We start from the raw sequence: 57,671 nt of genomic DNA on the forward strand, positions 1-57,671 counted from the left end.
ACCCCCGCCTGGGCCGCGCCCTCCTGGACGGCACCGCCGCCGTGGGCGCGCAGCGGGCCGCCGAGGCCGTGGCCCTCCTGAGCGAGGAGCCACCCCGCGAGTACGGCGACGACCTCACCGCCGCACTGCGGGCCGCCCGGCGCGGGGGCGACGTGTACAGCGCGCGCTGGCGGACAGAGGTACGGCGCCTGCGAGCGGTCGCCTCCGGAGCCACGCCGACTCCCTCGCCCGGCACCGCTACGGCACCCGCCACCTCGGCCTCCGTCGCCATGAGCCCGCCCCGCGAAACCTCCCCCACCACCGACGCCCCCGCCCTGATCACCGCCCTCGCCTTCCCCGAACGCCTCGCCAGACTCGACGGCGGCACCCACCTCATGCTCTCCGGCACCCGCGCGGAACTCCGCGAGGGCTCCCCCCTCCGCCCGTCCCCCTGGCTGGCGATCGCCGTGGCCGACCGTCCCGTCGGCAAGGGCCACGCGCGCGTGCAGCTCGCGGCAGTCGCCGACGAGGACACCGCGCGGTGGGCCGCGGGCGCGCTGCTCGACGAGCGGGAGGAGGTCCGGTGGGCCGGCGGGGACGTCGTCGCGCGGCGGGTGGAGCGGCTGGGGGCCGTCGAGCTGGCGGTACGGCCTCTCGGGAACGCCGGCGCCGGGCTCGTACGCGGTGCCCTCCTTGAGGGCCTGCGGCAGGAAGGGTTCGGCGTGTTGCGGTGGACCGACGCGGGTGCGGGCCTGCGGCAGCGGCTCGCGTTCCTGCGGGCGCGGGTCGGGGAACCCTGGCCGGACGTCTCCGACGACGCCCTGCACGCGCGCGTGGACGAGTGGCTGGAGCCGGAGCTGGGCAGGGCCCGGCAGCGGAAGGATCTCGCGCGGATCGATGCCGGGAACGCGCTGGGGCGGTTGCTGCCGTGGGCGTCCGGGGAGGCGGGGAGGCTGGGCGAGCTGGCGCCGGAGCGGATCGTCGTACCCAGCGGGTCGAGCGTCCGGGTCGATTACGGCGATCCCGACCGGCCCGTGCTGGCCGTGAAGGTGCAGGAGATGTTCGGGCTCCAGGAGTCGCCCCGGGTGGCCGGTGTGCCGGTGGTGGTGCATCTGCTGTCCCCGGCGGGGCGGCCGGTCGCCGTCACGGCGGATCTCGCGTCGTTCTGGCGGGAGGGCTACCGGGGCGTACGCGCGGAGCTGCGCGGCCGGTACCCGAAGCACCCGTGGCCCGAGGACCCGGCGACGGCCGAGCCGACCCGGCACACGAACGCGCGCCTCAGACGCTGACCGCCTCAGACACCGACCGGCTCGGGCAGCGGCTCCGCGCGCGGGGTGATCGGGCGCCTCCCCCGGGCCTCCAGGAGCAGCGCGAGGGCCAGCAGCGACAGTCCCAGTCCGGCGAACCCCCACGGCAGGTACGACGTCATGAGCAGCACGAGCGTGCGGTTGCTCTTCACGAGGTCGACGGTGTGCTCGATGTAGTCCTCGCGCATCTTGACGTCCCCGGCGAACGCGGTGACCTTCTCGCGCCCGCCGAGGAGCGTGCCCCCGCGCAGTTCCTCCCGGTGGACCTCCTCACCGTTGACGGGCGCCCCGGTGAGCGGTTCGACCCAGAACTTGCGGACGGTGGTGTACCAGCGGGTGGTGCCGGTGGAGGCGATAGTCTCGGGGGTGATGCCCGCGACGGGCATCGTCTTGGGCATGGGGACCTGCGTCCAGGGGACGGTCTGCTCGAAGTAGTAGACCGTCAGGCCGCGGAACGTGCGCGTGCCCTTGTAGTGGATCGGCGCCGACGTGCGGGTCTGCGCGTCGAAGTACTCGTAGTCCCGTTTCTCCACGAGGAACGGCCACTTGAACTCGATGCCCCTGCGGGTGACGGGGTCGCCGTCGACCATCTCCCCGTCGGCGTGGACGGGCGCCTGCGTGTGCGCGTCGAAGATGTACCGCTCGGGGACCCTGGAGACCATCTTGCCGTCGGGGCCGACGACGTAGGAGAGGCCGTCCCAGACGACGACGTCCTTGCCGGCGGTCTTCTCGACGCGCTCGGACTCCTCGACGTTGCCCTTGAGGGTCTGGACGATGGTGACTTTCGGGACCGTACGCGCGCGCAGGGTGCCGTAGTCGAGGAGGGTCGCGTTCTTCGCCTCCAGGACGGTCGCCTGGTAGGTGTTCGCGGGGATCTTGGCGAGCCGGGGGAAGGCGTACCAGCGCAGCAGGGGCGCGAGGGACGCGAAGAAGACGGCGAGGGCGAGCAGGATCAGGGCGGATCTGCGGCGCATCGCGCCCTCCTCACGGGTGCGCGGGCACGGTCGTCAGCAGCGGCTTGGGCGACGTCTCACCGGTGGGCGCGCCGACGGCACTGATCGTCAGGACGAGGGCGAGGGCGACGGCCAGACCGGCTGCGGCGGCGATCAGGGCGCGCATACGGACCTCCCGGACCTGACGGCCTGTCAGGTGTCGGCACCGTAGCAACGGGCGGCCGAGATGAGAACAGCCGCGGCGCCTCCTTCCCGAAGACCGGGATGGGGGCGCCGCGGCTGCTGTACGGGCCTGTGCGGGCCTAGGAGGCCGAGGGTGAGGCTTCGGCCGACCCGCTCGGTGAGGGGCTGGCAGAGGGCGAGCCACTCGGTTCGGGCTCCGGGTCCGGCGTGGCGGCCGGCGCCGCCGTGACCGTCAGTTCGACCGTGAGGCTCGCGCCCCCCGCCGTCGTGATCTTCAGCAGGAACGTCCCGGCGTTGTCGTCCGCGTACAGCTTCGGCAGCTTGAGGAGGCCGAGCTCGTCCGTCGTCAGGCCGGTCAGGGTGCGGACGGGCTTGCCGTCGGCGTCCTTGAAGTACGGGCCCTTGTCGTTGGCCGTCGTGTCACCGGCGGCGGCGACCAGGGTGGCGGTCGCGGCGACCTTCCCGGCGGCGGAGCCCTTCAGCGTGGCCTTGACCTGGACCTGGTCGGCGAACTCGCCGCCCGCGACGGTGCTCAGCAGACCGTTCAGGAGGTTCGAGATCAGGTCGGCGGAGCGGGCGTCGACGGTCGCCGTGTAGTCGACCGGGTCGACCGTGCGGCCGATGACCAGCGCGCGGACGACGAACGAGCCGGTCTTCTCGCCCGCCTGGAGCGCGGGCGCCGTGGCGACGCCCTTCGCGTCGGTCGTGACCGTCGCGAGCTTCTCGCCGCCGGTGAACGTGGTGTCCGTGTCGCCGACGATCAGGAAGCGGACGCGGACCTTGGCGACGGCCTTGCCGTCGGCGGTCTCCGCGCGCGCGGCGGGCTTCTGCGCGAAGGCGCTCCCGGCGGTCGCCGTCAGCCTGGCCGCGCCGGCGTTCTCCAGACGGCGGACCGTGTCCGTCGGGGTCTGGGCCGGCGGCGGCGTGGTCGGCGGGGTCTTCGGCGGGTCCGTCTTCGGGGGCGCCGGGGTCTTCGGCGGGGTGCCCGGCCTCGGCGGGGCCGGCTTCGGGCCCGGACCGGCCGCCGGGTTGTCGCTGCGGTTGCCCGGGAGCGTGCCCGTGCCGTTCGGGATCTCGTGCGTGCCCCTGCGGTAGTACTCCAGCCACGAGGTGACGGTGTTGTAGTACGCCGTCGAGTTGTTGTAGCTGAGGATCGCGCTGCGCAGGCCCGACGCCGTGTTCATGTCCCAGCCGTTGCGGCACAGGTAGTGCGCGGCGGCGAGGGTGGCGTCGTAGACGTTGTTGGGGTCCTTCCTGCCGTCGCCGTTGCCGTCGCGGCCGGCCCACGCCCAGGTCGAGGGGATGAACTGCATGGGGCCCACGGCGCGGTCGTACAGGGCGTCGCCGTCGAAGGCGCCGCCGTCCGTGTCGCTGATGTGGGCGAAGCCGACGCCGTTGAGGGGCGGGCCGAGGATCGGGGTGATCGTCGTGCCGTCCGCCGCGACGTTCCCGCCGCTCGCGTGGCCCGACTCGACCTTGCCGATCGCGGCGAGGAGTTCCCAGGGGAGGTTGCAGCCGGGCTTGTCGGCCGCGAGGGCCGTCGCGGCCTTCTTGTAGGCGTCCAGGACGGTCGCGGGGATGCCCGACTCGGAGACGGTGCCGGTACCGGGCGCACCGGTGCCGGGTATCGGGGTGGTGCCCGCACTGGGCACCGGGCTCGGACTGTTGAGGGGCGGCAGGTCCGTGTAGTACGGCGAGTTGCCGGTGGCGCCGCCGGTCGTCGCACCCGGGTCGGCCGCCGCCGCGGGTGCGTCGGCGGGTCTGGCGGATCCGTCCTGGGCCGTGCCCGCGACGACCTCCGGTGCCTGGGACGCGGCCAGGGCGGCGACCGCGACGGCGGCCACGGTGGTGTTGACCGCGCTCTTGCGCAGCCTCCTGCCGAAATGCGCCGACATGAAGTGAACCCCTCCCGTGGACGCCCGAGCGCCCGTCTCTGTCTGCACGTGCTACCTGTGTGACGAACGAGCCGCCCGGGAGGTTGCCCCTCCAGCCGGTTTCCGTCCCGCCGCCACCGCTCGCCCCGCGTACACCGGGCGTACCGACGAGTACGGCGACCCTACGTCAACTCCCTTGGCACCGGCACCCGTCGGGGGCTGTTTTCCTCCGCCCCACAGACCCCGGCGGCCGGGAACCGCACCCCGCGCGGCGGACGTCCTCACGGTGTCTTCGTGATCGTCTTCCCGTCTGAGGAGCAGTTGTGCCGTTCACCCTGAGCCACGCCGCCGCCGTGCTGCCGGGTGTGCGCGGTGACGGGAGCGGCCGGGGTCGGCTGATTCCCGCCGTTCTCGTGGCCGGGTCCTTCGCGCCGGACCTCACGTACTACGCGGCGAGCGCCGCCCCCGGCGCGATGCGGTTCGGCGACGTCACGCACTCCTTCACCGGGGTGTTCACGGTCGACGTGCTGCTCGCGTGGCTGCTGGCCGGGCTGTGGCTCCTCGTCCGTGAGCCGCTGGTCGCGCTGCTGCCCGCCGCCGGGCGGCCCCGGGTCGCCGCGCTCACCCGCTGCGGTGTCCCGCACGCGCGCGTGGAGGGCGCTCTGGTGGTGCGGTGGTACGTCTCCTCCGTCGCCGGGTCCCTCACGCATGTCGTCTGGGACGCGTTCACCCACCTCGACCGGTGGGGGATGCGGCTGTTCCCGGTCCTCGGCGAGGAGATCGCCGGGTCGCCGCTGTACTGGTACCTCCAGTACGGGGGGTCGCTGGCCGCCGCCGTCGCCATCGGGGCGTTCCTGGCGTACGCGCTGCGCCGGGCGCCCTCCGGGGCGGCGCCGGGGGTGCCGGTGCTGTCGGTCAGGGACCGGTGGCTCGCGGGGGTGCTGCTCGGCGCGTGCGCGGGGGTGGGGGCGGTGCTGCGGGTGGTGCGGTGGTGGGCGTACTGGGGGGATCGGGGGGCCAGGCCCTGGGAGATCGTCCCGACGGGGTGCTTCGGGGCAGGGGCGGGACTTCTGGCGGGGGTCGTGGTGTACGCCGTCGTCGTACGGCTGTCGCGGCCGGGCGAGCGGCGAGGAGTGCCCTCCGAGGGAGAGCACTCCTCGGTCTCTCAGTGAGCGGCCGACTCCCAGTTCTGGCCGGAGCCGACCGACACGTCCAGCGGAGCGCGCAGGTGGACCGCGTCGGCCATCTCCCGGCGGACCAGTTCCTCGACCCGCGCCGCCTCTCCGGGCGCGATCTCCAGGACGATTTCGTCGTGGACCTGGAGCAGCAGGCGTGAGGCCAGTTTCGCCTCCTCCATCGCCACGGCCACCTTCAGCATCGCGATCTTGACGATGTCCGCCGCCGTGCCCTGGATGGGCGCGTTGAGGGCCATGCGTTCGGCCGTCTCGCGGCGCTGGCGGTTGTCGCTGTTGAGGTCGGGGAGGTAGCGGCGGCGGCCGAAGAGGGTCTCCGTGTAGCCCGTCGCGCGCGCCTCCTCGACCGCGCGGTGCAGGTAGTCCCGTACGCCGCCGAAGCGCTCGAAGTACGTGTCCATCAGCGCGCGCGCCTCGCCCGCGTCGATGTTCAGCTGCTGGGAGAGGCCGAACGCGGACAGGCCGTACGCCAGGCCGTACGACATGGCCTTGATCTTGCGGCGCATCTCCGCGTCGACGGCGTCCTTGTCGACGGCGAAGACCTGCGCGGCGACCGTGTTGTGGAGGTCCTCGCCGGAGGTGAACGCCTCGATGAGGCCCGCGTCCTCGGAGAGGTGGGCCATGACGCGCAGCTCGATCTGGCTGTAGTCGGCGGTCATCAGGGACTCGAAGCCCTCGCCGACGACGAACCCGCGCCGGATCGCGCGGCCCTCCTCCGTACGCACCGGGATGTTCTGGAGGTTGGGGTCGACGGAGGACAGGCGGCCGGTCGCGGCGACGGTCTGGTTGAACGTCGTGTGGATACGGCCGTCCGCCGCGACCGTCTTGATCAGGCCCTCGACGGTGACGCGGAGCTTGGCCTGCTCGCGGTGGCGGAGCATGACGACCGGCAGCTCGTTGTCCGTCTGGCCGGCGAGCCAGGCGAGCGCGTCCGCGTCGGTCGTGTAGCCCGTCTTCGTCTTCTTCGTCTTCGGCAGGCCCAGTTCACCGAACAGGACCTCCTGGAGCTGCTTCGGGGAGCCGAGGTTGAACTCGTGGCCCGCCGCCGCGTGCGCCTCCTTCACCGCCTGCTGGACGGCTCCGGCGAACATCTGCTCCATGGCCTCCAGGTGCGCGCGGTCGGCCGCGATGCCGTGGCGCTCCATGCGGGCCAGGATCGCGGACGTCGGCAGCTCCATGTCCCGCAGCAGGTCGGTCGCGCCGACCTCCTCCAGGCGCTCGCGGAACGCCTCGCCGAGGTCGAGGATCGCGCGCGCCTGGATCATCAGGGCCTCGCTCTCCGCGCCGTCGTCCGCGCCGAACGCGAGCTGGCCGTCGGCCGCGGCGGCGGGCTCCAGTTCGCGGCCCAGGTACTCCAGGGAGAGCGCGTCCAGGTCGAAGGAGCGGCGGCCCGGCTTGACCAGGTACGCGGCCAGCGCGGTGTCCATGATGACGCCCTCGATGGTCCAGCCGTGCTCGGCGAAGACCCGCATCGCGCCCTTGGCGTTGTGGAAGACCTTGGGACGGCCGGCGTCCGCGAGCCAGGCCGCCCACGCGCGCTCGTCCGTCTCGTCGAGCTGCGCCGGGTCGAACCAGGCGGCCGGGCCGTCGGCCGTGGCGAGCGCGATCTCCGCGACGTTGCCCGCGCCCAGGGCCCAGGTGTCGACGGTCGCCACGCCCAGCGTGCCCGCCTCGTGCCGCGCGAGCCAGGGGGCCAGTTCGCCCGTGCCCAGCACCGTGGCGTCCAGCTCCACGCCCGGCGCGGCGACCGGCGTCGGGCCGGCCTCCTCGCCGCCGGGGTCGACCGCGAGGAGGCGCTCGCGCAGGGACGGGTTGCGGATCTCCAGCGTGTCCAGGACCAGGGCGACGGCCGTGCGGTCGTACGCGGCGCGCTCCAGGTCCGGGACCGTCTTGTCCAGCTCGACCGTCCGCACCATCTCCGTCAGGCGGCGGTTCAGCTTCACCGCGTCCAGGTGGTCGCGGAGGTTCTGGCCCGCCTTGCCCTTGACCTCCTCGACGCGGTCCACGAGTTCCGCGAACGAGCCGAACTGGTTGATCCACTTCGCGGCGGTCTTCTCGCCGACGCCCGGAATGCCCGGCAGGTTGTCCGACGGGTCGCCGCGCAGCGCCGCGAAGTCCGGGTACTGGGCGGGCGTCAACCCGTACTTCTCGAAAACCTTCTCCGGGGTGAACCGGGTCAGCTCCGAGACGCCCTTGGTGGGGTACAGGACCGTCGTGTGCTCCGTGACCAGCTGGAACGAGTCCCGGTCGCCGGTCACGATCAGGACGTCGTACCCGGCCGCCTCCGCCTGGGTCGCCAGCGTCGCGATGATGTCGTCCGCCTCGAAGCCGTCCACCGCGAACCGGGACACGTGCATCGCGTCCAGCAGTTCGCCGATCAGCTCCACCTGGCCCTTGAACTCGTCCGGCGTCTTCGAGCGGTTCGCCTTGTACTCGGTGAACTCCTCGGAGCGCCAGGTCTTGCGGGACACGTCGAACGCCACGGCGAAGTGCGTGGGCGCCTCGTCGCGCAACGTGTTCGCCAGCATCGAGGCGAAGCCGTAGATCGCGTTCGTCGGCTGCCCCACCGCCGTCGTGAAGTTCTCCACCGGCAGCGCGAAGAACGCGCGGTACGCCAGCGAATGCCCGTCCATGAGCATCAGCCGGGGCCTGGCCCCGCCGGTTGCCGTGTCGTTCGTCTTCGATGCTGTCTCTGCCACGCCCCCGATCCTGCCACGCGCCACTGACAACGGACCGCCATCGCCCCCCGGCCCCCGCCCCGTCCCGGCTGTCACTCCCCCGTGCGAGGATCGGACAAGGACTCGCTTGCGGTTGCGAAGGAGAGTGTGGGATGGCCGGGAAGGCGCCGAAGAGTGATCCGGTTCAGGACGCGCCGCAGGTCGGTGGGCCGAAGCACGCCGCGGCGGGGCTGCCCGCGGTGGGGCACTCGCTGCGGATCGCCCAGCAGCAGATGGGGGTCAGGCGCACGGCGCTGACTCTGCTGCGGGTCAACCAGAAGGAAGGGTTCGACTGCCCCGGGTGCGCCTGGCCCGAGCCCGATCACCGGCATGCCGCCGAGTTCTGCGAGAACGGCGCCAAGGCCGTCGCCGAGGAGGCGACGCTGCGCCGGGTCACCCCGGAGTTCTTCGCCGGGCACAGCGTCGACGACCTCGCGACGCGCAGCGGGTACTGGCTGGGCCAGCAGGGCCGGCTCACGCACCCGATGTACCTCCCCGAGGGCGCCGACCACTACGAACCGGTCTCCTGGGACCGCGCGTTCGCCATCATGGGCGAGGAGTTCGACCGCCTCGGCTCGCCGGACGAGGCGGTGTTCTACACCTCGGGCCGCACGAGCAACGAGGCCGCGTTCCTGTACCAGCTGTTCGCGCGGGAGCTGGGCACGAACAACCTCCCGGACTGCTCGAACATGTGCCACGAGTCGAGCGGCTCGGCCCTGTCGGAGACGATCGGCATCGGCAAGGGCAGCGTCCTGCTGGAGGACCTCTACCAGGCGGACCTGATCATCGTCGCCGGCCAGAACCCGGGCACGAACCACCCGCGCATGCTCTCCGCGCTGGAGAAGGCGAAGGCGTCCGGCGCGAAGGTGATCAGCGTCAACCCGCTGCCCGAGGCGGGCCTGGAGAAGTTCAGGAACCCGCAGACGGCGAAGGGCATGACGGCGGGCGCGTCCCTCACCGACCTGTTCCTCCAGATCCGCATCGGCGGCGACCAGGCCCTGTTCCGCCTCCTGAACAAGCTGATCCTGGAGACTCCCCAAGCCCTCGACGACGAGTTCATCGCCGAACACACGCACGGCTTCGAGGAGTTCGCGCAGACGGCGAAGGCGGCGGACTGGGACGAGACCCTCGCGGCGACGGGCCTCACGCGCGCGGAGATCGAGGAGGCCCTGCGCATGGTCCTCGCCTCCGAGCGCACGATCGTCTGCTGGGCGATGGGCCTGACCCAGCACAAGCACTCCGTGCCGACGATCCGCGAGGTCGTCAACTTCCTCCTCCTGCGCGGCAACATCGGCCGTCCGGGTGCGGGCGTGTGCCCGGTCCGGGGCCACTCCAACGTGCAGGGCGACCGCACGATGGGCATCTTCGAGCGCCCCGCGCCCGCGTTCCTGGACGCCCTGGAGAAGGAGTTCGGCTTCACGCCCCCGCGCAGGCACGGCTACGACGTCGTACGGGCGATCCGCGCCCTGCGCGACGGCGAGGCGAAGCTCTTCTTCGCGATGGGCGGCAACTTCGTCTCCGCGTCCCCGGACACGGACGTCACGGAGGCGGCGATGCGCAAGGCACGCCTGACGGTGCACGTGTCGACGAAGCTGAACCGCTCGCACGTCGTGACGGGCGCGCGGGCGCTGATCCTGCCCACCCTGGGCCGCACGGAACGCGATCTCCAGGGCTCCGGCGAGCAGTTCGTGACCGTCGAGGACTCGATGGGCATGGTCCACGCGTCCCGGGGCCGCCTGAAGCCGGCGAGTACGCAGCTCCTGTCGGAACCGGCGATCGTGTGCCGGCTGGCCCGCCGCGTCCTGAAGGACCGGACCACCACCCCCTGGGAGGAGTTCGAGAAGGACTACGCGTCGATCCGCGACCGCATCGCCCGCGTGATCCCCGGCTTCGAGGACTTCAACGCGCGCGTGGCGCACCCCGGCGGCTTCACCCTCCCGCACGCCCCGCGCGACGAGCGCCGCTTCCCGACGGCGACCGGCAAAGCCAACTTCACGTCCGCGCCGGTGGAGTTCCCCGAGCTGCCGGAGGGCCGCCTGCTGCTCCAGACGCTGCGCAGCCACGATCAGTACAACACCACGATCTACGGCCTGGACGACCGCTACCGGGGCATCAGGAACGGCCGCCGGGTGGTCCTGGTCAACCCGCAGGACGCGGAGCGGCTGAAGCTGGCGGACGGGTCGTACGTCGACCTCGTGGGCGAGTGGAAGGACGGCGTTCAGCGGCGTGCGCCGGGCTTCAGGGTCGTCGTCTACCCCACCGCGCGCGGCTGCGCGGCGGCGTACTACCCGGAGACGAACGTCCTGGTGCCGCTGGACGCGACGGCGGACACCAGCAACACCCCTGCCAGCAAGTCCGTGGTGGTGCGTCTGGAACAATCGGCGACCGACTGAGCGTTTGCTCAGCAGGAGCACACCGAGCCGAGACAGCACGCCACCACGAAACGGAGCCGGGTCCATGGCCGAGCAGACGTTCCCGCAAGAGGTCGTCGACGAGTACGCCGCACTCGGCGTCGACCTGCCGTCCCTGTTCTCCGCGGGCCATCTCGGCACCCGGCTGGGCGTCGAGATCGTCCAGGCGTCCGCGGACCAGGTGGTGGGCACGATGCCGGTGGAGGGCAACACCCAGCCGTACGGGCTGCTGCACGGCGGCGCCTCGGCGGTGCTGGCCGAAACCCTCGGCTCGGTCGGCGCGATGCTGCACGGCGGGAGCACGAAACTGGCCGTGGGCGTCGACCTGAACTGCACGCACCACCGGGGCGTGCGCTCCGGCCTGGTGACCGGCGTGGCCACGCCCGTGCACCGGGGGCGCTCGACGGCGACGTACGAGATCGTCATCACCGACGAGGCGGGACGGCGGGTGTGCACGGCGCGGCTGACCTGTCTTCTGCGTGACATCGGCGCGGGCGCCGAGGCGCCGTCCGTCCGGTAGCCGGTCACCGTCCGCCGCATATCGATGCAGGTCCGCACCCCGCTCCGGGGTGCGGACCTGCGGTGTTTTTCGCGGCCCGATACGGGTGACGGAATACGGAAAAGCGATCAGGAACGTCCGATTCCCTTTCACGAACGTAACCCTGCGTAATGAGGGCGCAATAAAGGGACCCTGGCCGGACAAGAGCCTGCGGCAACGAATTCCGTCATCAGCAAAACGCCCCAGACTCCTGAACCACACCTGCCCGGTCCTGCGCGTTCTCACCATGCGGACGGAACGAACCGGCCCGAATTCCACTGTTCCACCCTTCCAGTACCGCTCTGCATTACCTCGTGTCATAACAAGAGCGTCACAGCATTGGCCAGAGTCTCCTCCAGCTATCCACACCCGCTTAGAGTCACGGCCAGTCACGGCGCGGCCGGAATACCTCTCCGGTCAACGCCCGACTCGGCCACTTCCAGGGGGGAGGGCCGTGCCAGGGAAAGGACTGGATCGTGCGTCAACGCTCGTTCATCGCCATCACCGCCGCACTGGCGGCGGGCTCTCTCACTCTGACCGCCTGTGGCTCGCGCGACGACAGCGGTGACAAGTCCGGCTCGGACGGCACCACCACCGTCACCATCGGCGTGGACGCCCCGATCAGCGGCGACCTGTCCGCCATGGGCCTCGGCATGCGCAACTCCGCCGACCTCGCGGCCAAGACCGCGAACAAGCAGGAGTTCGTCAAGGGGGTCACCTTCAAGATCCAGCCCCTCGACGACCAGGGCCTGTCCGCCCCCGGCCAGCAGAACGCCACGAAGTTCGTCGCCGACAAGAACGTCATCGGCGTCGTCGGCCCGCTGAACACCAGCGTCGCCGTCACGATGCAGAAGATCTTCGAGGCCGCGAGCCTCGTCCAGGTCTCCCCGGCCACCACCGGCCCGATCCTGACCCAGGGCCCGGACTGGGCGACCAAGAAGGTCCGCCAGTTCAAGTCGTTCTTCCGCACCGCGACCACGGACGCCATCCAGGGCCCGTTCGCCGCGCAGTACGTCCACAACACGGCGAAGAAGACCAAGGTCTTCGTCATCGACGACAAGAAGGCGTACGGCGCCGGCCTCGCGGGCACCTTCACCGCCGAGTTCAAGAAGCTCGGCGGCCAGGTCGTCGGCACCGAGCACATCAACCCGGACGCCAAGGACTTCTCCGCGGTCGCCGCCAAGGTCAAGAGCTCCGGCGCCGACGTCGTCTACTACGGCGGCGAGTACCCGCAGGCCGGCCCGCTCTCCAAGCAGATCAAGGCGGCCGGCGCGAACGTCCCGCTGGTCGGCGGCGACGGCATCAAGGACGACAAGTTCATCGCGCTCGCCGGCGCCACCGGCAACGGCGACGTCGCGACCTCCGTCGGCGCCCCCGTCGAGTCGCTGCCCTCCGCCAAGAAGTTCATCGACGACTACAAGGCCGGCGGCTACACCGACGGCTACTCCGCCTACGGCGGCTACTCGTACGACAGCGCCTGGGCGATCATCGAGGCCGTCAAGAAGGTCGTCGACGACAACGGCGGCAAGCTCCCCGCCGACCCCCGCGCCAAGATCCTCGCCGCCATGCAGAACGTCTCCTTCGACGGCGTGACCGGCAAGGTCTCCTTCGACGAGTTCGGCGACGCGACCAACAAGCAGCTCACCGTCTACTCCGTCACGGCCGGCGCCTGGAAGACCGTCACCACCGGCACCTACAACGGCGGCTGACACACCTAGCCACACCCCCCTCACGACGAGCCGCGCGGGGCGCTGTTCCAACAGCGCCCCGCGCGCACTCGCATCCGGCCACCGTCACACACGACCGTCTCGGAGGACATGCGGTGAACGAACTGCCGCAGCAGCTGGTCAACGGCTTGCTACTAGGAGCCATGTACGGGCTCGTCGCCATCGGCTACACGATGGTGTACGGCATCGTCCAGCTCATCAACTTCGCCCACGGCGAGATCTTCATGACCGGCGGCTTCGGCGCGCTCACGGTCTGGCTCTGGCTCCCGAGCGGCACGACCATGTGGCTCGCCCTGCCCCTGATGATCGTCGGAGCGATCGTCGTCGCCGTCACCATCGCGGTCGGCGCCGAACGCTTCGCGTACCGCCCCCTGCGCGGCGGCCCCCGCCTCGCCCCCCTCATCACGGCGATCGGCCTCTCCCTCGCCCTCCAGCAGGCGGTCTGGGCCTGGTACCCCGACGCCAAGTCGGCGCGCACCTTCCCCGAGATCCCCGGCGGCCCCTTCGAACTCGGCGACGTCACCATCCAGACCGGCGACATCTTCCTGCTCTGCGCCGCCCCCCTCTCCATGGCCTTCCTCGCCTACTTCGTGATGAAGACCCGCACCGGCCGCGGCATGCAGGCCACCGCCCAGGACCCCGACACCGCGAAGCTGATGGGCGTCAACACCGACCGCATCATCGTCCTCGCCTTCGCCCTCGGCGCCACCTTCGCCGCCGTCGGAGCCGTCGCCTACGGCCTCAAGTACGGCCAGATCGACTTCAAGATGGGCTTCCTCCTCGGCCTCAAGGCGTTCACCGCGGCCGTCCTCGGCGGTATCGGCAACATCTACGGCGCCATGATCGGCGGCGTCGTCCTCGGCATCGCCGAGACCCTCACCACCGCCTACGTCGCCGACATCCCCGGCATGGACAAGTTCGGCAGCCAGTCCTGGGCCGACGTCTGGGCCTTCGTACTCCTCATCCTCGTACTGCTGTTCAGGCCACAGGGCCTGCTCGGCGAGCGCGTCGCGGACAGGGCGTGACACCCATGACGACTCAGACCACCGCACCGAAGACCCCGGACACCGCGCCCGCGTCCGCCGGACTCGTCGCCCTCCCCGAGAAGACCGGCCGCGCCCTCGCCCTCGGCGGCAGCGCGCTCGCCATCGTCTCCACCTTCCTCGCCTGGACCTGGACCGGCGACTTCCCCGGCGACCTCACCGTCTACGGCTACCCCGGCGGCCTCCAGGTCCTCGTCCTCGTCGCCGCCGCCCTGACCACCCTCTTCACCCTCTCCTCGTACGGCGTGAAGGGCCTGGCCTGGCTCACCCCGGCCGGCGGCGACGCGGCCGTCAAGTTCGCCGCCCTCGCCACCTTCGCCACCACCTGGTACACGGTCATCGCGATCAGCACCGACCTCGGCGGCGTCGTCAACCTCGAACCCGGCGCCTACGTCGCCGCAGCCGCCACCCTCATCGCCCTGACCGGCGCCCTCGCCCTGCCCTTCGAGCACCCCGCGCCCGACCCGATCGACCCCGACGACAGCGGCTGGGAACAGTTCAAGCACCGCGCCCGCCACCAGTGGACGACCGTCAAGGCCGCCTTCGGCGCCGACGCCCCCAAGCCGGTCCGCGCGCTCCCCCCGTACGCCGAGATCCTCATCATCATCGCCGTCCTCGCCCTCGGCCTCACCGTCTTCACCTACGGCATCGGCACCGAGTACGACGAACTCTTCATCGGCTTCCTGATCACGGCGGGGTTCGGCTTCGCCGCCCTCAACAAGGCCGGCCTCGTCTCCCACGCCTCCCAGATCACCTCGCGCCACCAGAGCATCACCATCACCGGCGGCTTCATCACCGCCGCCCTCTTCCCCTTCACCCAGACCGACGACCAGTACGCGACCATCGGCGTCCAGATCCTCATCTTCGCCACCGTCGCCCTCGGCCTGAACATCGTCGTCGGCCTCGCCGGACTCCTCGACCTCGGATACGTCGCCTTCCTCGGCGTCGGCGCCTACGCCGCCGCCCTCGTCTCCGGCAGCACCACCTCGCCGATCGACGTCCACTTCCCCTTCTGGGCCGCCGTCCTCGTCGGCGCCGCCGCCTCCCTCGTCTTCGGCGTCCTCATCGGCGCCCCGACCCTCCGGCTGCGCGGCGACTACCTCGCCATCGTCACCCTCGGCTTCGGCGAGATCTTCCGCATCACCGTCAACAACCTCGACGGCACCTCCGGCCCCAAGGTCACCAACGGCTCCAACGGCGTCGTCTCCATCCCCGACCTGAAGATCTTCGGCTTCGACCTCGGCGTCCCGCACGACATCGCGGGCTTCACCATCGGCCGCTTCGCCAACTACTTCCTGCTGATGCTCCTCATCACCGCCGTCGTCATCGTCGTCTTCCGGCGCAGCAGCGACTCCCGCATCGGCCGCGCCTGGATCGCCATCCGCGAGGACGAGACCGCCGCCCTCGCCATGGGCATCAACGGCTTCCGCGTCAAGCTCATCGCCTTCGCCGTCGGCGCCACCCTCGCCGGCCTCGCCGGCACCGTCCAGGCCCACGTCAGCTACGCCGTCACCCCGGACCAGTACGTCTTCGCCAGCTCCTCGCCCCCCAACTCCGCGTTCCTCCTCGCCGCCGTCGTCCTCGGCGGCATGGGCACCATCAGCGGACCCCTCGTCGGCGCGGCGCTCCTCTTCCTCATCCCCAACAAGCTCCAGTTCCTCGGCGAGTACCAGCTCTTCAGCTTCGGCGTCGCACTCATCCTCATCATGCGCTTCCGGCCCGAAGGCCTGATCCCCAACCGCCGCCGCCAACTGGAGTTCCACGAAGAGGCCGAAGCGCCCACCGTCCTCAGCAAGGCAGGGGCCTGACGACCATGACGAACACCGTCCTCGACGCACGCGGCGTCACCATGCGCTTCGGCGGCCTCACCGCCGTACGGAACGTCGACCTCACCGTCAACAGCGGCGAGATCGTCGGGCTCATCGGGCCCAACGGTGCCGGCAAGACGACCTTCTTCAACTGCCTCACCGGCCTGTACGTCCCCACCGAGGGCGAGGTCCGCTACAAGGACACCGTCCTGCCGGCCAAGTCCTTCAAGGTCACCGCCGCCGGCATCGCCCGCACCTTCCAGAACATCCGGCTCTTCGCCAACATGACCGTCCTGGAGAACGTCCTCGTCGGCCGCCACACCCGGACGAAGGAAGGGTTCTGGTCCGCCGTCCTGCGCCTGCCCTCCTTCCACCGGGCCGAGGCCGCCTCCCGCGAACGCGGCATGGAACTCCTCCAGTTCGTCGGCCTCGCGGACAAGGCCGACCACCTCGCGCGCAACCTGCCCTACGGCGAACAGCGCAAGCTGGAGATCGCGCGCGCCCTCGCCAGCGAACCCGGGCTGCTCCTCCTCGACGAGCCCACCGCCGGCATGAACCCCCAGGAGACCCGCGCCACCGAAGAGCTGGTCTTCGCCATCCGTGACCAGGGCATCGCCGTTCTCGTCATCGAGCACGACATGCGGTTCATCTTCAACCTCTGCGACCGCGTCGCCGTCCTCGTCCAGGGCGAGAAGCTCATCGAGGGCGACAGCGCCACCGTCCAGGGGGACGAACGCGTCGTCGCCGCGTACCTCGGCGAACCCTTCGAGAACGCGCCCGGCGCCGAGGAAGTCGCCGAGGTCGAAGCGGCGGAGGCCCACAGCACCACCGAAGGAGGCGCGAAGTGACCGCGCTGCTCGAAGTCGAAGACCTCCGCGTCGCCTACGGCAAGATCGAGGCCGTCAAGGGCATCTCCTTCACCGTCGACGCCGGCGAGGTCGTCACCCTCATCGGCACCAACGGGGCCGGCAAGACGACCACCCTGCGCACGCTCTCCGGGCTCCTCAAGCCGGTCGGCGGGCAGATCCGCTTCGAAGGCAAGTCCCTGAAGAAGATCCCCGCGCACCAGATCGTCTCCCTCGGCCTGGCGCACTCGCCCGAGGGCCGGCACATCTTCCCCCGCATGACCATCGAGGACAACCTCCGCCTCGGTGCCTTCCTGCGCAGTGACAAGCCCGGCATCGAGCAGGACATCCAGCGCGCCTACGACCTCTTCCCGATCCTGGGCGAGCGCCGCAAGCAGGCGGCGGGCACCCTCTCGGGCGGCGAGCAGCAGATGCTGGCGATGGGCCGCGCCCTGATGTCCCAGCCGAAGCTGTTGATGCTGGACGAGCCCTCGATGGGCCTCTCCCCCATCATGATGCAGAAGATCATGGCCACGATCGCCGAGCTGAAGTCCCAGGGAACGACGATCCTCCTGGTCGAACAGAACGCCCAGGCCGCCCTCTCCCTCGCGGACCACGGCCACGTCATGGAGGTCGGCAACATCGTCCTGTCCGGCACGGGCCAGGACCTCCTCCACGACGAGTCCGTACGCAAGGCGTACCTCGGCGAGGACTGATCCCGGATACGACGATGGCGGGCACCCCCGGCGCCGGGGGTGCCCGCCATCGTCGTACGCCTCAGCCCTTCGCGGACTTCTTCTCGTCCGCGTCCAGGATGACCGCCTCCGCGACCTGCTGCATCGACATGCGGCGGTCCATCGACGTCTTCTGGATCCAGCGGAACGCGGCCGGTTCCGTCAGGCCGTACTCGGTCTGGAGGATCGACTTCGCGCGGTCGACCAGCTTGCGGGTCTCCAGGCGCTGGGTGAGGTCGGCGACCTCGTTCTCCAGTTCCTTCAGCTCGGTGAACCGCGAGACGGCCATCTCGATCGCCGGGACGACGTCGCTCTTGCTGAACGGCTTCACGAGGTAGGCCATCGCCCCCGCGTCCCGCGCGCGCTCGACCAGGTCCCGCTGCGAGAACGCGGTCAGCATCAGCACCGGGGCGATCCGCTCCTCGGCGATCTTCTCGGCCGCGGAGATCCCGTCCAGCTTGGGCATCTTCACGTCCAGGATCACCAGGTCCGGCTTGTGCTCGCGGGCCAGCTCGATGGCCTGCTCCCCGTCCCCGGCCTCCCCGACAACGGCGTACCCCTCCTCCTCCAGCATCTCCTTCAGATCGAGACGGATCAACGCCTCGTCCTCGGCGATGACGACTCGGGTCGTCAGCGGAGGCACGTGCGACTTGTCGTCGTCGGGCGCGTCTACGGGCTGGGGCGACTCGGCGGTCACGGGGGCTCCTTGGTCGGGGCAGGGGTACTGCTGGTTAGCAGGGTACCTAGCTGCACCTCAGTGCGGTGACCCGGTACACTCCTCTCCAGAAAGCCTAAGCCGGGTTGGCGCAACTGGCTGACGCGGAGGTCTCAAACACCTCTGTCCGCAAGGACATGTGGGTTCGAATCCCATACCCGGCACCGTAAGCGGAGGATCACGTTCAAGTGATCCTCCGCTTTTTGCTGCGCGGATACGATCTCCGATCCACAGTAGGTACATGCACTTCCATGGAACTGATGTTCGACAGAAAGCTATCGCCCTGCTGCGTGGGGGCGCGAAGAACGCGGAGGTCGCACGCGAACTCAACGTGCCGCAAGGGACTGTTGCCTACTGGAAGCACATGGACCGGGCGAGCCGCAACGAGTGTCCTGGCAAACACGATCCCTTGTGTCCCCGGTGCGACGGAAGCCCGCTCGATGAACCGGCCTACAGCTACCTGCTGGGGCTCTATCTCGGCGACGGCCACATCAGCCACTACTCCGGCCACCGAGTCCCCAACCTCATGATCACCTGTACGGAATCGTGGCCCGGCCTCATGGACGAGTGCGAGCGTGCCATGCAGACCGTCTTCCCCGGCAACTCCGTCTGCCGCGTCCGCAGAACGGGGTGCAGCAACGTGAAGGTCTACTCCAAACATCTGGCGTGCCTCTTCCCCCAACACGGCCCCGGCAAGAAGCACGAGCGCCTGATAGCCCTCGCCCCCTGGCAGCAGGCCATCGTCGACGCCTACCCCTGGGAGTTCATCCGGGGCCTCATCCACTCCGACGGCTGCCGCATCACCAACTGGACCACCCGTACGGTCGCCGGAGAGCGCAAGCGCTACGAGTACCCCCGCTACTTCTTCACCAACGTTTCCGACGACATCCGCCGCCTCTACACCGACACCCTCGACAAACTGGGCATCGAGTGGACCCACTGCACCCGCAACGGCAACCCGTACAACATCTCCGTAGCCCGCAAAGCCTCCGTAGCCCAACTCGACACCCACGTGGGCCCCAAGCACTGATCCCTCGCCGTTGTCGCCCCAGGGGGAGCAGATCGCCGAAAACCGTGTTCCGTCAGGGTGGGGTAAGGGTTCGTTCCCGGGGTGAACCCCGATGTCTGGGGAGCTGGGCGCTGGCAGGGTGGAGGGCATGGTCTCAACTCGTATGTCACGCCGGTCCGTTGCGGGGTTCGCTGTGTCGGGGGTGGGCACGTTGGCTGCAACCTCCGTGATGCCTGCGCATCGCGCCTTCGCCTCTGCCGCGTCGTTCCCGCCGTTGGATCCCGTCGCTCTGCGGGCGGCGATCGAGGATCTGGAGCATCCGGCGTCGACGGCGGCCCAGTTGTGTGTGGGTGGTACGGCCGGCCGCTGGAGCGGTGCCGCCGGGGTGGCCGACATCCGGACGCGGCGTCCGGTGACCGCGTACGACAAGGTCCGGATCGGCAGTGTCACCAAGGTCTTTGTCGCCACCGTGGTGCTGCAGTTGGTGGCCGAGGGCCGGGTCTCTCTGGACGCGGCGGTGCGGCAGGTGCTGCCGGGGCTGCTGCCGGACCGGTTCGGGGCTGTCACGGTGGCGCAGCTGCTGAACCACACCAGCGGGCTGCCCGACCACGTCGGCATCCCGGACCCGAAGTCCGCCGAGGACGTCTTCCGGCACCGCTTCGACCACTGGACGCCGCGCGAGTGGGTGGCGACGGCGACGCACGGCCCGCTGAAGTTCGCCCCGGGCTCCCGGCAGGAGTACCGGGGCGTCAATTACGTACTGGCCGCGCTGATCGTCGAGAAGGTGACCGGCCGCTCGTACGGCGAGGCGGTGGCGGCCCGCATCCTGCGTCCGCTGGGCCTGACTCGTACCGTCGTGCCCGGGAACGACCCGCGCGTCCACGGCCCGCATGTGCACGGCTATCTGCGCATGGCCGACGGCGACCTGCGGGACATCACCACGTACGACCAGTCGTCCAGCCGGGGGGAGGGCGACATGATCTCCACCACGGGCGATCTCGACCGGATGCTCACCGCCCTGTTCTCGGGCGAGCTGCTCCCGCCCGAGTTGCTCCGGCTGATGTTCACCCTGCCGCCGGACGACGTGCTGATGCTGGACGGCTCCCCGGCCCGCTACAGCACCGGACTTCAGCGGGCCACCGTCAACGGCGTCACCCTCTGGGGCAAGACCGGAGAGACGTACGGCTACAAGAACGCCGCGTTCTCCAGCCGTGACCAGCAGCGCCGCTTCGTCCTCGCATACCACCCGACGACCTCCCGGAACGGCGACGAGAGCCAACTGATCGCCCGGGTGGCCGACCTCCTCACCCGCGCGGCCTGAAACCTCTACTGGGGGCTGTCGTCCTCGCCGATGTGGTGGACGCGGACCATGTTCGTCGCCCCCGACACCCCGGGCGGTGAGCCCGCCGTGATGACCACGACGTCGCCCTTCTGGCAGAGGCCGTGCTTCAGGAGGAGTTCGTCGACCTGTTCGACCATCGCGTCGGTGGAGTCGACCCACGGGCCGAGCAGCGTCTCCACGCCCCAGCTCACGCTCAGCTGGGCCCGCGTGGAGGGCACCGGCGTGAACGCCAGGACCGGGATCGGGGAGCGGTAGCGGGAGAGGCGGCGGACCGTGTCGCCGGTCTGCGTGAAGGCGACCAGGTACCTGGCGCCCAGGAAGTCGCCGATCTCCGCAGCCGCTCGGGCCACCGCGCCTCCCTGGGTGCGGGGTTTGTTGTGGTCCGTCAGGGGCGGGAGCCCCTTCGCGAGGATGTCCTCCTCCGCCGCCTCGACGATCTTCGCCATCGTGCGGACCGTCTCGATGGGGTACTTGCCGACGCTGGTCTCGCCGGAGAGCATCACGGCGTCGGTGCCGTCGATGACGGCGTTCGCCACGTCCGACGCCTCCGCGCGCGTCGGACGCGAGTTCTCGATCATCGAGTCGAGCATCTGGGTCGCGACGATGACCGGCTTGGCGTTGCGCCTGGCGAGTTCGACGGCGCGCTTCTGGACGAGCGGGACCTGTTCCAGGGGCATCTCGACGCCCAGGTCCCCGCGCGCGACCATGATCCCGTCGAACGCGGCGACGATGTCCTCGATGGCGTCGACGGCCTGGGGTTTCTCGACCTTGGCGATGACGGGGAGGCGGCGCTGTTCCTCGTCCATGATGCGGTGGACGTCGTCGATGTCCTTGCCGCTGCGGACGAAGGAGAGGGCGATGATGTCGGCGCCGTGGCGCAGCGCCCAGCGGAGGTCGGCCTCGTCCTTGTCGGAGAGCGCGGGGACGGAGACGGCGACGCCGGGGAGGTTGAGGCCCTTGTGGTCGGAGACCATGCCGCCTTCGACGACGGTGGTGTGGACGCGGGGTCCGTCGACGGAGGTCACTTCGAGGCAGACCTTGCCGTCGTCGACGAGGACGCGTTCACCGGGAGTGACGTCGGCGGCGAGTCCGGCGTAGGTCGTACCGCAGGAGCGGCCGTCGCCCTGGGCGCCCTCCTCGACGGTGATCGTGAAGGTGTCGCCGCGTTCCAGGAGGACGGGTCCTTCGGTGAACGTGCCGAGGCGGATCTTGGGTCCCTGGAGGTCGGCGAGGATGCCGACGCCCCGCCCGCTCTCCTCGGCGGCCTTGCGGACGCGGTGGAGCCGGTCCTCGTGCTCCGCGTGGCTGCCGTGGCTGAGGTTGAGGCGGGCGATGTCCATTCCGGCGTCGACCAGGGCCTTGATCTGGTCGTACGAGTCGGTGGCGGGCCCCAGGGTGCAGACGATCTTCGCTCGGCGCATGGTCCGAGCCTAGGCCCTACCGCCGGGTAGGCCATTGGCCGCGGATGACTACTCAACAACCTTTGCGTGAAGGGTTATTGACAAGGCGCGAAGTGTGCGCATGGCCGCTCCGATGAGCGTATTTCATGCGTCTTTCATGCGTCGAGGGCGGGCGGGTGGAGGGTGAAGCGGGCGACGACGGCGGCCTCGACCCAGAGCTGGGGCAGTTCGAGGTCGAGGGGCGCGGGTTCCCCGAGGGACACGCTCCGTGTCCGTTGCGCGAAGGCGGCCTCGGCGCGGGGGCGTGCCGCGCGCCCCCCTTCGTCGGAGAGTTCGAGGAGCGCGGCGAGGGTGGTGCCGAGGGCGTCGGCGTACTCGCGGGCGCGTCGGACGGCTTCGCGGACGGCGGCGCGGCGGACCTCGCCGGGGACGGGTGAGTCGTGCCGCAGTTCCCAGGAGGGGCCTTCCACGGAGATGAGGTCGAGCCCGGCGAGGCGGGTGACGAGTTCGCCGAGGGCGGTGAAGTCGGTGACGCGGACGCCGATGTGGACGCGTCCCTGGTAGCCCATGACCTGGCCCCGGTCGTCGAGGACGAAGGCGGGGGCGACGGAGAGGCCGCCGGTGGAGACGCGTTCGACGGCGTCGCCGTAGGAGGCGACGAGGTCGAGGGCGAGGGTGTTGGCGCGGGTGAGGTCGTCGAGGACCTGCCGCCGGTCGGGTCCTTCGGCGCCGACGGTCACGCCGACTCGTGCGACCTCGGGGTCCGTCTCGATGCCCGCCTCGCCCCGGACCGTCAGCAGCGGTGCCTCAGCGGTGCCGTTCGTCATACGGCACACTCTCGCATGTCCGGCCGACCCCGTCAGGTCACCTGATCGCAACCTTCCGGACCTGTTGCCGAGGGTCGTGGACGGGTCAGAATCTACGCGCGTCGTTGACGATTCCCCGAGGAGTGCGAGATATGCCTTTGAACCGCCGGAAGTTTCTGAAGAAGTCCGCCGTGACCGGGGCGGGGGTGGCGATCGCGGGTGCGGCGGCGGCTCCGGCGCAGGCCGCGCCGGAGAGGACCCCGGCGAAGAAGCGGTACTCGCTGACCGTCATGGGCACCACCGACCTGCACGGTCACGTCTTCAACTGGGACTACTTCAAGGACGCGGAGTACAAGGACGCGGCCGGCAACGCCCAGGGCCTGGCCCGGATCTCGACGCTGGTGAACCAGCTGCGCGCGGAGAAGGGCCGCCACAACACGCTCCTGATCGACGCGGGCGACACGATCCAGGGCACCCCGCTGACGTACTACTACGCGAAGGTGGACCCGATCACCGCCAAGGGCGGCCCGGTGCACCCGATGGCGCAGGCGATGAACGCGATCGGGTACGACGCGGCGGCGCTCGGCAACCACGAGTTCAACTACGGCATCGAGACGCTGCGCACGTTCGAGTCGCAGCTGCGTTTCCCGCTGCTGGGCGCGAACGCGGTGGACGCGAAGACGCTGCGGCCCGCGTTCCCGCCGTACGTGATCAAGACGGTGTGCCCGAAGGGGGCGCCGCCGGTGAAGGTGGCGATCCTCGGTCTCACGAACCCGGGCATCGCGATCTGGGACAAGGCGTACGTCCAGGGCAAGCTGGCGTTCCCGGGGCTTGAGGAGCAGGCCGCGAAGTACGTCCCGAAGCTGCGGTCGCTGGGCGCGGACGTCGTGATCGTGTCGGCGCACTCGGGTTCCTCGGGGACGTCGTCGTACGGGGACCAGCTCCCGTACGTGGAGAACGCGGCGGCGAACGTGGCGCGGCTGGTGCCGGGCATCGACGCGATCCTGGTGGGCCACGCGCACGTGGAGATCCCGGAGCTGAAGGTCGTCAACGAGAAGACCGGCAGGACGGTGATCCTGTCGGAGCCGCTGGCGTACGCCGAGCGGCTGTCGGTGTTCGACATCGAGCTGGTCCGGGAGAAGGGCCGCTGGAGCGTCGAGTCGGTCTCGTCGAAGGTGCTGAACTCGAACGCGGTCGCGGACGACCCGAAGATCACGCGGCTGCTGAGCGACGAGCACGCGAAGGTCGTGAAGTACGTCAACCAGGTCGTCGGCACGGCCACGGCGACGCTGACGACGGTCGAGGCGCGGTACAAGGACGCCCCGATCATCGACCTGATCACGAAGGTCCAGGAGGACGTCGTGAAGGCCGCGCTGGCGGGTACGGCGCACGCGTCGCTGCCGGTGATCGCGCAGGCGTCGCCGTTCTCGCGCACCTCGGAGATCCCGGCCGGGAACGTGACGATCCGGGACCTGTCGAGCCTGTACGTGTACGACAACACGCTGGTCGCGAAGTTGCTGACGGGCGCGCAGATCCGGGCGTACCTGGAGTACTCGGCGCAGTACTTCGCGCAGACGGCGCCGGACGCGGTCGTGGACGTGGAGAAGCTGACGAACGCGGGCGGGCGTCCGGACTACAACTACGACTACGTGTCCGGGCTTTCGTACGACATCGACATCGCACAGCCGGCGGGGTCGCGGATCAAGAACCTCAGCTACCAGGGTGCGGCGCTGGACGACGCGCGGCAGTTCGTGTTCGCGGTGAACAACTACCGGGCGAACGGCGGCGGGGCGTTCCCGCACGTGGCGGCGGCGCAGGAGCTGTGGGCGGAGTCGACGGAGATCCGGACGCGGATCGCGGAGTGGGTGACGGCGAAGGGTGTGCTGGACCCGAAGGACTTCGCGTCGGTGGACTGGAAGCTGACGCGGAACGGAACGCCGGTGTTCTAGACCGGAGTTGAGGGGGATTTGAAAAAAAGGGGGGCCGCCGGTGCTGCGGCCCCCCTTACGTCCAGGCTCCTGCGTCAGCGTGGTTCGACGAGTGGGGTGAGGGTGCGTGGCCGGCGGGCGGCCGGTACCCGGGGGTTGGCCTCAAGTCCGAAGGTGGTGAAGGCCGTTCGGCCGGGCAGCTGGTACGTCTCTTTCCGGGTCAGGGAGTTGAGGATGGTGGCGCTGCGCCAGGCGGTGAGGCCGAGGTCGGGGGCGCCGACGCCGTGGGTGTGGCGTTCGGCGTTCTGGACGTAGACGTTGCCGGTGACGACGGGGTCGAGGACGAGGCGGAACTCCTCGTCGATGCGCGGGCGTTCGGCGTTGTCGCGGCGGAGGTAGGGGTCGAGTCCGGCGAGGAGGCGGTCGAGGGGGCGCTCCTGGTAGCCGGTGGCGAGGACGACGGCGTCGGTGGTGAGGCGGGAGCGGGTGCCCTGCTGGACGTGGTCGAGGTGGAGTTCGACCTTGGTGGTCGCGATGCGGCCCGCCGTACGGACCTTGACGCCGGGGGTGAGGACGGTGTCGGGCCAGCCGCCGTGCAGGGTGCGGTCGTACAGCTCGTCGTGGATGTCGGCGAGGGTGCGGGCGTCGATCGCCTTGTGCAAGTGGCCCTGTCTCGCGAGGAGTTCGTCGCGGACGGGTTCGGGGAGGGCGTGGAAGTAGCGGGTGTGGTCGGGGGTGAAGTGTTCGAGGCCGAGCTTGGAGTACTCCATGGGGGCGAAGGCTTCGCTGCGGCCGATCCAGTGGAGGCGTTCGCGGCCCTTGGGGCGGTTGCGCAGCAGGTCGAGGAAGATCTCGGCGCCGGACTGTCCGGTGCCGACGACGGTGACGTGGCCTGCGGCGAGGAACGCGGCGCGGTGGTCGAGGTAGTCGGCGGCGTGGACGACGGGGACGCCGGTCGCGTCGACGAGGGGGCGCAGGACGTCGGGGATGTGGGGTTCGGTGCCGACGCCGAGGGCGACGTTCTTCGTGTACGTGCGGCCGAGGGCCTCGGCCTCTCCTTCGGCGTCGAGCTGGGTGAAGTCGACCTCGAACAGGGCGCGTTCGGGGTTCCAGCGGACGGCGTCGACCTGGTGGCGGAAGTGGAGTCCGGGGAGGTTCCCGGCGACCCAGCGGCAGTAGGCGTCGTACTCGGCGCGCTGCATGTGGGAGCGCTCGGCGAAGTAGAAGGGGAAGAGGCGGTCGCGGGTCTTGAGGTAGTTGAGGAACGTCCAGGGGCTGGCGGGGTCGGCGAGGGTCACCAGGTCGGCCAGGAAGGGTACTTGGACGCGGGCGCCGTCGATGAGGAGGCCGGGGTGCCAGTCGAAGCCGGGGCGCTGCTCGTAGAAGACGGCGTCGAGTCCGGTGAGGGGCTGGGCGAGGGCGGCGAGGGAGAGGTTGACGGGGCCGATGCCGATCCCGACGAGGTCGCGCGGGGTGTCGGGGGGTGTGGGGGCGTCGGTCATGTGGGGGTGGTTCCTTCCACGAGGTCCAAGAGGCGGTCGAGGTCGGCCGGCCTGGTGTGGGGGTTGAGGAGGGTGGCCTTCAGCCAGAGCCGTCCGTCGCCGGTGCGGGCCCTGCCGAGGACGGCGGTGCCCTGTTCCAGGAGGGTGCGGCGGACGGCGGCCACGTCCGCTCCGGCGGGGCGGAACAGGACGGTGCTGATGACCGGGCGGGCGTGCAGCTCGAAGCGGGGGTGTTCTTCGACGCGGTCCGCGAACCGGCGTGCCAGGTCGCAGACTTGGTCGACGAGTTCGGCGAGTCCGGTCCGGCCGAGGGTCTTCAGGGTGACGGCGATCTTCAGGGCGTCCGGTCTGCGGGTGGTGCGCAGGGAGCGGCCGAGGAGGTCGGGGAGGCCGGCTTCGGTGTCGTCGTCCGCGTTGAGGTAGTCGGCCCGGTGGTGCAGGACGTCGAGGTCCTTGCTGTCGCGTACGGCGAGGAGGCCCGCCGCGACCGGCTGCCAGCCGATCTTGTGCAGGTCGAGGGTGACGGTGTGGGCGGCCCGTATCCCGGCGAGCTTGCCCCGGTGCCGGGCGCTGAACAGCAGGCCGCCGCCGTACGCCGCGTCCACGTGCAGCCGGGCGCCGCGTGCCGCGCAGCGGACGGCGATCTCGGGGAGCGGGTCGATCAGCCCGGCGTCGGTGGTGCCCGCGGTGGCGGCGACGAGAACGGGGCCGGTGAGACGGTCGAGAGCCTCGCCGAGGGCCGCGGGATCGAGGACGCCGGCGGGGGTGGGGACGACGAGGGGTTCGGGGAGCCCGAGAAGCCAGGCGGCACGGGGGAGGGAGTGGTGGGCGTTGGCGCCGCAGAGAAGCTGGAGGGAGGCGCCGTGGGCTTCACGGGCGAGGAGGAGGGCGAGGTGGTTGGACTCGGTACCGCCGGTGGTGACGAGGGCGTCGGGGGTGGCGGCACCGAGAGCTGCCTCGCGCCCCGACGCACCGGCCACGAGCGCCGAGGTTCCGGCGACGCCGGACGCGAGGGCCGCTTCGGCCTCGGCAACACCGGGCACGGCCTCGACCCCGGCACCACCAAACACCCCGGCCACCCCAGCCCCGGAAACACCAGGCACAGCCTCGGTTCCGGCAGCACCGAACACCCGAGCCACCCCGGCCCCGGCAACACCAGACCCAGCCTCAACCCCGGCAGCGCCGCGCGCGAGGACCACACCGGCACCGAGGCCCGCCCCGGCCCCGGCACCTTCGGCGCCCATCCCCCCATACACCTCCCCCGCCAGCACCCCCACCACCAGCGCCTCCAGCTCCGAAGCCGCCGGTGCCTGGTCCCACGAGTCCAGGGAAGGGTTCAGTGTCGACGCCGCCAGGTCCGCCGCCACGGGGAGCGCCAGTGGTGGGCAGTGGAGGTGGGCCGCGCAGAGGGGGTCGGCGGGGTCGGCGGAGCCCTCCGCCAGTGTGCGGACGATCGTGGTCAGGGCCTCCGGGTCGCCCTGTTCCGGCAGCAGGTCGCCCACCGCGTCCCGGACCCGCGTCGCCACCGCCTCCGGCCCGCCCGCCGGGAGGGGGCCGCCCCTCCCCCGTGCCCCCTCGGCGAGCGCGTCGAGGACGGTCGCCAGCAGGGGGGTCAGCGTGTCGTGGGGACCCGAGGCGAGGGGTGGCAGGCTCATGCGGGGGTCCTTCCGGGGGCGGGGGGCTCCAGCATGTCCCGCTGGAGGCCCCCGGAACCGGAAACCCGGGCGATCAGACCCGAAAGTGGTACTCGCGCCCGGAGAAAATCTGCTTCTACGATCCGGGCCCCGTCCCTCAGATGCCGCGCGCCTTCAACACCCTCCCCAGATCGTCGAGTTGGTCCGCGAGCTTGCGCCGCAGCGCGGGCGTCGGCCCGGCGTCCGCGAGGCACGCCTCGCCGAGGCGCAGGTTCTCGGTGTCGACGGCGTGCACGGGGAACGCCCACTTGCCGATGACGGCGGCGATGGCGGGCCCCCGGCGTTCGGCGACGGGTACGGCGTCGGCGTAGAAGCGGGCGACGTACGGCCGGAGCAGCTCGGCCTGTTCGGGCTGCCAGAAGCCCTGCGCGGTGGCGGTGAACAGGTAGTTGGAGAGGTCGTCGGAGGAGAACATGGCGTCCCAGGCGCGCGCCTTGGCGTCGGCGTCGGGCAGCGCGGCCCGGCAGCGCGCGGCGCCCTCCTGCCCGGTCGCGGACGGGTCGCGCGCCAACTCCCCGGCGACAGCGGCCTCGTCGGTGGCCCCGAGCACCGCGAGCCGCCCGAGGATCCGCCACCGCAGGTCGGGATCCAGCTCGGGCCCACCCGGCACGGTCCCGTCGGCGAGCCACGCGGCGATGGTGTCGGGATGCTGCGCGACGTCGATGAAGTGCCGCACGGCGATGAGCCGCAGCCCCGGACTGTCCCCGTCCTCGGTGCGCCGGACTATGTCCTTGCACAGCAGGCACAGCGAGGTCAGCGCACCCGGCCGCTCCTGCGGCGTGAGGTAGCGCCCCGCCAGCTCCGTGGTCGCGAAGGCGAGTACGGCCTCGGTGAGGGCGAGGTCGGTCTCGCGGGGCAGGTGGGTGCGGGCGGTCTCCAGGTAGGCGGCGGCGGGGAGTTCACCGTCCCGGACGGCGTCGCGCAGCGCGTTCCAGACGACGGCCCGCGTCAACGGGTCGGGGAGGGCGGCGAGTTGCCTGCGGACGGTGTCGGCGGAGTCGGCGTCGAAGCGGACCTTGGCGTAGCTGAGGTCGCCGTCGTTGAGGAGCAGCAGCGCGGGTTTCTTGCCGAGGTCGTGGGGTGCGCTCTGCGGGACGTCGAGGTGAACTGCCGGCCGGGGTACGAGAGTTCCCGCGTCCTCGTCGTACAGGCCGACGGCGATGCGGTGGGGGCGGGTGCCGGCGCGCTCGACGGTGAGGGTGCGCTCGGCGCCGGTGCCGGCGACGACGGGGGTGAGGGTGTCGACGCCGGTGGTGCGCAGCCACGCGTCGGCCCAGGCGTGGACGTCGCGGTCGGTGGCGGAGGCGAGGTTGTCGATGAAGTCGGCGAGGGTGGCGTTGCCGAACTTGTGCCGGGTGAAGTGGGTGTTGATGCCGGCGAGGAAGTCGTCCTCGCCGAGCCAGGTCACCAGCTGGCGGAGCGCGGAGGCGCCCTTGGCGTAGGAGATGCCGTCGAAGTTGAGGAGGGCGGAGGCGGTGTCGGGGACGGCGTCGGGGGCGACCGGGTGGGTGGTGGGGCGCTGGTCGGCGTCGTAGCCCCATGCCTTGCGGGAGACGCCGAACTCGGTCCAGGGGCCGGTGAACCGGGTCGCCTCGGCGGTGGTGCGGTAGCCCATGTACTCGGCGAAGGACTCGTTCAGCCAGATGTCGTCCCACCAGCGCAGGGTGACGAGGTTGCCGAACCACATGTGGGCCATCTCGTGGGCGACGACCATGGCGCGGGTCTGGCGCTCGGTCTCCGTGACGGCCGAGCGGTACACGAACTCGTCGCGGAAGGTGACCAGTCCGGGATTCTCCATCGCGCCGGCGTTGAACTCGGGGACGAACGCCTGGTCGTAGGAGTCGAAGGGGTAGGGCTCGGTGAACTGCTCGTGGTAGCGGTCGTAGCACTGGCGGGTGATCTCGAAGAGTTCGTCCGCGTCCGTGTCCAGGTGTGCGGCGAGGGAGCGGCGGCAGTGCAGGCCGAAGGGGAGGCCCTGGTGTTCGGTGCGTACGGAGTGCCAGGGGCCCGCGGCGACCGCCATGAGGTACGTCGAGATGGGCGGGGTCGTCGCGGCGCGCCAGCGGCCCTCGCCGAGGTGTTCGGTGACGCCGTTCGCGAGGACGGTCCAGCCTTCGGGGGCCTTGACCGTGACGTCGAACACCGCCTTCAGGTCGGGCTGGTCGAACGCGGCGTAGATCCGCTGGACGTCGTCGAGGAACAGTTGCGTGTAGACGTACGTCTCGCCGTCCGCCGGGTCGGTGAAGCGGTGCATGCCCTCGCCGGTGCGGGAGTAGCGCATGCTCGCCTCGACGCGCAGTTCGTGCTCGCCCTCCTTGAGCTTCTTCAGCGGGTACCGGTTCCCTTTGAGCTTCCCGGTGTCCAGGGCCTTGCCGTCGAGGGTGACGGCCCTCAGCTCGGCCGGCTTCAGCTCGACGAAGGTGTCCGCCCCCGCGCGCGCGGCAAAACGAATGACTGTGAGGGACTCGAACGTCTCATCTCCGGTCGTCAGGTCAAGGTCGACTGCATAACTGCGAACATCAAGGAGTTCGGCACGGCTCAGCGCTTCGTCGCGCGTCAGTACGGACATGCGCCCATGCTGCCCGATCCGGGGTACGGGGCACAGAGGCGGATCGGTACGCGGCGTTCGGGGGGCTTTGCGCCGGGGGTGACCCGGGGCCGCGCCCCCACGCGCCGCCGCGCTCTCAGGCGCCCGCGTCCTCCGCGATCCGTTCGTGGTGGCGGATCACCTCGGCGACGATGAAGTTGAGGAACTTCTCGGCGAAGGCGGGGTCGAGTCTGGCGCTCTCGGCGAGGCCCCGCAGCCTTTTGATCTGGCGGGCCTCGCGGGCCGGGTCGGCCGCCGGGAGGTGGTGGCGGGCCTTGAGGTAGCCGACCTGTTGCGTGGCCTTGAAGCGTTCCGCGAGCATGTGGATGACGGCGGCGTCGATGTTGTCGATGCTGTCGCGCAGGCGCGTCAGCTCGTCCTGGACCTCGGGGTCGACGGTGTTGCTGGTGGTCATGGACATTCACCCTAATCCGTCCCGCGCGGGAGGGCCCGGGGTGTCCAGCACTCGTACAGTAAGAAGAGAGTGCACGGCGTCGGAGGGGGTGCGGCGTGGCGGACGGCGGGCCGGTCGAGCACGGTTTCCCGCACCTGGAGACGGTGCGGTCGGCGGTGACGGCGCTGTACCGGCGCCTGTCGTACGACACGGTGTGCGCGTTCGGGGCGAGCGTGCCGCCGGTGGACGTGGCGTTCGCGGACGCCGACGACCTGCATCTGGGCGCGCAGCGCGTCGCGCGGGAGCTGATCCGGCACTACCGCCTCCCGGACGCCCGTCTGATCGTCGGCTTCCGCGAGATGGAGCACGCGGCGAACATCGAGCTGACGGCGGGCCCGGAGTACTTCGTCGAGCTGAACGACCGCTTCCGCACGCACCGCGAGGACATCGGCGCGGCCCTGGCGCACGAGATCATGCACGTGTACCTGCACCGCCTGGACCTGAGCTTCCCCGGCACGCGGGACAACGAGATCCTGACGGACACGGCGGCCACCTACCTCGGCGCGGGCTGGCTCCTGCTGGACGCGTACCGCGAGCACGGCGAGGCGTCCCAGAAGCTCGGCTACCTCACGCCGGAGGAGTTCGGGTACGTCCTCGCCAAGCGCTCCCTGTTCTTCGGCGAGGACCCGCGTACGTGGTTCACGAGCCCGCAGGCGTACACGGCGTACGAGGTGGGTCTGGCCCGTGCCCTCCTCGACGGGCGCCAGCCTCCGCTGACGGCGGCGGGCTGGGCGGGGCGGCGCCGGTACGCCCGCGACCGGCGGCAGGCCCGCACGGCGCCGGACACGCCGTACGCGTTCTCGCCGGGCGCACCGCCGCGGGTGAGCTTCCCGTGCCCGACGTGCCATCAGCGGATCAGGGTGCCGGTGAAGGGGAAGGTGCGGGCGCGGTGCGGGCTGTGCCGTACGGTCCTGGAGTGCGATACGTGAGTCCCGGTGTACGCCGGTGAGTTACAGGCGCTCGACGATCGTCACGTTGGCCTGTCCCCCGCCCTCGCACATGGTCTGCAACCCGAACCGCCCCTGAACGCGCTCCAGTTCGTGCAGCAGCGTCGTCATGAGCCGTGCCCCGGTGGCGCCCAGCGGATGCCCGAGGGCGATCGCGCCGCCGTTGACGTTCACCTTCTCCGGGTCGGCGCCGGTCTCCTCGATCCATGCCAGCACCACGGGCGCGAACGCCTCGTTGATCTCGACGAGGTCGATCTCGTCGAGCCGCAGCCCGGTCTTCTTCAGCGCGTGCGCGGTCGCCGGGATCGGCGCGGTGAGCATCCTGATCGGGTCCTCGCCGCGTACGGAGAGGTGGTGGACGCGGGCGCGTGGCGTCAACCCGTGTTCCTGGACGGCCCGTTCGGACGCGATGAGCAACGCGGCGGCCCCGTCGGAGACTTGGGACGAGCACGCGGCGGTGACGGTCCCGCCGTCGATGACGGGCTTGAGCGCGGCCATCTTCGCCGGTGAGGTGTCCCGCCGGGGGCCCTCGTCGGCGTCGACTCCCGTGCAGGGCACGGTCTCCCGCGCGAACCGCCCCTCGTCGATGGCGCGTACGGCCCGCCGGTGCGAGGTGAGCGCGAACTCCTCCTGCGCCTCCCGGCTGATCCCCCACTTCGCGGCGATCATCTCCGCCCCCGCGAACTGGTTCACCGGCCGGTTCCCGTACCGCTGCCGCCACCCCTCGCTCCCCGCGAACGGCCCCTCGGTGAAGCCGAGTCCGACGGCCGCCTGCCGGGTGGCGTAGGCGATGGGGATCTGCGTCATGTTCTGGACGCCGCCGGCGACGACGAGATCCTGCGTCCCGGACATGACGGCCTGCGCGGCGAAGTGCAGGGCCTGCTGGGAGGACCCGCACTGCCGGTCGACGGTGACGCCGGGCACCTCCTCGGGGAGCCCGGCGGCGAGCCAGGCGGTCCGGGCGATGTCCCCGGCCTGCGGTCCGACGGCGTCCAGGCAGCCGAAGACGACGTCCTCGACGGCGGCGGGGTCGATGCCGGCCCGGCGTACCAGCTCCTTCAGGACGTGCGCCCCGAGATCCGCCGGGTGGACACCGCCGAGCCCTCCCTTCCGCTTCCCGATCGGTGTGCGGACCGCTTCGACGATGTATGCCTCGGCCATGGCGACTCCCTGGGAACTTCCCTGCGTGGGGCGGGCGCTGGCACCATACCCACCAAGCGCTTGCTAGGGAAGAGCCGTGCTCAGTGGCCTCGCGTCAGCTCCTTGTACTCCTTCACCGTCGGTTTCGCGATCTGCGTGCCCGGGCCGAACATCGCCCTCGCGAGCCGCTCCCGCACCCGCTGCACCACGGTCACCTGCCGCCGGACCCCGTTCGCGTCGACGCGCGCGCCGATCTCGTACGGCGCCGGCTGGTCGTGCTGGGTGAGGGTGTGCAACTGGGCCTGGGTGAGGGGCTGGTGGACCTCGACGTACTCGCCGTGCGGGAGGAGTCTGATCATGCCGGTCTCCAGGCCGTGCAGCACCTTGTCCCGGTCGTGGCGCTGGAGGCCGAGGCAGACGCGTTTCGTGACGACGAAGGCGAGGACGGGGATCACGAAGACTCCGACGCGGACGAACCAGGTGATCGAGTTGATCGACAGGTGGAGGTGCGTGGCGACGATGTCGTTGCCGCCGCCGATCAGCAGGACGCCGTACAGACTCAGCCAGGCGACACCGAGTCCCGTACGGACGGGGACGTTCCGGGGCCGGTCGAGGAGGTGGTGCTCCCGTTTGTCGCCGGTGATCCACGCCTCGACGAACGGGTAGACGCCCAGCGCCACGAGGATCAGCGGGAACAGCGTGAACGGGATGAACACGCCCAACTGGAGGGTGTGGCCCCAGCCGTTGATCTCCCACGCCGGCATGACGCGGATCAGTCCCTCCGAGAACCCGAGGTACCAGTCCGGCTGCGCGCCGGTCGTCACGAGGTCCGGGCGGTAGGGGCCGAACGCCCACACCGGGTTGATCGTCGCGATGCCGCCCATCAGGGCGAGCACCCCGAACACCAGGAAGAAGAAGCCGCCCGCCTTCGCCATGTACACCGGCATGAAGGGCATCCCGACCACGGACTTCTGGTCCTTGCCCGGGCCCGGGTACTGCGTGTGCTTGTGGTAGAAGACCAGGATCAGGTGCGCGACGACCAGTCCCAGCATGATGCCGGGCAGCAGCAGGACGTGGATCGGATAGAGGCGCGAGATGAAGTCGACGCCGGGCCACTCGCCGCCGAACAGGAAGAACGAGATGTACGTCCCGACGACCGGGATGGCCAGGATCGCCCCGTCCGCGAACCGCAGTCCGGTGCCGGACAGCAGGTCGTCCGGGAGCGAGTATCCCGTCAGCCCGGTCATGATCCCCAGGAACAACAGGGTCCACCCGAAGACCCAGTTCAGCTCGCGCGGCTTCCTGAACGCGCCCGTGAAGAACACCCGCATCATGTGGACGAGCATCCCGGCGACGAACACCAGCGCCGCCCAGTGGTGGATCTGCCGGATCAGCAGCCCGCCGCGTACGTCGAAGCTGATGTCCAGCGTCGACTCGTACGCCTGGGTCATGCTCACCCCGTTGAGGGGGGTGTACGTGCCGTTGTAGATCACCTCGGAGCTGCTGGGGTCGAAGAACAGCGTCAGATAGACCCCGGTCAGGATCAGCACGATGAAGCTGTAGAGGCAGATCTCCCCCAGCATGAACGACCAGTGGTCCGGGAACACCTTGCGCAGATTGGCCTTGGCCAGCCCGTATATCCCGAGCCGCCCGTCCGCCCAGTCGGCGAAAGCCTCGCCCTTGCCCTTGCTGTCCGTGCGCACCCCGTCAGCCATGGACCACAGGGTGGCACGAGCCGGGAGCTACGCCAACAGGGCGATCGGAGAAGGAAGTTGATGTTACGTCAGCGGCGCGAGAAGCCTCGTGAGGGAAGTCCGGGAGCCCTCCAGGCGGGCGATCCGCCCCTCGATACCGTCCAGTTGCTCCCTGAGCAGCGGTGTGAGGCAGGGTTCGACCTCGGTGTCGCTGCCGCAGACGCAGTCCAGCACCTCGCGGATGACGCGGGTCGGCAGCCCGGCGTCGAGCAGGACGCGGATACGGCGGACGACGACCGGCGCGTCGTCGGCGTACACGCGGTGCCCGCCGGGGGTCCGTTCGGCGTCGAGGAGCCCCTGTTCCTCGTAGTACCGCAGCAGCCGCACGGCGACCCCGGTCTCCTCGCTCAGTTCCCCGATCCGCACTGTGACCCCGCTCACGTCGACTTGAAACTCACACCGGTGTGACGTCCTAGCGTCTCAGCCATGACCGACACAGACGTATTCCTCCTCGGCGGCGACCTCCCCGTACGCAGGATCGGCTACGGCGCGATGCGCCTGTCCGGCGCGCCCCACGAGCGCTCCGGCACGACCGCCCCGATCTGGACCGCCCCCACCGACCGCGCCGAGTCGATCGCCCTGCTGCGCACAGCGGTCGAGCAGGGCGTGAACTTCTTCGACACCGCCGACGCGTACGCCCTCGGCGAGAGCGAGGAGCTGCTGGCCGAGGCGCTGCGGCCGTACGGCGACGAGGTGATCGTCGCGACGAAGGCGGGCGTCCTGCGGCCGAGCCCCACCGAGTGGGTGACCCACGGCCACCCCGCCTACCTCCGGCAGCAGGCGGAACTGAGTCTGCGCCGGCTGCGCACCGACCGGATCGACCTGTTCCAGCTGCACCGCATCGACCCGGAGTACCCCCTGGCCGACCAGGTCGGCGCGTTGAAGCAGCTCCAGGACGAGGGCAAGGTCCGGCACATCGGCCTCTCGGAGGTGACCGTGTCCGAGGTGGAGGAGGCGTCGAGGACGGCCACGATCGCCTCGGTCCAGAACCTCTACAACCTCGCCGACCGCACCCACGAGCCGGTGCTCGACCACACCGCCGCGCACGGCATCGCCTTCCTCCCCTACTTCCCGGTGACCGTCGGCGACGCGGCACCCCGACTCGCCGCGCTGGCCATCGAGTTGGGTGCGACGGTCTCCCAACTCGCCCTCGCCTGGCTCCTGCACCGCGCCCCGAACGTCGTCCCGATCCCCGGCACGTCCTCGCCCGTCCACCTCACGGAGAACACCGAGGCCCTCCGACTGCGGCTCACCGGGGAGCAGTTCACGCGGATCGGATGACGCCGCACGCCCGCGCCTCCAGCAGCCACTTCGGGAACTCGCCGAGGAGCCGGTCGTACAGCTCGGCGTCGGACATCCGGCGTGGGTCCAAACCCGCGTGGAAGAAACCGGCGTTGTCGACGACACGTCTGCCGGGTGCGGGGAGTTCGTCGAGTCGGCGCAGGAAGTCGAACTGTTTGCTGCGGGCATCGCCGAAGCCGATGAACTGCCAGAACAGAGGGAGCCGGGCGGCCTTGCACAGGTAGCGTTCGGCGGCGGGTCTGCTGGTCGGGCCACCGTCGGTCTGGAAGACGACCAGCGCCGGGTCGGTGGCGCCGCTGTCGAGATAGTGGTCGATGACGGCGTCCATGGCGAGGTGATAGTTGGTCCGGCCCATGTGCCCGAGGTCCGACACGATCCGTTCGATCCGCCCCTCATGTCCGACCAGCGTGATCTCGGCGACAGCGTCGATGCCGGTGGAGAAGACGACGACCGGAACCTCACCGTCGTCGTCCAGATGTGCCGCGAGCCCCAACACCCGGTCCGCCAGCGCCTGTACGGTGCCGTCCTTGTAGTACGGCTTCATCGACCCCGAGTAGTCGACGACCAGGTAGACGGCCGCCCGCTGCCCCTCAAGACCGTGCTCGGCGAGCGACTCCCCGGCCCTCTTGTAGAGGCTGACCAGCGCGGGCGCGGTCTCCTGGACCTTCGTGAGGCTGATGGCTGCCATGCCGGCCACCTTATCCGGACATACGGCGACGCCTGCCCGGTCGTCCGGTCGGGGACAGTGGGGCAGGCGTCGTCTACTGTTCCGTACGCCTTTGTACGGGACGTTCTGTGAGTGACCGTCAGGTCAGACCATCAGTGAGCGGTCGGTCGGGCGGATCGGGGCCGGCAGGTCGCTGGCCCCCGTGAGGAACCGGTCGCAGCCGCGAGCCGCCGAGCGGCCCTCGGCGATGGCCCACACGATAAGGGACTGACCCCGCCCCGCGTCACCGGCGACGAACACGCCCGGCACGTTCGTCTGGAAATCGGCGTCACGGGCGACGTTCCCGCGCTCGTCCAGTTCGAGGCCGAACTGCTCGACCAGCCCGTTCTCCCGGTCCGTCCCGGTGAACCCCATGGCCAGCGTGACGAGTTGGGCCGGAATCCGCCGCTCGGTGCCCGGCTTCTGCGTGAGCCTGCCCTCGACGAACTCGACCTCGACGAGGTGCAGCCACTGCACGTTGCCCTCCTCGTCGCCCTCGAAGTGGGTCGTGGAGACGGAGTAGACCCGCTCGCCGCCCTCCTCGTGCGCGGAGGTGACCTTGTACAGCATGGGGAAGGTGGGCCACGGCTGACCGGCCGGCCGGTCCTCGCCGGGCCTCGGCATGATCTCCAGCTGCGTGACGGACGCGGCGCCTTGACGGTGCGCGGTGCCGACACAGTCGGCGCCCGTGTCACCGCCGCCGATGACGACGACGTGCTTGCCCTCGGCGGTGATGGGGGACGTCACGTAGTCGCCCTCCTGCACCTTGTTCGCGAGGGGCAGGTACTCCATCGCCTGGTGGACGCCCTTCAACTCCCGCCCGGGGACGGGAAGATCGCGCGCGGTGGTCGCCCCGGCGGCGATGACGACGGCGTCGTAGCGCTTCTTCAGGTCGGTCGCCTTGAGGTCGCGCCCGATCTCGATCCCCGTACGGAAGCGGGTCCCCTCCGCGCGCATCTGCTCGATGCGCCGATTGATGTGCCGCTTCTCCATCTTGAACTCGGGGATGCCGTACCGCAGCAGACCGCCGATGCGGTCGGCGCGCTCGTACACGGCGACGGTGTGGCCGGCCCGGGTGAGCTGCTGCGCGGCGGCGAGCCCGGCTGGCCCGGAGCCGATGACGGCGACGGTCTTGCCGGAGAGCCGCTCGGGCGCCTGCGCGGCGACCGTACCGGCGTCCCACGCCTTGTCGATGATGGAGACTTCGACGTTCTTGATGGTGACGGCGGGCTGGTTGATGCCGAGGACGCACGCCGACTCGCAGGGAGCCGGGCAGAGCCGCCCCGTGAACTCGGGGAAGTTGTTGGTGGCGTGCAGGCGCTCGGACGCGGCGGACCAGTCCTCGCGGTACGCGTAGTCGTTCCACTCGGGGATGAGGTTCCCGAGCGGACAGCCGTTGTGGCAGAACGGGATGCCGCAGTCCATGCAGCGGGACGCCTGCTGCGAGATGATCGGCAGCAGCGAGCCGGGGACGTAGACCTCGTTCCAGTCCTTGAGACGCACGTCGACGGGACGGGACTTGGCGACCTCACGGCCGTGGTTCAGGAAGCCCTTCGGGTCAGCCATGGGTCGCCGCCTCCATCATCTTCTCGGTGATCTCGGACTCGGAGAGTCCCGCCTGCTCGGCGGCGTCCTTGGCGGCGAGCACTGCCTTGTACGTGCTGGGGATGATCTTCGTGAAGCGCTCGGCCGAGGCGTCCCAGTCCGCGAGCAGCTTCTCGGCGACCGTGGACCCGGTCTCCTCCGCGTGCCGGCGCACGACGTCGTGCAGCCACCGCTTGTCGTCGGCGGACGGCTCCTCGATCGCGCCGAGGTTCCCGGAGTTGACGTTGTCCCGGTTCAGGTCGATGACGTACGCGACGCCACCGGACATGCCGGCCGCGAAGTTGCGCCCGGTCTCGCCGAGGACGACCGCGTGACCGCCGGTCATGTACTCGCAGCCGTGGTCGCCGACGCCCTCGGAGACGACCAGCGCCCCGGAGTTACGGACGCAGAACCGCTCACCGGTACGGCCGCGCAGGAACAGCTCCCCGCCGGTCGCGCCGTACGCGATGGTGTTGCCCGCGATGGTCGAGTACTCGGCGAGGTGGTCGGCGCCCCGGTCGGGACGGACGATCACCCGGCCGCCGGAGAGGCCCTTGCCGACGTAGTCGTTCGCGTCGCCTTCGAGGCGCAGCGTGACACCGCGCGGCAGGAACGCGCCGAAGGACTGGCCGGCGGACCCGGTGAAGGTGATGTCGATGGTGTCGTCGGGGAGCCCCGCGCCGCCGAACTTCTTCGTCACCTCGTGGCCGAGCATCGTCCCGACGGTGCGGTTGATGTTGCGGACCTTGATCTGCGCGCGGACCGGCTGCGCGGACGTCGCGTCGGAGGCGGCGAGCGCGTCGGCGGCGAGCTTGATCAGCTCGTTGTCGAGGGCCTTCTCCAGGCCGTGGTCCTGGGCGACCGTCTGGTGCAGCACGGCGCCCTCGGGCAGCTCGGGGACGTAGAACAGCGGGGCCAGGTCGAGGCCCTGCGCCTTCCAGTGGTCCACGGCGCGCTCGACGTCGAGGAACTCGGCGTGCCCGACGGCCTCCTCGATCGACCGGAAGCCCAGCTCGGCGAGGAGCTCGCGGACCTCCTGCGCGATGAACGTGAAGAAGTTGACGACGTACTCGGCCTTGCCGGCGAACCGGTCGCGCAGAACGGGGTTCTGCGTGGCGATGCCGACGGGGCAGGTGTCGAGGTGGCAGACGCGCATCATGACGCAGCCGGAGACGACGAGCGGCGCGGTCGCGAAACCGAACTCCTCGGCGCCGAGCAGCGCGGCGATGACGACGTCACGGCCGGTCTTGAGCTGCCCGTCGGTCTGGACGACGATCCGGTCGCGCAGGCCGTTGAGCAGCAGCGTCTGCTGCGTCTCGGCGAGGCCCAGCTCCCAGGGACCACCCGCGTGCTTGAGCGAGGTGAGCGGCGAGGCACCCGTACCGCCGTCGTGACCGGAGATCAGGACGACGTCGGCGTGCGCCTTGGACACACCCGCCGCGACCGTGCCCACGCCGACCTCGGAGACCAGCTTGACGTGAATCCGCGCCTGCGGGTTCGCGTTCTTGAGGTCGTGGATCAGCTGGGCCAGGTCCTCGATGGAGTAGATGTCGTGGTGCGGCGGCGGCGAGATGAGGCCGACGCCCGGCGTCGAGTGCCGGGTCCTCGCGACCCACGGGTACACCTTGTGGCCGGGCAGCTGGCCGCCCTCGCCGGGCTTGGCGCCCTGGGCCATCTTGATCTGGATGTCGTCCGCGTTGACCAGGTACTCGGAGGTCACGCCGAAGCGGCCGGAGGCGACCTGCTTGATCGCGGAGCGGCGCGCCGGGTCGTACAGGCGGTCCGCGTCCTCGCCGCCCTCACCGGTGTTCGACTTGCCGCCGAGCTGGTTCATGGCGATGGCGAGGGTCTCGTGGGCCTCGCGGGAGATCGAGCCGTAGGACATGGCGCCGGTGGAGAAGCGCTTGACGATGTCCTCGACGGACTCGACCTCGTCGACCGAGATCGACGGCCGGTCGGACTTGAAGCCGAACAGGCCGCGCAGCGTCATGAGGCGCTCGGACTGCTCGTTCACGCGGTCCGTGTACTTCTTGAAGATGTCGTAGCGGCCGGAGCGCGTCGAGTGCTGGAGGCGGAAGACCGTCTCCGGGTCGAAGAGGTGCGGCTCGCCCTCGCGGCGCCACTGGTACTCGCCGCCTATCTCCAGCGCGCGGTGCGCCGGGGCGATGCCGGAGGCGGGGTACGCCTTGGCGTGCCTCGCTGCGACCTCCTGGGCGACGACGTCGATGCCGACGCCGCCGATCTTGCTGGCGGTGCCGATGAAGTACTTCGCGACGAACGCGTCCTGGAGGCCGACGGCCTCGAAGACCTGGGCGCCCCGGTAGGAGGCGACCGTGGAGATGCCCATCTTGGACATGACCTTGAGGACGCCCTTGCCGAGCGCGTAGATCAGGTTGCGGATGGCCTGCTCGGGCTCGATGTCCGAGAGGAAGGTGCCCGCGCGGGCGAGGTCCTCGACGGACTCCATCGCCAGGTACGGGTTGACGGCGGCGGCGCCGAAGCCGATCAGCAGGGCGACGTGGTGGACCTCGCGGACGTCCCCGGCCTCGACCAGCAGGCCCACCTGGGTGCGCTGCTTGGTGCGGATGAGGTGGTGGTGGACGGCGGCCGTCAGCAGCAGCGAGGGGATCGGCGCGTGCTCGGCGTCGGAGTGGCGGTCCGACAGGACGATCAGACGGGCGCCGTTCTCGATGGCGGCGTCGGCCTCGGCGCAGATCTCGTCGATGCGCGCGGCGAGGCACTCACCGCCGCCGCTCACCCGGTACAGCCCGGACAGGGTCGCGGCCTTGAAGCCGGGCATGTCGCCGTCGGCGTTGATGTGGATGAGCTTGGCCAGCTCGTCGTTGTCGATCACCGGGAAGGGCAGGGTGACGGTACGACAGGAGGCCGCGCTCGGCTCCAGGAGGTTGCCCTGGGGGCCCAGCGAGGAGCGCAGGGAGGTGACGAGCTCCTCGCGGATGGCGTCCAGCGGAGGGTTGGTGACCTGCGCGAAGAGCTGCGTGAAGTAGTCGAACAGCAGCCGGGGGCGGCTGGAGAGCGCCGCGATCGGCGAGTCCGTGCCCATGGAGCCGATCGGCTCGGCGCCGGCCTTCGCCATCGGGGCGATGATGACGCGCAGCTCCTCCTCGGTGTACCCGAAGGTCTGCTGGCGGCGGGTGACGGAGGCGTGGGTGTGGACGATGTGCTCGCGCTCGGGCAGGTCGCCCAGCTCGATCTCGCCGGTCTCCAGCCACTCCGCGTACGGCGCCTCGGCGGCGAGGGACGCCTTGATCTCGTCGTCCTCGATGATGCGGTGCTCGGCGGTGTCGACGAGGAACATCTTGCCGGGCTGGAGGCGGCCCTTGCGGACGACCTTCGCGGGGTCGATGTCCAGGACGCCGACCTCGGAGCCGAGGACGACGAGGCCGTCGTCGGTCACCCAGTAGCGGCCGGGGCGCAGGCCGTTGCGGTCGAGGACCGCGCCGACCTGGGTGCCGTCGGTGAAGGTGACACAGGCGGGGCCGTCCCAGGGCTCCATCAGCGTGGAGTGGAACTGGTAGAACGCGCGCCGGGCCGGGTCCATGGAGTCGTGGTTCTCCCACGCCTCCGGGATCATCATCAGCACGGAGTGCGGCAGGGAGCGCCCGCCGAGGTGGAGCAGCTCCAGGACCTCGTCGAAGGAGGCGGAGTCGGAGGCGTCGGGGGTGCAGATCGGGAAGACCCGCTCGATGCCCTTGTCCCCGCTGTGCCCATGGTCGGCAGAGCCGAACAAGTCGCTGGCCAGCTGCGACTCGCGCGCCACCATCCAGTTGCGGTTGCCCTTGACGGTGTTGATCTCGCCGTTGTGCGCGACGAACCGGTAGGGGTGGGCGAGCGGCCACGACGGGAACGTGTTCGTGGAGAACCGGGAGTGGACGAGCGCGACGGCCGAGGCGAACCGGCGGTCGGAGAGGTCCGGGAAGAACGGCTCCAGCTGGCCGGTGGTCAGCATGCCCTTGTGGACGATGGTCCGCGCGGACAGCGACGGGAAGTAGACGCCGGCCTCGCGCTCGGCGCGCTTGCGCAGCGCGAACGCCTTGCGGTCGAGGGCGATGCCCTCGGTCTCGCCGTCCGAGACGAAGATCTCGTGGAAGGCGGGCATCGTGGAGCGGGCGGTGGCGCCGAGCAGGCCGGGGGCGACGGGGACCGCACGCCACCCGAGGACGGTGAGGCCCTCTTCGCCGGCGATCGTCTCGATCCGCGAGACGGCGTCTTCCATGCCGTCCTCGGGGAGGAAGGCGATGCCCACGGCGTACGAACCGGCTGCGGGGAGCTCGAATCCGGCGACCTCGCGGAAGAACGCGTCCGGGACCTGGGTCAGGATGCCCGCGCCGTCGCCCGAGTCGGGCTCGGAGCCGGTGGCGCCGCGGTGTTCGAGGTTGCGCAGAACGGTCAGCGCCTGCTCGACCAGCGTGTGGCTCGCCTCACCGGTGAGGGTGGCCACGAAGCCGACGCCACAGGCGTCGTGCTCGTTACGGGGGTCGTACATACCCTGCGCGGCAGGGCGAGCATCCATGAAGGACCAGTTCTGGCCATTCCCGGAGTGCTGGGACGGCTGGCGCGGCGTACGCATCGGCTCTCCCGTCGTCGTCTCAAGTGGCATATCTGCGTTGCCGAGGGACGACGTTGGCCCTCTGCGTAAGTGCAAAATTTCGTGCAGGTTACATGATGGGGCGGTTCTCGGGAAGTGGATAAACCGTTCCAGCATGCGGACGCCGTAGGGTCGCGGCGGGTGCCGCGCGAGGCGGCTGAAAATGTGCGGGAGCGAGTGGGACAGATCGGTGTCCGTCGTTCCTGGGGGAGTACGGAAGGGGCGTCTTCACCCGTCCCGCGCGTGTGCCACAGGCGTCGTTGCCCGCAGCGCTTACGGCTCATGCCCGGTGGTCACGCATCCGAAACCAGCGGGTAACGGCTATTTATACGGTCCCTCGCATACCTAGCAGCCCTCTTATCCTACGGCCGTACCGAACAAAGTGCCCAGGACGTACGTCACACCCGCCGCCGCACCTCCCAGCACCAACTGCCGCAGCCCGCTGTACCACCAGGTCCGCGCGGTCACGCGGGCGACGACGGCCCCGCACAGGAAGAGCCCGAGCAGCGCCACGAGCACGGCCGGCCACAGCGCGCTCGCCCCCAGCAGGTACGGCAGCAGCGGCAGCAGCGCGCCCAGCGCGAACGCCCCGAACGACGAGACGGCGGCGACCAGCGGGGAGGGCAGGTCCGAGGGGTCGATCCCCAGCTCCTCGCGCGCGTGGATCTCCAGCGCCATCTCGGGGTCCTTCGACAGCTGCCGGGCGACCTCGCGCGCGAGCGGCGCGTCCACGCCCCGCGCCTCGTACAGCGCCGCCAGCTCGGCCTCCTCGTCCGCCGGGTGCCTGCGCAACTGCGCCCGCTCGACGTCCAGTTCCGCCTCCACCAGCTCCCGCTGCGAGGCGACGGAGGTGTACTCGCCGGCCGCCATCGAGAAGGCGCCCGCCGCGAGGCCCGCGAGTCCGGTGAGGACGACGGCCTGGTGCCCCAGGTCGCCGCCCGCGACACCGGTCATCAGCGCGAGGTTGGACACCAGTCCGTCCATCGCCCCGAACACCGCCGGCCTGAGCCAGCCGCCGTTGACGTCACGGTGGGTGTGGTTGTCGCGGTGCGCCTCGTGCAGCGGCGCCTCGATGTCGATGAGAGCCATGTTCTTTCATCCCCGGCAAGCTAAGCCAAAGCTAACTTTGGACACGTTCTAATTCTCTACAGCGCTGAGGCTACGTCGGCCATTCCCTCCTCGCCAGCAAGGAAAGGCTGGGCTTAGCTGCGGTTTTACCGCCGGACGCTCATTCGATTTACTTGGCGCTCAAAAGTCGTCCGGGTGACAAAAGGGGCTTTCAGGCTGAGGTCAACCGCCAATGGTGGGACAGATCCGTTCACTGACCACCCCTCTCCCCCGGAGGTTCACGGATGGCATCGATCGCAGCGCTGCGTGAACGGGCGAGAGGCGCCCTGCTCGGCCTCGCCGTGGGAGACGCCCTCGGCGCCCCGGCGGAGAACATGAAGCCCTCCGAGATCCGCGCCCGCTGGGGCCGCATCACCGGGTACGTCACCGACACCCCCGCCGGCACCGACGACACCGAGTACGCGATCCTCTCCGGCCTCCTGCTGGCCCGCCACGGCTCCGCCCTCACCCCCGCCCACGTCGAATCCGCCTGGCACGCCTGGATCGCCGACCGCGACGAGGGCCCCTTCCGGGGCGCCGGCTTCAGCGAACGCGGCACGCTGGAGAACCTCCGGCGCGGCCTGACCGCCCCCGTCACCGCCCAGCACCGCCACGCCTGGAGCGACGGCCTCGCGATGCGCGCGGCGGTCTTCGGCGTCTTCGCGGCAGGCCGCCCGGCGGAGGCGGCCCGCCTGGCGGCGATCGACGGCTCGGTGAGCCACGAGGGCGAGGGCATCTACGGCGGCCAGGCGGTGGCGGCAGGCGTGGCAACGGCCATGACCGGCGCACCCCCCATCACGGTCATCGCCTCCGCCCTGGCCGTGATCCCCGACGACTCCTGGACAGCCCGCTCCCTGCGCCGCGCGGTGGCCCACGCCCACGAGGGCGAACGAGCCATCCGCACAGCCGTGATCATCCCCGGCTACCCCTGGACGGACCTGGCCCCGGAGGCGGTGGCCCTGGCCTTCGGTGCGTACGCCTACGCGAACGCGGACTTCCGGGACTCGGTCCTGACGGCGGTGAACATGGGCAGAGACGCGGACACGACAGCGGCAGTAGCAGGCGCCCTGTCAGGAGCAACCCAGGGCGCCTCGGCAATCCCCCTCCCCTGGGCCCGAGCAATCGGCCCGGCAAGAGGCTCCTGCCTCCCCGAAATGGCCGGCCACCACGTCCTGGACGTGGCGGAACTCCTGATCCAGACGGAGAGCACGAAGTGGACCCCGACGAGGTCGGACTTCGCGCTGGCGGCGGAGAGCGGGGAGGAGAGGTGAGGGGGGAACTGGAGGCAGGGGAAAACGGACGACGGAAACGGGACGAGCACATGACGCCAGGGAAGAACGGCACATCCCAACCAACGCACACCCCAACCCACCCAGGGGCGCGGGGAACTGCGCGACCAGCCACGACGGACCCGCAGCCGCCACCCGACAGAACCCACCCCCACCACCGCGCCCCCACCCCCGACCAGCCAGTCGCCGACGGCGAGCACCCGCCACAAGAAAAACCCGCACCCGACAACCCAACCCGCACGGGTGGCGCGGGCGGGAAACACCAGGCCGATGGCGAAGCCAAGGCCCGGCGTCCGATCACCGGCATGCTCCTGGGCCTGGCCACAGGCGACGCCACCGGCTGGCCCTCCGCCCGCCACAGAGCCTCCCGCATGCCCGACTGGACCCGCCGCCTGACCCGCGAACTGGACACCTTCGCGGAACAGAACGCCACCACCACCCTCCCCGTCCCCATCGCCCTGAACCAACCCCCGGCCCCCCTCCACCTGGGCCCCTCGGACGACGCGGAATGGGCAGCGCTGACCGCCCAGACCCTCCTCCGCACCACAGACCCCACCACCCTGAACGACCTGAGCAGAGACCACCGCACAAGAACGGCGATCGACCTGGCCTGGACCTCCCTGGCGGCGGAGGTGGCTGCCGCAGCGGCAAAGGCCCCGGAGGTCGAATCAGCGGTACTCCCCCTCCGCGCCCGTATCTCGGTAAGAGCCGGCCTGACCAACCTCGCAGCCGGCCTACGCCCCCCGGCAACGGGCCACGACAACCCCCACTACTTCGACGACGCGGCCTGCGTAAGGGCATGCGTCCTGGCGACAACCCACCCGGGAAACCCCCGACGAGCAGCGGACCTGGCGGAGTTCGACGCCCGCTACACCCAGGACGGCGACGGAGTACACGGCGCGAGGGCCATGGCAGCGGCCATCTCCTTGGCACTGACCGGCGAGAACATCGAAACCTGCGTAGCAGCGGCCCTGACCCAACTCCCCCCGGAAACAGAGATCGGCAGAAACGCCCGCCACGCCCTGCACCTCGCGCAGACGACAGACTCGGCGTTCGCCCTGATCCCCCTGCTGGAACACCAGATCGTGGACCACGTCTACAGCTACGGCATCGCGGCGGCGGAAACGGTCCCGGTGACCCTGGCGATCTCCCTGGCCGCGAACGGCCGTGTCGCGGAGGCGATCCCAGCGGCAACCTGCCTCTCCAGAGTCGCCGACTCCACCCCCGCCCTGACCGGCGCCCTCACCGGCGCGATCGGCGGCGCGGCGTCGATCCCCGACACCTGGCGCACCACCTCCCGCACGCTCTCCGGCTGCACCCTCCCCCGCCTCACCGGCACCGACCTCCTGGAACTCGCCGAACTCCTGGAAGCCGCACAACCGGCAACAACAGGAGCATGATTCACCCCATGTCAGACAAAACTCCCCAAACATCCCTGGAGGACCGCATCACCGCCGCCCTGGTCGGCGCGGCGGTGGGCGACGCACTCGGCGGCCCGGTGGAGGGCTACTCCCCCGCCCAGATCATGGCCCGCCACGGCGGCAGAATCACCGGCATCGTGGGCCCCTGGAACGGCGACGACTGGCGTACGGCCCGCCCGATCGCCCCGTACCACAAGGGGAACGGCCACATCACGGACGACACCCTGATGACCCACGCGCTGATCAGGGTCTACGCGAAGGTCCGCGACCACCTGGACGCGTACGCGATCGCCGACCACCTGGTCCCGGACCTGATGACAACCCCCCGCTGGATCCCGGAGCTGGAATCGGAGACCCTCCTCCTCCACCGCCTCTTCCTGGCGGAGAAGTGGCTGGCCACCCGCCTCCACTACGCCCACGCGGACCCCCGCGAGGCCGGCGTGGGCAACATCGTCAACTGCGGCGCGGCGATGTACATGACCCCGGTGGGCCTGATCAACGCGGCCAACCCCCGAGCCGCGTACAACGAGGCCCTGGACATCACGGCCACCCACCAGTCCTCGTACGGCCGCGAGGCGGCGGGAGTCTTCGCGGCGGCGGTATCGGCGGCGTGCACCCCCGACGCGACCCCCGCCTCGATCATCGCCACCTGCCTGGCCTTGGCGAAGGACGGCACCAGAACGGCGATCGAGAAGGTGGCGGAAACGGCGGCCCACTACTCGGACCCGGAATCAGCCCTGACCCCGCTGAGGGAGGCAATCGCCCCCTACGACACGGTAGGCCCCGACTACCGCGCCCCTTCCCTGAACGCCCGCCGCCCCTCCCGCCTCCACGCGATCGAGGAACTCCCCATCGCCCTGGCCATGTTGCTGATCACCGACGGCGACTACGAGGAAGCGGTCCTGGGAGCCGTGAACTACGGCCGAGACTGCGACTCGATCGCCACGATGACAGGGGCCCTAGCAGGAGCACTAGGCTCCCCACCCCCGCAAACTTGGTCCAACGAGGTAGCAAAGGCAAGCAAGTTGGACCTCTGGCACCCAGCAAAAACGCTCACAGAGGTAACAAGAGAAATCTTCGAGAAGGACGTAGCCCACCGCCGAACGCACGAGTCAGCCTTCACGTCCATGGGAGCGCACCTATGCTCCGCCTGACCTGGCTCCAACCGGAGGACCTGCTGGGCCACGAACTCCGCCAGGCAAGGGAAGACGGCAGAGACCCGAGAAAAATCGCGGCCCGCTGGCAAGAGGCAGGAGGCAAGGAGGCCCCCGAAAGAGCAGGAGCTTCCCCCACCCCACCCCCACCCCACCTACGCGACTTGGCAACAGCCCTCCTAACAGAACTGGCAGCCCAGCAAGGCGAGTCGGCAACAACAGAACCCACGGACTGGCCCACGATCCAGGACACCTGGCCCCCCACCCACCCCAGGGGCGCGGGGCTGTGTCTGTCAGCGGCTCCGCCACGGGGCGCGACCAGCCACGACGAAACCCGCACGCGCCCACCCACCCCATCCCCCCGAACCTACGAATCCGCCTGGCTGGGCAGAGCCGTCGGCTGCCTCCTGGGCAAACCCGTCGAGAAACTCCCCCTCCACGCCATCCGAGCCCTGGCCAAATCCACCGGCAACTGGCCCCTGACCACGTACTTCACAGCAAAGGGCGTCCCCAACTCCCTCCTCACCGCACACCCTTGGAACCGCCGCTCGGCCCCCACCTCCCTCGCCGAGAACATCGACGGCATGCCGGAGGACGACGACCTCAACTACCCCCTCCTGAACCTGCTCCTCCTCCAACGCCACGGCAGGAACTTCACGACGGAGGACGTGGCAAGACTCTGGCTGGACGAACTCCCGGCAGGCCGAACGTTCACGGCGGAGCGGATCGCGTACCGCAACCTCCTCACCGGCATCGAGCCCCCGAGAACGGCCCACCACAACAACCCGTTCAGGGAATGGATCGGCGCGATGATCCGAGCGGACGTCCACGGCTGGACGAACCCGGGAGACCCGAGGGCGGCGGCAGAACAGGCGTACAGAGACGCGACGTTGACGCACACGGCGAACGGCGTCTACGCGGCGATGTACATCGCGGCGACGATCGCGGCGGCGGCGACAGGCACTCAGGACATCCACACCTGCCTAGGCACAGCCCTGACCCTGATCCCCCCGACATCCCGCCTGCACAAGGCAGTTGAGGAAGCAATCCAACTGGCCCGAACGGAACGGGACTTCGACAGGATCGTGGACGAACTCCACGCCACCCACGGCCACTACCACTGGGTCCACGCGATCCCGAACACCGCACTGATCGCAGCCGCCCTGACCCACGCCGACGGCGACTTCACCGAGTCCATCTGCCGCACGGTGTCGGGAGGCTGGGACACGGACTCCAACGGCGCGACAGCGGGCAGCATCGCGGCACTCCTCACCGGCCCACCCCCACCCCACTGGACGGCGCCCTTGAAGAACCGCCTGTCCACGACGATCGCCGACTTCGACGGCACCGGCTTCGACACCCTCGCCCACCTCACCCACGTGGAGGCGGCCCGCCCATGACCCACATCGTCGTACTGGGCAGCACGAACATGGACCTGGTCACGTACGTGGACCACCCCCCACGCCCCGGCGAGACGGTGACGGGCCGGGACCTGCGCACCACCCCCGGAGGGAAGGGCGCGAACCAGGCGATCGCGGCATCGAGAGCGGGCGCGACGGTCTCGATGATCGGCGCGGTGGGAACGGACCCCCACGGCCCCCGCCTGCGCACGGCGTTGGACACGGCGGGCGTGAACACGGACCACATCCGCACGATGGGCACGACGTCCGGCACGGCCCACATCGTCGTGGACGCGGACGGCGGCAGCGCGATCGTCGTGATCCCGGGCGCGAACGGCACGGTGGACCATCTGGCCCCCGGCGACGAGACGTTGATCGCCTCGGCGGACACCTTGCTGCTCCAGCTGGAGATCCCGCTCCCGGCGGTGATCGCGGGAGCGCAGGCGGCAAGGGCACACGGCGTCCGCACGATCCTCACCCCGTCCCCGGCCCGCCCCCTCCCGCCCGAACTCCTCGCGAACACCGACCTGTTGGTGGCGGGCGAGTACGAGGCGATCACCCTCACCGACCGCACGGACCCCCTGGACGCGGCCCGCCACCTCCTGGCCCAAGTCCCGGAGGTGATCGTCACGTTGGGCGAGGCGGGAGTCCTGTACGTCTCCCGGAACGCCGACCCCCTCGCGGTCCCGGCCCCGCCGACGACCCCCGTCGACACAACGGCCGCCGGAGACACCTTCGTCGGCGCCCTGGCGACAGCCCTCGGCGAGGAACGCCCCCTCCCCGAGTCCCTCCGCTGGGCGACGGCGGCGGCGTCCCTGTCGGTCGAACGCCAGGGCGCGTCCGCGTCGATGCCGTACCGCCAGGAGATCGAGGAGCGCTGCACCACATGACGGACACCTCAACTCCCTTGCAGGGCCTACGAGTCCTGGACCTGGCCACCCTCTTCGCGGGCCCCCTCGCCGCCACCCTGCTGGGTGACTTCGGCGCGGAGGTCATCAAGGTCGAGCACCCCACGAAGCCGGACCCGTCCCGGGGCCACGGCCCGTCGAAGCACGGCATCGGCCTGTGGTGGAAGGTCCTGGGCCGGGGCAAGCGCACGATGACCCTCGACCTCTCGACGCCCGGCGGCCGTGCCACGCTCCTGCGCCTCGCGGAGACGGCGGACGTGGTCATCGAGAACTTCCGCCCCGGCACCCTGGAGCGGTGGGACCTCGGCTGGGCCGAACTCCACGCCGTGAACCCCCGGTTGGTCCTCACGCGCGTCACCGCGTTCGGCCAGTTCGGCCCCGCCTCGCACCGCCCCGGCTTCGGCACCCTCGCGGAGGCGCTGAGCGGTTTCGCCGCCGTCACCGGCGAACCGGACGCGCCCCCGACGCTCCCGCCGTTCGGCCTCGCCGACTCCATCGCGGGTCTGGCGACGGCGTACGCGGTGCTGACGGCCCTGTCCGCCCGCGACCGCACCGGCGAGGGCCAGGTCGTCGACATGGCGATCATCGAACCCATCCTCACGGTCCTCGGCCCGCAGCCGACCTGGTACGACCAGCTCGGCCACGTCCAGCGGCGCACCGGCAACCGCTCCGCGAACAACGCCCCCCGCAACACGTACCGCACGGCCGACGGCACCTGGGTCGCCGTCTCCACCTCCGCCCAGTCCGTCGCCGAACGCGTGATGCGCCTGGTCGGCCGCCCCGACCTGATCACCGAACCCTGGTTCGCGACCGGCGCCCAGCGCGCGGCCCACGCCGACGTGCTGGACGAGGCGGTGGCCCAGTGGATCGCGGCCCGCCCCCGCGACGAGGTCCTCACCGCCTTCGAGAAGGCGGAGGCGGCGATCGCCCCGGTCCAGGACGTACGGGACGTGGTCCACGATCCCCAGTACGAGGCGCTGGGCACCCTGACCCGCGTCGACGACCCCGACCTCGGCCCCCTCCTCATGCAGAACGTCCTCTTCCGCCTCTCCGCCACCCCCGGCGCGATCCGCTGGGCCGGCCGCGCGCACGGCGCCGACACGGACGCGATCCTCCACGAACTCGGCCTGACCGCCCACGAGTTGACCGCCCTCCGCGAGCAGGGCGCCGTATGAGGACGTTCCCCCTGACCTGGCTCTACGCCCCCGGCGACCGCCCCGAGGTGGTCACCAAGGCCCTGGCAGCGGGCGCCGACGTGGTGATCATCGACCTGGAGGACGCGGTCTCCCCCGACCGCAAGGACTACGCCCGAGCGGCGACAGCGGACCGCCTCTCGGACCCGCACGCCCACCGAATCCATGTCCGCGTGAACGCCCTGGACACCCCCTGGTTCCGCGCCGACCTCACGGCCCTCTCCCCTCTCCCCGGCGTCTCGGCCCTACGCCTCCCGAAGATCACCACTCCCCAGGACATCGCGGCGACAACACGCCTCCTGTCCCGTGACGTCCCGCTGTACGCCCTCCTGGAATCAGCCCTGGCCGTCGAGAACGCGTACGCCGTCGCCACCGCCCACCCCGCCCTGGCGGGAATCGCCCTGGGCGAAGCGGACCTCAAGGCCGACCTGAACACCACGTCGGACGACTCCCTGGCCTACCCCCGCTCCCGCACGATCCTCGCCGCCCGAGCCGCCGCGCTCCCGCCCCCACCCCAGTCGATCCACCCCCACACCCGCGACCTCACCGCCCTGGCCACCACCAGCGCCCGAGGCCGGGCCCTGGGTTTCCTGGGCCGGGCAGCGATCCACCCCCGTCAGCTCCCGGTCATCGAAAGGGCCTACCTCCCCACGGAGGAGGAGATCGAGAAGGCGGAGTCCGTCATCAAGGCAGCGGCGACGACCGAGGGCGCCCAAGCCCTGCCGGACGGCACCTTCGTCGACAAGGCGGTACTGGAGGCGGCCCGCAGAACCCTGTCCCTGATCGACGGCTGACCCCGCCCCCGGCCCTCGCCCCCGGCAAAGACGAAGGGCGTCCAGGGAAACCCTGGACGCCCTCACCGTCGTGGAACCGGCTAGCTCTTCTTGCTCGCCGACTCGCTCCCGGTGTCAGCATTCTCGGCCTCGCCGGCCTTGTCGTCCTCGGAAGCCTTGCCGTCCTCGGCAGCCTTCTCCGACGCCGCCTCCCCGGAAGCAGCGGCCTCCGCCTCGGCCTTCTCCTCCAGCGCGCCGGGCTCGACGACCTCTTCCCGGCCGGGCTTCTTCTTCGCGGAGATCACCAGGTACACGACCGCGAGCAGGAAGACCAGCAGCGCGGTCCAGTTGTTGAGGCGCAGCCCCAGGATGTGGTGCGCGTCGTCGACGCGGAGGTACTCGGTCCAGAACCGGCCGACACAGTACGCGGCGACGTAGAGCGCGAACGCCCGGCCGTGCCCGAGCGTGAACCGCCGGTCGGCCCAGATGACGAGGAACGCGACGCCGACGCACCAGAGGGACTCGTACAGGAAGGTCGGGTGGTAGTACCCCGGCACACGGCCGTCCGCCGAGGACGTGATGTGCAGGGCCCACGGAAGATCGGTGGCCTTCCCGTACAGCTCCTGGTTGAACCAGTTCCCCCAGCGCCCGATGGCCTGCGCGAGCGCGATACCGGGAGCGATGGCATCGGCGTACGCCGGCAACGGGATCCCTCGCCGCCGACACCCGATCCACGCACCGACCGCCCCGAGCGCGATGGCCCCCCAGATCCCGAGGCCACCCTCCCAGACCTTGAAGGCGTCGACCCAGTCCCGCCCCTCGCTGAAGTACAGCTCGTAGTCGGTGATGACGTGGTACAGCCGCCCCCCGACGAGCCCGAACGGCACCGCCCAGACGGCGATGTCGGCGACGGTCCCGGCCCGGCCGCCCCGCGCAAGCCACCGCTTGTTGCCGAGCCAGACCGCGACGAAGACGCCGACGATGATGCAGAACGCGTAGCCGCGCAGCGGAATGGGTCCGAGGTGGATGACCCCGCGCGACGGGCTGGGAATGTAGGCAATTTCCATGGCAGGGTCGACGCTACCCTGCCGGACCGGACCGACGACGGGCGGCCCGGCAACGGCTGCATAACGGGCCGGTCAAACACGGGGGAACACCTGTCGGTCCCCTGTCGACCGGCCCCGCGCCGGAACCCCCCTCACCCCTTGTCGGCCTCCTCCACCATCTTCTTCAGCTTGGCCGGAGTCATCGACTGGTCCTGGTAGATGTTCTTCCCGTTGAACAGCACGGTCGGCGTCCCGCCGAACCCCCCGTTGCTGAACGCGGCGGCGGACTTCTTCACCCACGCGTTGTGCGTCCCGCTCTCGACGCACGTGCGGAAGGCGGGCGTGTCGAGCCCCTCGACCTTCCCGGCCAGCTCGACGAGCTTCGCCTCCTTGGCGTACGCGTCGTCGGTCTCCTGCGGCTGGTTCTCGTAGAGCACGTCGTGGTACGCCGGGAACTTCCCGACGTCCTGCGCGCAGGCCGCCGCGTTGGCCGCCTTCCGGGAGCCGCTGCCCCGCAGGTTCCCGTCGATGAGGGTGGCCAGGTGGTACTCGACCTTGAGCTTCCCCGCGCCGGTCAGCTCGTGGATCACCGAGCGGTACGCCGTCTCGAAGGACTTGCAGGCCGGGCACCGGAAGTCCTCCCAGACCGTCAGCGTCGACTTGGCGCTCTCCTTGCCGACGGGGATGGCCAGCGCGTCCTTCCCGTTGGCCCCGGCCGGCGCGACGACCGGCCCCGCGCCGCTCCCGCTGTCCTTGCCCGCGTTCGCCGCGACGACCCCGATGCCCGCCGCGACCCCCAGCACGGCGACGATGCTCGCCCCGACGACCAGCACCTTGCGCCGCTTGTCGGCGGCCCGCTGCTTCTGACGCTCGACCGCCAGCCGCTCCCGCGCCGACAGCTTTCCCACTCGATTCTTCTCGCTCACACCCCGCAAACGAACAGGGGAGACGCATTGCGCCTCCCCTGTCCCAGGACCACTCGATCGAGTGAGTGACCGGCTGATCGGCCGACCGGCCGTCACACCGTCCGGCGCACACCCTTCGCCAGATCGGCCGCCAGCTCCCGCACGGCCTCGATCCCGGCCGCCGTGTCCGGCGCGTCCAGCATCCGCTTCACGAACGCCGACCCGACGATCACGCCGTCCGCGAAGACGGCGACCTCGGCGGCCTGCTCGGCGTTGGACACCCCGAGCCCGACGCAGACCGGCAGGTCGTCCCGGGTCGCCCGGGTCCGCTCGACCAGGTCCTGCGCCTGCGCGCCGACCGACTCGCGCGTACCGGTCACGCCCATCAGCGAAGCGGCGTACACGAACCCGCTGCCGGCCGCCGTGATCTCCGCGAGGCGCGCGTCCTTGCTGCTCGGCGCGACCACGAAGACCGTCGCGAGCCCGTGCTTGGCCGCGTGCTCCCTCCACAGCCCGGCCTCCTGGACGGGCAGGTCGGGCAGGATGCAGCCCGCGCCGCCGGCCTCGGCCAGCTCGGCGGTGAACCGCTCGACGCCGTAGCGGTCGATGGGGTTCCAGTACGTCATGACGAGCACCGGCTTGCCGGTCGCCTCGTACGCCTCACGCACCGTCCGCATGACGTCCGCGATCCGTACGCCCCCGCGCAGGGCGATGTCGTCGGCGGTCTGGATGACCGGCCCGTCGAGCACCGGGTCGCTGTGCGGGAGCCCGACCTCGACGACGTCCGCGCCGCCGTCGAAGACGGCCTTGATGGCGTCGATGCCGCCGTCCACGGTCGGGAAACCGGCCGGGAGGTAGGCGATGAGAGCGGACCGGTTCTCGGCCTTCGCGGCGGCGAGGGTGTCGCTCAACAGCTCGATGTTGCCGCTCACTTGGAGTCCCCCTCGGTCGAACCGTCGTACAGGCCGAAGTAGCGCGCCGCCGTGTCCATGTCCTTGTCGCCGCGCCCGGACAGGTTGACGACGATCAGCCCGTCCTTGCCCAGCTCCCTGCCGACCTCCAGCGCACCCGCGAGCGCGTGCGCGGACTCGATGGCCGGGATGATCCCCTCGGTGCGCGAGAGCAGCCGCAGGGCCTGCATCGCCGCGTCGTCGGTGACCGCGCGGTACTCGCCGCGACCGCTGTCCTTGAGGTACGAGTGCTCCGGGCCGATGCCGGGGTAGTCGAGCCCCGCCGAGATCGAGTACGGCTCGGTGATCTGCCCCTCGTCGTCCTGGAGGACGTACGACCGCGAGCCGTGCAGGATGCCGGGCTCACCGGCCGTCAGGGTCGCCGCGTGCTCACCCGTCTCGACGCCGTGACCTGCGGGTTCGCAGCCGATGAGGCGTACGTCCGCGTCGGGGATGAAGGCGTGGAACAGGCCGATCGCGTTGGAGCCGCCGCCGACGCAGGCGATCGCCGCGTCGGGGAGGCGGCCCGCGCGCTCCAGGATCTGGCGGCGCGCCTCGACGCCGATCACGCGGTGGAAGTCGCGGACCATCGCCGGGAACGGGTGCGGGCCCGCGACCGTGCCGAACAGGTAGTGCGTGCGGTCGACGTTGGCGACCCAGTCGCGGAACGCCTCGTTGATCGCGTCCTTCAGCGTGCGGCTGCCGGACTTCACAGCGATGACCTCGGCGCCGAGCATGCGCATGCGCGCGACGTTCAGCGCCTGGCGCTGGGTGTCGATCTCGCCCATATAGATCGTGCAGTCGAGGCCGAACAGCGCGCACGCGGTGGCCGTCGCGACACCGTGCTGACCGGCGCCGGTCTCCGCGATGACCCTGGTCTTGCCCATGCGCTTGGTGAGCAGGGCCTGGCCGAGGACGTTGTTGATCTTGTGGGAGCCGGTGTGGTTCAGGTCCTCGCGCTTGAGGAACATCCGCACGCCGCCCGCGTGCTCCGCGAAGCGGGGCACCTCGGTGAGGGAGCTGGGGCGGCCGGTGTAGTTGACCAGCAGATCGTCCAGTTCGCGCGCGAACTCGGGGTCGTGCTTGGCCTTGTCGTACTCGACGGCGACCTCGTCCACGGCGGCGACGAGCGCCTCCGGGATGAACTTGCCGCCGAAGTCGCCGAAGTAGCCCTCGGCGGTGGGGATCTGACCCTCGGGGTCGGGAATGAAGAACTCGCTGGGCATGCGGAAACCTCACGGTGAGCTGGTTGGGAGAAGCATCAATTCGCCGTGGGGTACGGGGACTTACGACACGCACGACCCCGCGCCCCTGAGAACGGGGCGCCGCTGCCATCGCATGCCGTTCACCTGACCGGGTTCGTCCCCGATGACGTACCTGACCCTCCGGCCGTGCACCTTGCGCGCGGGCGCGCGGCAGCCCCGGGGGCGGCACCCGCGCGCGAGGCGGGCGTGCCCTTCCTGGGTGGCCGGAGTCGGAGTCATCGTCGTAAGCCTAACGGGTGATCAACCGCGGCTGTTGCGGATCGCCGGGTGCTCGCCCGCCGCGACCAGGTCCGCGACCGCCGTCTTCGGGTCCTTGCCGGTGACGAGGGACTCGCCGACGAGTACGGCGTCGGCGCCCGCGTTGGCGTAGGCGATGAGGTCGTGCGGGCCCCGGACGCCGGACTCGGCGATCTTGACGATGTGGCCGGGGATCTCGGGGGCGACGCGCTCGAACGTGGTGCGGTCCACCTCAAGGGTCTTGAGGTTGCGCGCGTTGACGCCGATGACCTTCGCGCCCGCGGCGACCGCGCGCTCGACCTCTTCCTCCTCGTGGACCTCGACGAGCGCGGTGAGGCCGATCGACTCGGCGCGCTCGACCAGGGACTCCAGCGCGGGCTGGTCGAGGGCGGCGACGATCAGCAGCGCGATGTCCGCACCGTGCGCGCGCGCCTCCCACAGCTGGTACGACGTGACGATGAAGTCCTTGCGCAGGACGGGGATGTCCACGCGCGCGCGTACGGCGTCGAGGTCGGCCAGCGAGCCGCCGAAGCGGCGCTGTTCGGTGAGGACGGAGATCGCGGCGGCGCCGCCCGCCTCGTAGTCGGCGGCGAGGCCCGCCGGGTCGGCGATCGCGGCCAGCGCGCCCTTGGAGGGGCTGGAGCGCTTGACCTCGCAGATCACCTTGACACCGTCGCCCTTGAGGGCGGCGACGCCGTCCTTGGCCGCCGGAGCGTTGGCCACGCGCTCCTTCAGCTCGTCGAGGCTGACGCGCGCCTGCCGCTCCGCGAGGTCGGCACGGACTCCGTCGATGATCTCGTCGAGCACACTCACGCGAGCGGCCCCCTTCCGAGTGGTTCCGGATGGTTCCGGGTGGTGACAATTCCTTGGCAGCGATGGTATCCGCCGTACCGCGCGAGCCTCGCATCAGGCCGACGCCGGTCCCACTACCTGGACGTTCCCCCGATGATCAAGGCCGTAGCCAGCCGACGACCGGCAGGTTCCGGACAACCGTGAAGACCAGCAGGAACGCGCCGATCGCCCACAGGTGCACGTTCCCGAGCACCACCCGCGCGGGCCGCCCCCGTGCCGCACGGACCACCCAGACAGTCCATACGACGGCGAACCCCAGATAGGCGAGCACGGCGGCGGCGTTGTCCTGGAGCGCGCCGAGGAAGTCCCCGTGCGCGAAGGCGTGCGCACTGCGCAGACCGCCGCAGCCGGGGCAGTACACGCCGGTGAGCTGGAACAGC

Annotated in this window: 46 protein-coding genes and 1 tRNA gene (2 of these 47 cut by a window edge); 22 read left to right on the forward strand and 25 right to left on the reverse strand. The window is 70.6% G+C overall.

Annotated elements, in window-relative coordinates; translation table 11 throughout:
* A protein-coding gene (gene hrpB, locus ACQCO7_RS10625; RefSeq protein ID WP_464071588.1) for an ATP-dependent helicase HrpB crosses the window boundary here: on the forward strand, window positions 1-1,268 show its final stretch. The gene continues 1,297 nt to the left of window position 1, outside the view; only the last 1,268 of its 2,565 coding nucleotides appear in the window; the start codon falls outside the window, past its left edge; it ends in the stop codon at window positions 1,266-1,268.
* Window positions 1,269-1,273: 5 nt separating this feature from the next.
* Here hrpB and pgfA read toward each other — a convergent pair whose 3' ends face one another.
* The 3 genes from pgfA to ACQCO7_RS10640 form a co-directional block, all read right to left on the reverse strand.
* Complete coding sequence (pgfA, locus tag ACQCO7_RS10630) at window positions 1,274-2,260, reverse strand: cell envelope lipid trafficking protein PgfA (RefSeq protein WP_464071589.1); 987 nt, start codon at window positions 2,258-2,260, stop codon at window positions 1,274-1,276.
* A gap of 10 nt (window positions 2,261-2,270) precedes the next feature.
* Window positions 2,271-2,405 (reverse strand): SPW_0924 family protein, encoded by a 135-nt coding sequence (locus ACQCO7_RS10635; RefSeq protein WP_107085457.1) that lies wholly within the window; start codon window positions 2,403-2,405, stop codon window positions 2,271-2,273.
* A gap of 136 nt (window positions 2,406-2,541) precedes the next feature.
* Window positions 2,542-4,317, reverse strand: a complete 1,776-nt coding sequence (locus ACQCO7_RS10640; protein WP_464071590.1) for a lytic transglycosylase domain-containing protein — start codon at window positions 4,315-4,317, stop codon at window positions 2,542-2,544.
* A gap of 302 nt (window positions 4,318-4,619) precedes the next feature.
* Between ACQCO7_RS10640 and ACQCO7_RS10645 the strand changes: the two genes are divergently transcribed.
* Window positions 4,620-5,468, forward strand: coding sequence for a DUF4184 family protein (locus tag ACQCO7_RS10645; protein WP_464071591.1), 849 nt, complete (start codon window positions 4,620-4,622; stop codon window positions 5,466-5,468).
* Here ACQCO7_RS10645 and polA read toward each other — a convergent pair.
* Entirely contained in the window at window positions 5,462-8,188 is a 2,727-nt protein-coding gene (polA, locus tag ACQCO7_RS10650; protein ID WP_464071592.1) for a DNA polymerase I, read from the reverse strand. The genes ACQCO7_RS10645 and polA overlap by 7 nt on opposite strands.
* A gap of 131 nt (window positions 8,189-8,319) precedes the next feature.
* Between polA and ACQCO7_RS10655 the strand changes: the two genes are divergently transcribed.
* The 7 genes from ACQCO7_RS10655 (at window position 8,320) to ACQCO7_RS10685 (ending at window position 17,294) form a co-directional block, all read left to right on the forward strand.
* On the forward strand, window positions 8,320-10,599 hold the full coding sequence (locus ACQCO7_RS10655) for an FdhF/YdeP family oxidoreductase (RefSeq protein WP_464071593.1): 2,280 nt from the start codon (window positions 8,320-8,322) through the stop codon (window positions 10,597-10,599).
* A 64-nt stretch (window positions 10,600-10,663) separates the two neighbouring features.
* Window positions 10,664-11,137, forward strand: a complete 474-nt coding sequence (locus ACQCO7_RS10660) for a hotdog fold thioesterase (protein ID WP_464071594.1) — start codon at window positions 10,664-10,666, stop codon at window positions 11,135-11,137.
* 494 nt (window positions 11,138-11,631) lie between these two features.
* Window positions 11,632-12,864 (forward strand): branched-chain amino acid ABC transporter substrate-binding protein, encoded by a 1,233-nt coding sequence (locus ACQCO7_RS10665; protein WP_464071595.1) that lies wholly within the window; start codon window positions 11,632-11,634, stop codon window positions 12,862-12,864.
* A gap of 113 nt (window positions 12,865-12,977) precedes the next feature.
* Complete coding sequence (locus ACQCO7_RS10670) at window positions 12,978-13,907, forward strand: branched-chain amino acid ABC transporter permease (protein WP_010358718.1); 930 nt, start codon at window positions 12,978-12,980, stop codon at window positions 13,905-13,907.
* A gap of 5 nt (window positions 13,908-13,912) precedes the next feature.
* A complete protein-coding gene (locus ACQCO7_RS10675; RefSeq protein WP_464071596.1) occupies window positions 13,913-15,733 on the forward strand; it encodes a branched-chain amino acid ABC transporter permease in 1,821 nt (606 codons plus the stop codon).
* A 5-nt stretch (window positions 15,734-15,738) separates the two neighbouring features.
* Window positions 15,739-16,581, forward strand: a complete 843-nt coding sequence (locus ACQCO7_RS10680) for an ABC transporter ATP-binding protein (protein WP_464071597.1) — start codon at window positions 15,739-15,741, stop codon at window positions 16,579-16,581.
* A complete protein-coding gene (locus ACQCO7_RS10685) occupies window positions 16,578-17,294 on the forward strand; it encodes an ABC transporter ATP-binding protein (protein WP_464071598.1) in 717 nt (238 codons plus the stop codon). The genes ACQCO7_RS10680 and ACQCO7_RS10685 overlap by 4 nt, the downstream gene beginning before the upstream one ends.
* Window positions 17,295-17,355: 61 nt before the next feature.
* On the opposite strand, the gene ACQCO7_RS10690 is transcribed toward ACQCO7_RS10685, so the two are convergent.
* On the reverse strand, window positions 17,356-18,009 hold the full coding sequence (locus tag ACQCO7_RS10690) for an ANTAR domain-containing response regulator (RefSeq protein ID WP_010358722.1): 654 nt from the start codon (window positions 18,007-18,009) through the stop codon (window positions 17,356-17,358).
* 98 nt (window positions 18,010-18,107) lie between these two features.
* Here ACQCO7_RS10690 and ACQCO7_RS10695 point away from each other — a divergent pair.
* The 3 genes from ACQCO7_RS10695 to ACQCO7_RS10705 all read left to right on the forward strand — a co-directional run bounded on the left by ACQCO7_RS10695 (window position 18,108) and on the right by ACQCO7_RS10705 (window position 20,357).
* Window positions 18,108-18,191: transfer RNA gene (locus ACQCO7_RS10695), tRNA-Leu, on the forward strand.
* A 77-nt stretch (window positions 18,192-18,268) separates the two neighbouring features.
* Window positions 18,269-19,057, forward strand: a complete 789-nt coding sequence (locus ACQCO7_RS10700; RefSeq protein WP_464071599.1) for a helix-turn-helix domain-containing protein — start codon at window positions 18,269-18,271, stop codon at window positions 19,055-19,057.
* Between the two features lie 127 nt (window positions 19,058-19,184).
* Window positions 19,185-20,357 (forward strand): serine hydrolase domain-containing protein, encoded by a 1,173-nt coding sequence (locus ACQCO7_RS10705; protein ID WP_464071600.1) that lies wholly within the window; start codon window positions 19,185-19,187, stop codon window positions 20,355-20,357.
* Between the two features lie 5 nt (window positions 20,358-20,362).
* Here ACQCO7_RS10705 and pyk read toward each other — a convergent pair whose 3' ends face one another.
* Window positions 20,363-21,799, reverse strand: a complete 1,437-nt coding sequence (gene pyk, locus ACQCO7_RS10710) for a pyruvate kinase (protein WP_464071601.1) — start codon at window positions 21,797-21,799, stop codon at window positions 20,363-20,365.
* Window positions 21,800-21,933: 134 nt separating this feature from the next.
* Window positions 21,934-22,605: an SIMPL domain-containing protein gene (locus tag ACQCO7_RS10715; RefSeq protein WP_464071602.1), complete on the reverse strand. Its 672-nt coding sequence runs from the start codon at window positions 22,603-22,605 to the stop codon at window positions 21,934-21,936.
* 131 nt (window positions 22,606-22,736) lie between these two features.
* Between ACQCO7_RS10715 and ACQCO7_RS10720 the strand changes: the two genes are divergently transcribed.
* A complete protein-coding gene (locus ACQCO7_RS10720) occupies window positions 22,737-24,533 on the forward strand; it encodes a bifunctional metallophosphatase/5'-nucleotidase (RefSeq protein WP_464071603.1) in 1,797 nt (598 codons plus the stop codon).
* A gap of 74 nt (window positions 24,534-24,607) precedes the next feature.
* Here the strand turns inward: ACQCO7_RS10720 and ACQCO7_RS10725 are convergent, their stop codons facing one another.
* The 4 genes from ACQCO7_RS10725 to ACQCO7_RS10740 all read right to left on the reverse strand — a co-directional run bounded on the left by ACQCO7_RS10725 (window position 24,608) and on the right by ACQCO7_RS10740 (window position 30,710).
* Window positions 24,608-26,014, reverse strand: coding sequence for a lysine N(6)-hydroxylase/L-ornithine N(5)-oxygenase family protein (locus ACQCO7_RS10725; RefSeq protein ID WP_464071604.1), 1,407 nt, complete (start codon window positions 26,012-26,014; stop codon window positions 24,608-24,610).
* Window positions 26,011-27,669, reverse strand: a complete 1,659-nt coding sequence (locus ACQCO7_RS10730; RefSeq protein WP_464071605.1) for a pyridoxal phosphate-dependent decarboxylase family protein — start codon at window positions 27,667-27,669, stop codon at window positions 26,011-26,013. The genes ACQCO7_RS10725 and ACQCO7_RS10730 overlap by 4 nt, the downstream gene beginning before the upstream one ends.
* A gap of 136 nt (window positions 27,670-27,805) precedes the next feature.
* Window positions 27,806-30,277: an aminopeptidase N gene (gene pepN / locus ACQCO7_RS10735; protein ID WP_464071606.1), complete on the reverse strand. Its 2,472-nt coding sequence runs from the start codon at window positions 30,275-30,277 to the stop codon at window positions 27,806-27,808.
* A 115-nt stretch (window positions 30,278-30,392) separates the two neighbouring features.
* Window positions 30,393-30,710 carry a chorismate mutase gene (locus tag ACQCO7_RS10740; RefSeq protein WP_464071607.1) on the reverse strand — a complete coding sequence of 106 codons (318 nt, stop codon included), beginning with the start codon at window positions 30,708-30,710 and terminating at the stop codon, window positions 30,393-30,395.
* A 95-nt stretch (window positions 30,711-30,805) separates the two neighbouring features.
* On the opposite strand from ACQCO7_RS10740, the gene ACQCO7_RS10745 reads away from it, so the two are divergent.
* Complete coding sequence (locus ACQCO7_RS10745) at window positions 30,806-31,678, forward strand: hypothetical protein (protein ID WP_464071608.1); 873 nt, start codon at window positions 30,806-30,808, stop codon at window positions 31,676-31,678.
* Window positions 31,679-31,699: 21 nt separating this feature from the next.
* Here ACQCO7_RS10745 and ACQCO7_RS10750 read toward each other — a convergent pair whose 3' ends face one another.
* The 3 genes from ACQCO7_RS10750 to ACQCO7_RS10760 form a co-directional block, all read right to left on the reverse strand.
* Window positions 31,700-32,857 (reverse strand): acetyl-CoA C-acetyltransferase, encoded by a 1,158-nt coding sequence (locus tag ACQCO7_RS10750; protein WP_464071609.1) that lies wholly within the window; start codon window positions 32,855-32,857, stop codon window positions 31,700-31,702.
* An 80-nt stretch (window positions 32,858-32,937) separates the two neighbouring features.
* Window positions 32,938-34,551: a cytochrome bc1 complex cytochrome b subunit gene (qcrB, locus tag ACQCO7_RS10755; RefSeq protein ID WP_464071610.1), complete on the reverse strand. Its 1,614-nt coding sequence runs from the start codon at window positions 34,549-34,551 to the stop codon at window positions 32,938-32,940.
* Window positions 34,552-34,614: 63 nt separating this feature from the next.
* Window positions 34,615-34,956, reverse strand: coding sequence for a MerR family transcriptional regulator (locus ACQCO7_RS10760; RefSeq protein WP_464077190.1), 342 nt, complete (start codon window positions 34,954-34,956; stop codon window positions 34,615-34,617).
* Window positions 34,957-35,016: 60 nt separating this feature from the next.
* Here ACQCO7_RS10760 and ACQCO7_RS10765 point away from each other — a divergent pair, with 60 nt between their 5' ends.
* Complete coding sequence (locus ACQCO7_RS10765; protein ID WP_464071611.1) at window positions 35,017-35,871, forward strand: aldo/keto reductase; 855 nt, start codon at window positions 35,017-35,019, stop codon at window positions 35,869-35,871.
* Here the strand turns inward: ACQCO7_RS10765 and ACQCO7_RS10770 are convergent.
* From ACQCO7_RS10770 to ACQCO7_RS10785, 4 genes are all read right to left on the reverse strand, one after another.
* Window positions 35,855-36,580, reverse strand: a complete 726-nt coding sequence (locus ACQCO7_RS10770) for a vWA domain-containing protein (RefSeq protein ID WP_464071612.1) — start codon at window positions 36,578-36,580, stop codon at window positions 35,855-35,857. The genes ACQCO7_RS10765 and ACQCO7_RS10770 overlap by 17 nt on opposite strands.
* A 123-nt stretch (window positions 36,581-36,703) precedes the next feature.
* A complete protein-coding gene (locus tag ACQCO7_RS10775; protein ID WP_464071613.1) occupies window positions 36,704-38,164 on the reverse strand; it encodes a glutamate synthase subunit beta in 1,461 nt (486 codons plus the stop codon).
* Entirely contained in the window at window positions 38,157-42,773 is a 4,617-nt protein-coding gene (gene gltB / locus ACQCO7_RS10780; protein WP_464071614.1) for a glutamate synthase large subunit, read from the reverse strand. The genes ACQCO7_RS10775 and gltB overlap by 8 nt, the downstream gene beginning before the upstream one ends.
* Window positions 42,774-43,148: 375 nt before the next feature.
* On the reverse strand, window positions 43,149-43,880 hold the full coding sequence (locus tag ACQCO7_RS10785) for a VIT1/CCC1 transporter family protein (RefSeq protein WP_464071615.1): 732 nt from the start codon (window positions 43,878-43,880) through the stop codon (window positions 43,149-43,151).
* Between the two features lie 263 nt (window positions 43,881-44,143).
* Here ACQCO7_RS10785 and ACQCO7_RS10790 point away from each other — a divergent pair, with 263 nt between their 5' ends.
* Genes ACQCO7_RS10790 through ACQCO7_RS10820 form a run of 7 tightly spaced genes read left to right on the forward strand, consistent with a single transcriptional unit; the run spans window position 44,144 to window position 52,057 of the window.
* Complete coding sequence (locus tag ACQCO7_RS10790; RefSeq protein ID WP_464071616.1) at window positions 44,144-45,169, forward strand: ADP-ribosylglycohydrolase family protein; 1,026 nt, start codon at window positions 44,144-44,146, stop codon at window positions 45,167-45,169.
* A gap of 50 nt (window positions 45,170-45,219) precedes the next feature.
* Complete coding sequence (locus ACQCO7_RS10795; protein WP_464071617.1) at window positions 45,220-46,587, forward strand: ADP-ribosylglycohydrolase family protein; 1,368 nt, start codon at window positions 45,220-45,222, stop codon at window positions 46,585-46,587.
* A gap of 8 nt (window positions 46,588-46,595) precedes the next feature.
* Window positions 46,596-47,762 (forward strand): ADP-ribosylglycohydrolase family protein, encoded by a 1,167-nt coding sequence (locus ACQCO7_RS10800; RefSeq protein ID WP_464071618.1) that lies wholly within the window; start codon window positions 46,596-46,598, stop codon window positions 47,760-47,762.
* Window positions 47,750-49,162: an ADP-ribosylglycohydrolase family protein gene (locus ACQCO7_RS10805; protein WP_464071619.1), complete on the forward strand. Its 1,413-nt coding sequence runs from the start codon at window positions 47,750-47,752 to the stop codon at window positions 49,160-49,162. Before ACQCO7_RS10800 ends, ACQCO7_RS10805 begins: the two co-directional genes overlap by 13 nt.
* Window positions 49,159-50,052, forward strand: a complete 894-nt coding sequence (locus ACQCO7_RS10810; protein ID WP_464071620.1) for a ribokinase — start codon at window positions 49,159-49,161, stop codon at window positions 50,050-50,052. Before ACQCO7_RS10805 ends, ACQCO7_RS10810 begins: the two co-directional genes overlap by 4 nt.
* The gene (locus tag ACQCO7_RS10815) at window positions 50,049-51,245 is read left to right on the forward strand and encodes a CaiB/BaiF CoA transferase family protein (protein WP_464071621.1); all 1,197 of its coding nucleotides are present in this window, start codon (window positions 50,049-50,051) and stop codon (window positions 51,243-51,245) included. The genes ACQCO7_RS10810 and ACQCO7_RS10815 overlap by 4 nt, the downstream gene beginning before the upstream one ends.
* On the forward strand, window positions 51,242-52,057 hold the full coding sequence (locus ACQCO7_RS10820) for an HpcH/HpaI aldolase/citrate lyase family protein (protein WP_464071622.1): 816 nt from the start codon (window positions 51,242-51,244) through the stop codon (window positions 52,055-52,057). Before ACQCO7_RS10815 ends, ACQCO7_RS10820 begins: the two co-directional genes overlap by 4 nt.
* An 80-nt stretch (window positions 52,058-52,137) precedes the next feature.
* Here the strand turns inward: ACQCO7_RS10820 and lgt are convergent, their stop codons facing one another.
* The 7 genes from lgt to ACQCO7_RS10855 all read right to left on the reverse strand — a co-directional run.
* Window positions 52,138-53,103 (reverse strand): prolipoprotein diacylglyceryl transferase, encoded by a 966-nt coding sequence (lgt, locus tag ACQCO7_RS10825; protein WP_464071623.1) that lies wholly within the window; start codon window positions 53,101-53,103, stop codon window positions 52,138-52,140.
* A 131-nt stretch (window positions 53,104-53,234) separates the two neighbouring features.
* Window positions 53,235-54,008: a DsbA family protein gene (locus ACQCO7_RS10830; protein ID WP_464071624.1), complete on the reverse strand. Its 774-nt coding sequence runs from the start codon at window positions 54,006-54,008 to the stop codon at window positions 53,235-53,237.
* A 92-nt stretch (window positions 54,009-54,100) separates the two neighbouring features.
* Window positions 54,101-54,919, reverse strand: coding sequence for a tryptophan synthase subunit alpha (gene trpA / locus ACQCO7_RS10835; protein WP_464071625.1), 819 nt, complete (start codon window positions 54,917-54,919; stop codon window positions 54,101-54,103).
* Window positions 54,916-56,163: a tryptophan synthase subunit beta gene (gene trpB / locus ACQCO7_RS10840; RefSeq protein WP_464071626.1), complete on the reverse strand. Its 1,248-nt coding sequence runs from the start codon at window positions 56,161-56,163 to the stop codon at window positions 54,916-54,918. Before trpB ends, trpA begins: the two co-directional genes overlap by 4 nt.
* Window positions 56,164-56,223: 60 nt before the next feature.
* On the reverse strand, window positions 56,224-56,421 hold the full coding sequence (gene trpM / locus ACQCO7_RS10845) for a tryptophan biosynthesis modulator TrpM (protein WP_075662911.1): 198 nt from the start codon (window positions 56,419-56,421) through the stop codon (window positions 56,224-56,226).
* Window positions 56,422-56,442: 21 nt separating this feature from the next.
* A complete protein-coding gene (gene trpC, locus ACQCO7_RS10850) occupies window positions 56,443-57,252 on the reverse strand; it encodes an indole-3-glycerol phosphate synthase TrpC (RefSeq protein ID WP_464071627.1) in 810 nt (269 codons plus the stop codon).
* Window positions 57,253-57,388: 136 nt separating this feature from the next.
* Window positions 57,389-57,671 carry the 3' portion of a DUF2752 domain-containing protein gene (locus ACQCO7_RS10855; RefSeq protein ID WP_464071628.1) on the reverse strand. Its footprint extends 155 nt past the window's final position, so only the last 283 of its 438 coding nucleotides appear in the window; the start codon falls outside the window, past its right edge; the stop codon is at window positions 57,389-57,391.

It is taken from the genome of Streptomyces saintjeani, assembly GCF_055409605.1.

Bases quoted from the DNA above. Each gene is read 5' to 3' on its own strand.
- ACQCO7_RS10790 (WP_464071616.1), top strand. From the start codon at position 44,144: ATGGCATCGATCGCAGCGCTGCGTGAACGGGCGAGAGGCGCCCTGCTC.
- ACQCO7_RS10730 (WP_464071605.1), bottom strand. From the start codon at position 27,669: ATGAGCCTGCCACCCCTCGCCTCGGGTCCCCACGACACGCTGACCCCC.
- lgt (WP_464071623.1), bottom strand. From the start codon at position 53,103: ATGGAAATTGCCTACATTCCCAGCCCGTCGCGCGGGGTCATCCACCTC.
- ACQCO7_RS10815 (WP_464071621.1), top strand. From the start codon at position 50,049: ATGACGGACACCTCAACTCCCTTGCAGGGCCTACGAGTCCTGGACCTG.
- ACQCO7_RS10810 (WP_464071620.1), top strand. From the start codon at position 49,159: ATGACCCACATCGTCGTACTGGGCAGCACGAACATGGACCTGGTCACG.
- trpM (WP_075662911.1), bottom strand. From the start codon at position 56,421: ATGACTCCGACTCCGGCCACCCAGGAAGGGCACGCCCGCCTCGCGCGC.
- ACQCO7_RS10785 (WP_464071615.1), bottom strand. From the start codon at position 43,880: ATGGCTCTCATCGACATCGAGGCGCCGCTGCACGAGGCGCACCGCGAC.
- ACQCO7_RS10705 (WP_464071600.1), top strand. From the start codon at position 19,185: ATGGTCTCAACTCGTATGTCACGCCGGTCCGTTGCGGGGTTCGCTGTG.
- qcrB (WP_464071610.1), bottom strand. From the start codon at position 34,551: ATGGCTGACGGGGTGCGCACGGACAGCAAGGGCAAGGGCGAGGCTTTC.
- pyk (WP_464071601.1), bottom strand. From the start codon at position 21,799: ATGCGCCGAGCGAAGATCGTCTGCACCCTGGGGCCCGCCACCGACTCG.
- ACQCO7_RS10740 (WP_464071607.1), bottom strand. From the start codon at position 30,710: ATGACCACCAGCAACACCGTCGACCCCGAGGTCCAGGACGAGCTGACG.
- gltB (WP_464071614.1), bottom strand. From the start codon at position 42,773: ATGCGTACGCCGCGCCAGCCGTCCCAGCACTCCGGGAATGGCCAGAAC.
- ACQCO7_RS10820 (WP_464071622.1), top strand. From the start codon at position 51,242: ATGAGGACGTTCCCCCTGACCTGGCTCTACGCCCCCGGCGACCGCCCC.
- pgfA (WP_464071589.1), bottom strand. From the start codon at position 2,260: ATGCGCCGCAGATCCGCCCTGATCCTGCTCGCCCTCGCCGTCTTCTTC.
- ACQCO7_RS10635 (WP_107085457.1), bottom strand. From the start codon at position 2,405: ATGCGCGCCCTGATCGCCGCCGCAGCCGGTCTGGCCGTCGCCCTCGCC.
- ACQCO7_RS10775 (WP_464071613.1), bottom strand. From the start codon at position 38,164: ATGGCTGACCCGAAGGGCTTCCTGAACCACGGCCGTGAGGTCGCCAAG.
- ACQCO7_RS10765 (WP_464071611.1), top strand. From the start codon at position 35,017: ATGACCGACACAGACGTATTCCTCCTCGGCGGCGACCTCCCCGTACGC.
- ACQCO7_RS10725 (WP_464071604.1), bottom strand. From the start codon at position 26,014: ATGACCGACGCCCCCACACCCCCCGACACCCCGCGCGACCTCGTCGGG.
- ACQCO7_RS10680 (WP_464071597.1), top strand. From the start codon at position 15,739: ATGACGAACACCGTCCTCGACGCACGCGGCGTCACCATGCGCTTCGGC.
- ACQCO7_RS10805 (WP_464071619.1), top strand. From the start codon at position 47,750: ATGCTCCGCCTGACCTGGCTCCAACCGGAGGACCTGCTGGGCCACGAA.
- ACQCO7_RS10795 (WP_464071617.1), top strand. From the start codon at position 45,220: ATGACGCCAGGGAAGAACGGCACATCCCAACCAACGCACACCCCAACC.
- ACQCO7_RS10655 (WP_464071593.1), top strand. From the start codon at position 8,320: ATGGCCGGGAAGGCGCCGAAGAGTGATCCGGTTCAGGACGCGCCGCAG.
- ACQCO7_RS10700 (WP_464071599.1), top strand. From the start codon at position 18,269: ATGCACTTCCATGGAACTGATGTTCGACAGAAAGCTATCGCCCTGCTG.
- ACQCO7_RS10660 (WP_464071594.1), top strand. From the start codon at position 10,664: ATGGCCGAGCAGACGTTCCCGCAAGAGGTCGTCGACGAGTACGCCGCA.
- ACQCO7_RS10770 (WP_464071612.1), bottom strand. From the start codon at position 36,580: ATGGCAGCCATCAGCCTCACGAAGGTCCAGGAGACCGCGCCCGCGCTG.
- pepN (WP_464071606.1), bottom strand. From the start codon at position 30,277: ATGTCCGTACTGACGCGCGACGAAGCGCTGAGCCGTGCCGAACTCCTT.
- ACQCO7_RS10720 (WP_464071603.1), top strand. From the start codon at position 22,737: ATGCCTTTGAACCGCCGGAAGTTTCTGAAGAAGTCCGCCGTGACCGGG.
- ACQCO7_RS10715 (WP_464071602.1), bottom strand. From the start codon at position 22,605: ATGACGAACGGCACCGCTGAGGCACCGCTGCTGACGGTCCGGGGCGAG.
- ACQCO7_RS10750 (WP_464071609.1), bottom strand. From the start codon at position 32,857: ATGGCCGAGGCATACATCGTCGAAGCGGTCCGCACACCGATCGGGAAG.
- ACQCO7_RS10675 (WP_464071596.1), top strand. From the start codon at position 13,913: ATGACGACTCAGACCACCGCACCGAAGACCCCGGACACCGCGCCCGCG.
- ACQCO7_RS10800 (WP_464071618.1), top strand. From the start codon at position 46,596: ATGTCAGACAAAACTCCCCAAACATCCCTGGAGGACCGCATCACCGCC.
- ACQCO7_RS10640 (WP_464071590.1), bottom strand. From the start codon at position 4,317: ATGTCGGCGCATTTCGGCAGGAGGCTGCGCAAGAGCGCGGTCAACACC.
- trpB (WP_464071626.1), bottom strand. From the start codon at position 56,163: ATGCCCAGCGAGTTCTTCATTCCCGACCCCGAGGGTCAGATCCCCACC.